This is a genomic window from Pseudomonas sp. R5(2019), assembly GCF_009905435.1.
Lineage (GTDB): Bacteria > Pseudomonadota > Gammaproteobacteria > Pseudomonadales > Pseudomonadaceae > Aquipseudomonas.
In genome coordinates, this window is sequence record NZ_JAAAMT010000048.1 from 1 (window position 1) to 41,487 (window position 41,487).

35 protein-coding genes and 1 pseudogene are annotated in these 41,487 nt (G+C 61.5%); 18 read left to right on the forward strand and 18 right to left on the reverse strand.

Annotated elements, in window-relative coordinates; all coding sequences use genetic code 11:
- Window positions 1–191 precede the first annotated feature (191 nt).
- Window positions 192–764, reverse strand: coding sequence for a nitroreductase family protein (locus GUY40_RS23185; protein ID WP_166571241.1), 573 nt, complete (start codon window positions 762–764; stop codon window positions 192–194).
- A 100-nt stretch (window positions 765–864) separates the two neighbouring features.
- Between GUY40_RS23185 and GUY40_RS23190 the strand changes: the two genes are divergently transcribed.
- Window positions 865–2,319: a TrkH family potassium uptake protein gene (locus GUY40_RS23190; RefSeq protein WP_166571242.1), complete on the forward strand. Its 1,455-nt coding sequence runs from the start codon at window positions 865–867 to the stop codon at window positions 2,317–2,319.
- On the opposite strand, the gene GUY40_RS23195 is transcribed toward GUY40_RS23190, so the two are convergent.
- On the reverse strand, window positions 2,276–3,361 hold the full coding sequence (locus tag GUY40_RS23195; RefSeq protein ID WP_166571243.1) for an AraC family transcriptional regulator: 1,086 nt from the start codon (window positions 3,359–3,361) through the stop codon (window positions 2,276–2,278). The genes GUY40_RS23190 and GUY40_RS23195 overlap by 44 nt on opposite strands.
- 172 nt (window positions 3,362–3,533) lie before the next feature.
- Between GUY40_RS23195 and GUY40_RS23200 the strand changes: the two genes are divergently transcribed.
- The gene (locus tag GUY40_RS23200; protein WP_166571244.1) at window positions 3,534–4,127 is read left to right on the forward strand and encodes an HD domain-containing protein; all 594 of its coding nucleotides are present in this window, start codon (window positions 3,534–3,536) and stop codon (window positions 4,125–4,127) included.
- On the opposite strand, the gene GUY40_RS23205 is transcribed toward GUY40_RS23200, so the two are convergent.
- Together GUY40_RS23205 and GUY40_RS23210 are read right to left on the reverse strand one after the other, a co-directional pair.
- Window positions 4,128–4,952: a UDP-2,3-diacylglucosamine diphosphatase gene (locus GUY40_RS23205; protein WP_166571245.1), complete on the reverse strand. Its 825-nt coding sequence runs from the start codon at window positions 4,950–4,952 to the stop codon at window positions 4,128–4,130.
- Window positions 4,953–5,145: 193 nt separating this feature from the next.
- The gene (locus GUY40_RS23210; RefSeq protein ID WP_166571246.1) at window positions 5,146–5,430 is read right to left on the reverse strand and encodes a SelT/SelW/SelH family protein; all 285 of its coding nucleotides are present in this window, start codon (window positions 5,428–5,430) and stop codon (window positions 5,146–5,148) included.
- 77 nt (window positions 5,431–5,507) lie between these two features.
- On the opposite strand from GUY40_RS23210, the gene GUY40_RS23215 reads away from it, so the two are divergent.
- Window positions 5,508–7,697, forward strand: coding sequence for a patatin-like phospholipase family protein (locus GUY40_RS23215; protein ID WP_166571272.1), 2,190 nt, complete (start codon window positions 5,508–5,510; stop codon window positions 7,695–7,697).
- Here GUY40_RS23215 and GUY40_RS23220 read toward each other — a convergent pair.
- From GUY40_RS23220 to recQ, 3 genes are all read right to left on the reverse strand, one after another.
- Window positions 7,694–9,313: a FimV family protein gene (locus tag GUY40_RS23220; RefSeq protein WP_166571247.1), complete on the reverse strand. Its 1,620-nt coding sequence runs from the start codon at window positions 9,311–9,313 to the stop codon at window positions 7,694–7,696. The genes GUY40_RS23215 and GUY40_RS23220 overlap by 4 nt on opposite strands.
- A 41-nt stretch (window positions 9,314–9,354) precedes the next feature.
- Complete coding sequence (locus GUY40_RS23225; protein WP_166571248.1) at window positions 9,355–9,789, reverse strand: MarR family transcriptional regulator; 435 nt, start codon at window positions 9,787–9,789, stop codon at window positions 9,355–9,357.
- A 128-nt stretch (window positions 9,790–9,917) separates the two neighbouring features.
- Window positions 9,918–12,047: a DNA helicase RecQ gene (gene recQ, locus GUY40_RS23230; protein ID WP_166571249.1), complete on the reverse strand. Its 2,130-nt coding sequence runs from the start codon at window positions 12,045–12,047 to the stop codon at window positions 9,918–9,920.
- 279 nt (window positions 12,048–12,326) lie between these two features.
- Between recQ and GUY40_RS23235 the strand changes: the two genes are divergently transcribed.
- Both GUY40_RS23235 and GUY40_RS23240 read left to right on the forward strand, forming a co-directional pair.
- On the forward strand, window positions 12,327–12,914 hold the full coding sequence (locus GUY40_RS23235; protein WP_166571250.1) for a YecA family protein: 588 nt from the start codon (window positions 12,327–12,329) through the stop codon (window positions 12,912–12,914).
- A 10-nt stretch (window positions 12,915–12,924) separates the two neighbouring features.
- Complete coding sequence (locus GUY40_RS23240; RefSeq protein ID WP_166571251.1) at window positions 12,925–13,329, forward strand: YbaN family protein; 405 nt, start codon at window positions 12,925–12,927, stop codon at window positions 13,327–13,329.
- A gap of 123 nt (window positions 13,330–13,452) precedes the next feature.
- Here the strand turns inward: GUY40_RS23240 and GUY40_RS23245 are convergent, their stop codons facing one another.
- On the reverse strand, window positions 13,453–17,931 hold the full coding sequence (locus GUY40_RS23245) for a retention module-containing protein (protein WP_371924949.1): 4,479 nt from the start codon (window positions 17,929–17,931) through the stop codon (window positions 13,453–13,455).
- A gap of 576 nt (window positions 17,932–18,507) precedes the next feature.
- Here GUY40_RS23245 and GUY40_RS23250 point away from each other — a divergent pair.
- The 3 genes from GUY40_RS23250 to GUY40_RS23260 are packed head-to-tail and all read left to right on the forward strand — an operon-like array spanning window position 18,508 to window position 23,416.
- A complete protein-coding gene (locus GUY40_RS23250) occupies window positions 18,508–19,866 on the forward strand; it encodes a TolC family outer membrane protein (protein ID WP_166571253.1) in 1,359 nt (452 codons plus the stop codon).
- Between the two features lie 35 nt (window positions 19,867–19,901).
- Entirely contained in the window at window positions 19,902–22,049 is a 2,148-nt protein-coding gene (locus tag GUY40_RS23255; protein ID WP_166571273.1) for a type I secretion system permease/ATPase, read from the forward strand.
- Window positions 22,050–22,060: 11 nt separating this feature from the next.
- Window positions 22,061–23,416: an HlyD family type I secretion periplasmic adaptor subunit gene (locus GUY40_RS23260; protein ID WP_166571254.1), complete on the forward strand. Its 1,356-nt coding sequence runs from the start codon at window positions 22,061–22,063 to the stop codon at window positions 23,414–23,416.
- A gap of 504 nt (window positions 23,417–23,920) precedes the next feature.
- Here the strand turns inward: GUY40_RS23260 and GUY40_RS23265 are convergent.
- Window positions 23,921–24,520 (reverse strand): tRNA-uridine aminocarboxypropyltransferase, encoded by a 600-nt coding sequence (locus GUY40_RS23265; protein ID WP_166571255.1) that lies wholly within the window; start codon window positions 24,518–24,520, stop codon window positions 23,921–23,923.
- A gap of 22 nt (window positions 24,521–24,542) precedes the next feature.
- The gene (locus tag GUY40_RS23270) at window positions 24,543–25,436 is read right to left on the reverse strand and encodes a LysR family transcriptional regulator (protein ID WP_166571256.1); all 894 of its coding nucleotides are present in this window, start codon (window positions 25,434–25,436) and stop codon (window positions 24,543–24,545) included.
- Window positions 25,437–25,652: 216 nt separating this feature from the next.
- Here GUY40_RS23270 and speB point away from each other — a divergent pair, with 216 nt between their 5' ends.
- The 4 genes and pseudogenes from speB (at window position 25,653) to GUY40_RS23290 (ending at window position 28,556) form a co-directional block, all read left to right on the forward strand.
- A complete protein-coding gene (speB, locus tag GUY40_RS23275; RefSeq protein WP_166571257.1) occupies window positions 25,653–26,603 on the forward strand; it encodes an agmatinase in 951 nt (316 codons plus the stop codon).
- 9 nt (window positions 26,604–26,612) lie between these two features.
- A pseudogene (locus tag GUY40_RS23280) lies at window positions 26,613–26,741 on the forward strand (DUF4440 domain-containing protein); the annotation flags it as partial.
- Between the two features lie 105 nt (window positions 26,742–26,846).
- Window positions 26,847–28,226: a sodium:solute symporter gene (locus tag GUY40_RS23285; RefSeq protein ID WP_166571258.1), complete on the forward strand. Its 1,380-nt coding sequence runs from the start codon at window positions 26,847–26,849 to the stop codon at window positions 28,224–28,226.
- Between the two features lie 78 nt (window positions 28,227–28,304).
- Entirely contained in the window at window positions 28,305–28,556 is a 252-nt protein-coding gene (locus GUY40_RS23290; protein ID WP_166571259.1) for an acyl carrier protein, read from the forward strand.
- Between the two features lie 79 nt (window positions 28,557–28,635).
- Here the strand turns inward: GUY40_RS23290 and GUY40_RS28600 are convergent, their stop codons facing one another.
- From GUY40_RS28600 to GUY40_RS23300, 3 genes are all read right to left on the reverse strand, one after another.
- Entirely contained in the window at window positions 28,636–28,761 is a 126-nt protein-coding gene (locus GUY40_RS28600; protein WP_306092855.1) for a PA1414 family protein, read from the reverse strand.
- A gap of 150 nt (window positions 28,762–28,911) precedes the next feature.
- Window positions 28,912–29,838, reverse strand: a complete 927-nt coding sequence (locus GUY40_RS23295; protein WP_166571260.1) for a DMT family transporter — start codon at window positions 29,836–29,838, stop codon at window positions 28,912–28,914.
- 145 nt (window positions 29,839–29,983) lie between these two features.
- Window positions 29,984–30,376, reverse strand: a complete 393-nt coding sequence (locus GUY40_RS23300) for a transcriptional regulator (protein ID WP_166571261.1) — start codon at window positions 30,374–30,376, stop codon at window positions 29,984–29,986.
- A gap of 130 nt (window positions 30,377–30,506) precedes the next feature.
- Here GUY40_RS23300 and GUY40_RS23305 point away from each other — a divergent pair, with 130 nt between their 5' ends.
- Window positions 30,507–30,782, forward strand: a complete 276-nt coding sequence (locus tag GUY40_RS23305; RefSeq protein ID WP_166571262.1) for a hypothetical protein — start codon at window positions 30,507–30,509, stop codon at window positions 30,780–30,782.
- A 64-nt stretch (window positions 30,783–30,846) separates the two neighbouring features.
- Here GUY40_RS23305 and GUY40_RS23310 read toward each other — a convergent pair whose 3' ends face one another.
- Entirely contained in the window at window positions 30,847–32,169 is a 1,323-nt protein-coding gene (locus tag GUY40_RS23310) for a DEAD/DEAH box helicase (RefSeq protein WP_166571263.1), read from the reverse strand.
- A 204-nt stretch (window positions 32,170–32,373) separates the two neighbouring features.
- Between GUY40_RS23310 and GUY40_RS23315 the strand changes: the two genes are divergently transcribed.
- Complete coding sequence (locus tag GUY40_RS23315; protein WP_166571264.1) at window positions 32,374–33,672, forward strand: mechanosensitive ion channel family protein; 1,299 nt, start codon at window positions 32,374–32,376, stop codon at window positions 33,670–33,672.
- Here the strand turns inward: GUY40_RS23315 and GUY40_RS23320 are convergent.
- From GUY40_RS23320 to GUY40_RS23330, 3 genes are all read right to left on the reverse strand, one after another.
- Complete coding sequence (locus GUY40_RS23320) at window positions 33,616–34,491, reverse strand: carboxylate/amino acid/amine transporter (protein ID WP_166571265.1); 876 nt, start codon at window positions 34,489–34,491, stop codon at window positions 33,616–33,618. The genes GUY40_RS23315 and GUY40_RS23320 overlap by 57 nt on opposite strands.
- A 237-nt stretch (window positions 34,492–34,728) precedes the next feature.
- Entirely contained in the window at window positions 34,729–35,328 is a 600-nt protein-coding gene (locus GUY40_RS23325) for an FMN-dependent NADH-azoreductase (protein ID WP_166571266.1), read from the reverse strand.
- Window positions 35,329–35,488: 160 nt separating this feature from the next.
- The gene (locus tag GUY40_RS23330) at window positions 35,489–35,803 is read right to left on the reverse strand and encodes a 3-phosphoglycerate kinase (RefSeq protein ID WP_166571267.1); all 315 of its coding nucleotides are present in this window, start codon (window positions 35,801–35,803) and stop codon (window positions 35,489–35,491) included.
- A gap of 49 nt (window positions 35,804–35,852) precedes the next feature.
- Between GUY40_RS23330 and GUY40_RS23335 the strand changes: the two genes are divergently transcribed.
- Genes GUY40_RS23335 through GUY40_RS23350 form a run of 4 tightly spaced genes read left to right on the forward strand, consistent with a single transcriptional unit; the run spans window position 35,853 to window position 40,069 of the window.
- Window positions 35,853–36,776: a LysR family transcriptional regulator gene (locus GUY40_RS23335; protein ID WP_166571274.1), complete on the forward strand. Its 924-nt coding sequence runs from the start codon at window positions 35,853–35,855 to the stop codon at window positions 36,774–36,776.
- A 19-nt stretch (window positions 36,777–36,795) separates the two neighbouring features.
- Window positions 36,796–37,599 carry an alpha/beta fold hydrolase gene (locus tag GUY40_RS23340; RefSeq protein WP_166571268.1) on the forward strand — a complete coding sequence of 268 codons (804 nt, stop codon included), beginning with the start codon at window positions 36,796–36,798 and terminating at the stop codon, window positions 37,597–37,599.
- Window positions 37,600–37,603: 4 nt separating this feature from the next.
- Window positions 37,604–38,176 (forward strand): peptidylprolyl isomerase, encoded by a 573-nt coding sequence (locus tag GUY40_RS23345; RefSeq protein ID WP_166571269.1) that lies wholly within the window; start codon window positions 37,604–37,606, stop codon window positions 38,174–38,176.
- A 60-nt stretch (window positions 38,177–38,236) separates the two neighbouring features.
- On the forward strand, window positions 38,237–40,069 hold the full coding sequence (locus GUY40_RS23350; protein ID WP_166571270.1) for an ABC transporter ATP-binding protein: 1,833 nt from the start codon (window positions 38,237–38,239) through the stop codon (window positions 40,067–40,069).
- A gap of 28 nt (window positions 40,070–40,097) precedes the next feature.
- Here the strand turns inward: GUY40_RS23350 and GUY40_RS23355 are convergent, their stop codons facing one another.
- Complete coding sequence (locus tag GUY40_RS23355; protein WP_166571271.1) at window positions 40,098–41,222, reverse strand: GNAT family N-acetyltransferase; 1,125 nt, start codon at window positions 41,220–41,222, stop codon at window positions 40,098–40,100.
- Window positions 41,223–41,487 lie beyond the last annotated feature (265 nt).

The following is a 41,487-nucleotide window of genomic DNA, read 5'->3' on the forward strand; positions in this document are numbered from 1 at the left end:
AAAAGAGTGTTTTCCCAGATCGATGGCGGCGATAGCTGCTTCGTTCATGGCAATAATCTCCGATGAGCCCCCTGTGGAAGCTTAGTGGGCTAGCACAGGGGGCGGCGGGGGTAGCCATTTCATTATCGGATCGCGGTGCTCTTGTAGGAGCGGACCTGGCCGCGATGGGCTGCAAAGCAGCCCCGTGCGGTTTATTGACTGACTGGTGCACTCCAGGCGCTGACAAACTCGGCCACATCCACCACCGGCGTCGGCCGCAGTTCTTTCTGCGGCGTGCCCAGGTACAGGAAGGCAATCACTTCCTCGCCCGCTCCCAGCCCCAGCCCCTTGGCCACATGCTCGGTATACACCAGCTCGCCGGTACGCCATACCGCACCAATGCCCTGGGCATGCGCCGCCAGCAAAATACCGTGGGCCGCGCAGCCGGCGGCCAGCAGTTGTTCTGACTTCGGCACCTTGAAATGGTCCTTCAAGCGCGCCACCACCACAATCACCAAGGGTGCACGCAACGGCATGCCACGGGCCTTTTCCAGTGCAGCTTCGGTGATGTCGCCACCCTTGAGGGTGACGGCTTCAGCCAGCAATTCGCCCAGTTCATCACGCGCCACACCTTCGACGGTAATGAAGCGCCAGGGCCGCAGCTGGCCATGGTCAGGCGCCCGCAAGGCGGCCTTGAAGAGGATTTCGCACTGTTCCCGGGTAGGCGCAGGTTCCACCAGACGCGGCACGGAAACACGGTTGAGCAAAGCGTCGAGCGCCTCCATCGGCTACTCCTCGATAAGAAATGTGCGGCTATTCTAGCGTTTACATGGCCAGGCCCATAGGTAGAATGGCGCCCTTCCTCATTTGTGTCAGGCTGACTTCATGGCGTTGCCGACCCTCCGCATCATCGGTTTCATTATCGGCATCTTCCTGATTACCCTGGCGATCAGCATGGTTGTGCCGATGGCGACCCTGGTGATCTTCGACCGCACCGGCGATCTGCCGTCGTTCCTCTGGTCCAGCCTCATCACCTTTATCGCCGGCCTTGCGCTGGTGCTACCCGGGCGCCCGGAGCACGTGCACCTGCGCCCGCGCGACATGTACCTGCTCACCGTCAGCAGCTGGGTGGTGGTGTGCATCTTCGCCGCCCTGCCATTTCTGCTGACTCAGCGCATCAGCTATACCGACGCGTTTTTTGAAAGCATGTCGGGCATTACCGCCACCGGTTCCACCGTGCTCAGCGGCCTGGACAACATGTCGCCGGGCATCCTGATGTGGCGCTCGCTGCTGCACTGGCTGGGCGGTATCGGCTTTATCGGCATGGCGGTCGCGATCCTGCCGCTGCTGCGCATCGGTGGCATGCGCCTGTTCCAGACCGAGTCGTCAGACCGTTCCGAAAAAGTCATGCCGCGTTCGCACATGGTGGCCAAGTTCATCGTGCTGGTGTACGTCGGCATTACCGCCTTCGGCGGGCTGGCCTTTTGGCTGGCCGGGATGAGCGTCTTCGATGCGATCAACCACGCCATGTCGGCGATTTCCACCGGCGGCTTCTCGACCTCCGACCAATCCCTGGCCAAATGGACCCAGCCGGCGGTGCACTGGGTTGCCGTGGTGGTGATGATCATGGGCAGCCTGCCCTTCACGCTTTATGTGTCGACCTTGCGCGGCAACCGTAAGGCCTTGATCAAGGACGAGCAGGTCCAGGGCCTGATCGGCATGCTGTTGCTGACCTGGCTGGTGCTCGGCATGTGGTACTGGACCACCACCGAGCTGCACTGGCTGGACGCCCTGCGCCACGTCGCCCTGAACGTGACCTCGGTGGTCACCACCACCGGTTTCGCCCTGGGCGACTACAGCCTGTGGGGCAACTTTTCGCTGATGCTGTTTTTCTACCTGGGTTTTGTCGGCGGCTGCTCCGGCTCGACCGCCGGCGGTATCAAGATCTTCCGTTTCCAGGTTGCTTATATCCTGCTCAAGGCCAGCCTTAACCAGCTGATCCACCCGCGCGCGGTGATCAAGCAGAAATACAACGGTCACCGCCTCGACGAAGACATCGTGCGCTCGATCCTGACCTTTTCGTTTTTCTTTGCCATCACCATCTGCGCAATCGCACTGGCGCTGTCGCTGCTGGGCGTGGACTGGATGACGGCACTGACCGGCGCCGCCAGCACCGTGTCCGGCGTTGGCCCGGGGCTGGGCGAAACCATTGGCCCGGCGGGCAACTTCGCCACCCTGCCGGACGCCGCCAAATGGATTCTGTCCCTGGGGATGCTGCTCGGGCGCCTGGAGATCATTACGGTATTTGTGCTTTGTATGCCGGCATTCTGGCGACATTGAGTTCTGTCACCGCCACCACATCGGCTTCGACACCCGCCAGCGCCCGGCGCATCCGGTACTCGTTGGGGGTGCTGTCGAACCAGCGGCGAAAGGCCCTGAAGAAATTGCTCGGGTCGGCGAACCCCAGCAGGTAGGCGGTTTCCAGCAAGGTCATGTTGGGTTGCGCCAGGTACTGCTCAGCCAGCTCCCGGCGAGTGTCGTCGAGCAGGGTCTGAAAGCTGGTGCCCTCTTCCTGCAAACGCCGTTGCAACGTGCGCTGGGACAAATGCAGGGCCTGGGCGATGGTCTCGCGCCTGGGCTCGCCTTGAGGCAATAGCCGGCACAGCACCTGCCGGGCCTTGTGGGTCACACGGCCTTCGGCAAAGCGCGCCAGGTACTCCCCGGCAAATCGATCATGCAGCACCGCCATGGCTTCGTTGGCGGTGGGCAGGGGTGTTTCCATGTCGGCAGGTTCGAAAATCAGCGCATCGTAGGGCGCGCTGAACACCAGCGGGGCATGAAAAGCCTGTTTGTAAGGTTCAACATCGGCCGGCTGCTCGCCCTGCACCAGCACCCGTCGCGGCTGAATCACTCGCCCGGTCAACCAGCTGCACAACGCCAACGCGCAGGCCAGCGAGGCCTCGGCACTTTGCCGGGTGGGCGGCAGATGATCGCCGTGCACCGTCAGAATCAACGCATACCCTTCGGGTAACAGCCGAAAGCTCAAGTCGGCGCTTTCGGAAATGATGCGCTGAAACCGCACCAGGCGCTCGAAGCCTTCGGCCAGGGTACGGCTCGACATCAAGGCATAACCGACCACATGCAAAGAGGCTGGCCGTACCAGCCGGGCCATGTTCAGGCCAATCGCCGGGTTGCCGGACAGCTCCACGGCCAGTTGCCATAGCCGCGTCATCGAGTCCTGGGTGAAACGCGCGTCAGGGTCTTCCAGCGCAGAAAAATCCAGCCCCAGCTGCTTGAACATGGCCCGGCAATCCAGGCCCTCGAGTTCCAGCGCTTTGACAATCCCCATCGCCCAGCTTGCAGAAGTCGTTCGTTCGGTCATGGCCCGGAGTCTTTTTCAACGGGGGGCCGCAGTCGCAGCCAATCTCCCAAGGATACTAAAGTGGCATCTATTGTCAGTGGCATGTGCTGCTCCTCACTCTAGACTCAAATCAGGCTCCACGTATCACGTCAGACACATTTGACTGAAAGCCCTAAAACATTAGGAGATGCCGATGAACGTGCGCGCCGGTTTCAGCCATATGGACAATGGCACCGAGCAGGACTGGGCAATCATTGCAGCGGATTTTTCCGCTTTTGCGCAGCAGCTACCGGCAAGGATCCTGGCGCACCTGCGCTTGCTCGATGGCGACTTTGGCGGCTTCCTCGTCGACCGTCTGTGCCATTCGTTGCAAACGGCTACCCGCGCCTGGCGCGACGGTCGTGATGAGGAATACGTGGTCTGTGCCCTGCTCCACGATATCGGCGACACGCTGGGCAGCTACAACCACCCGGACATCGCCGCCGCCATTCTCAAGCCCTTCGTCAGTCCGGAAAACCTCTGGATGGTCGAAAAACACGGAATCTTTCAGGGCTACTATTTCTTCCATCATCTGGGCATGGATCGGCACCTGCGCGAGCAATTCCGGGATCACCCGCAGTACCAGCAAACCATCGATTTTTGTGCGCTATATGACGCGGCCTCATTCGACCCCGACTACGAAAATCTGCCGCTGAGCTTTTTCGAGCCGCTGATGCAGCGGGTATTCGCCAAACCACGCCACTCGCTGTACAAGGCGGCGCTGGAAAAGGTCAGCAGCCAGGCCTGATCAGACGCTGGGTTGGGCGACCCCTTCAGCGTTTTTTTGCTCAAGGGCGTCGCGGGCCTGGGCGTCGGCCAGGCGATACAGCTCGATACGGCCGTCCCAATGCTCGATCAAGGCCGTGCAGGATTCGACCCAGTCCCCACAGTTGAGGTACTCCACCGCACCGACCCGGCGAATCTCGGCGTGATGGATATGCCCGCACACCACCCCGTCAAACCCGCGCTTGACGCATTCGTGGGCGATGGCCTCCTCGAAATCGCTGATGAAATTCACCGCCGTTTTCACCTTGTGCTTGAGGTAGGCCGACAGCGACCAGTAGCCATAGCCATACCGCGCACGCCAGTGGTTGAGCCAGCGATTGAGGGTGAGAGTGAATTCGTAGGCCGAGTCGCCCAGAAAGGCCAGCCAGCGGTGATAGCGGGTGATGACATCGAACTGGTCGCCATGCACCACCAGCAACCGCCGCCCATCGGCCGTCAGGTGCTCGGCCTCATCGACCAGCTGGATATTGCCCAGCACCAGCCGCGAGTAGCGGCGCAGAAACTCATCGTGATTGCCGGTCACATAAATGATTTCGGTACCGCGCTTGCTCATGGTCAACAAGCGGCGGATCACATTGCTGTGCGCCTGGGGCCAGTACATGCCACCGCGCAGCTTCCAGCCATCGATGATATCGCCGACCAGGTAGACACGATCGGCATGATGGCGCTTGAGAAAGCGCGCCAGGTGCTCGGCCTGGCAATCGCGTGTGCCCAGGTGCACATCCGAAATCCACAGCGTGCGGACCCGCTGCTTGCGGGTCGGTTTGACGAGGTGAGCACTGGTCATAGTCAGCTCCTGCACTTGGCTTTAGCCGAGCTTGCCCGCGGGCAATGAAGCGACTGTGACAAGGGCGTGGCAACACGATGACAGGCCCGGCCAAATCTCTGTAGGAGCCAGGCTTGCCTGCGATGGCATCACCGCGGTGTATCTGATACACCGTGTCGCCTGTATCGCGAGCAAGCTCGGCTCCTACCACGCATCAAGGACGGTCGTTATGCCCCAGGTCCCGCTGCGGATCGATCTGGTCGCGCACCCGTTGCTTGAGCACCTTGGCCTCCGGGAAGCCGCCGTCGGCCTTGCGCTCCCAGATTTGCACGCCGTCACAGGTAATGCGGAAGTTGCCGCCGGTGGCCGGCTCCAGGGCGACTCGCGCCAGATCGTCGCTGAAGGTGCTCAACAATTCCTGCGCCAGCCAGGCGGCCCGCAACAGCCACTGACACTGCGTGCAATAGGTGATGACAATTTCCGGTTTGCTGGCGCTCATGACGGGCCGACTCCTGACGGATTACTGAGAAAGACGACTTATACTACCGGGCTTTAGCGCTTGCCCCGAGAGTCATGATGACCCGCCTGCTTCTTGCCCTTTTTTTCGTCCTTTTTTCAATAAGCCTGCAGGCTGTCGAAAGTGCCCGACCCAAGGTCGGGCTGGTGCTGTCCGGCGGCGCCGCCCGCGGGCTTGCGCATATTGGTGTGCTCAAGGCGCTGGAAGAGCAAGGGGTGAAGATCGATGCGATTGCCGGCACCAGCATGGGCGCCGTCATCGGCGGGCTTTACGCCTCGGGCTACAAGATCGATGAGCTGGAAAAGCTGGCGCTGGCCATCGATTGGCAACAGGCATTGTCCGACTCACCGCCGCGCAAGGATATCCCTTTCCGGCGCAAGCAGGATGACTACGATTTTCTGGTCAAGCAACGCCTGAGCTTTCGCGACGATGGCAGCCTGGGCCTGCCCTTGGGCGTGATTCAGGGGCAAAACCTGGCATTGATGCTGGAAAGCCTGCTGGCCCATACCAGCGACACTCGTGACTTCGACAAGCTGCCGATCCCCTTTCGCGCCGTGGCCACCGACATCGCCAGCGGTGAAAAAGTCGTGTTCAGCAGTGGGCACTTACCGCGGGTGATTCGCGCCAGCATGTCGATCCCGGCGGTGTTCGCGCCGGTCGAGCTGGATGGACGGCTGCTGGTCGATGGCGGGATGGTCGATAACATTCCCCTGGATGTAGCGCGGGAAATGGGCGTGGATGTGGCGATCGTGGTTGATATCGGTACACCGCTGCAATCGCGCAAACAGCTGGCCACTGTGGTCGACGTGCTCAACCAGTCGATTACCCTGATGACCCGCCGCAATTCCGAAGAGCAGCTGGCAGCCCTGAGCGGTGACGACATTTTGATTCAGCCGCCACTGGCGAGTTTTGGCGTGACTGATTTCGGCCGTGCCAAAGAGATGATCGATGCGGGTTACCGCGCCACCCGCATTCTCGACACCCGCCTTGGCGCGTTGCGCGCTGTCGACAGCAACGACACGCAATTGAGCGACGCCCGCTCACCCAACCAGCGCACGCCGGTGATCACCGCCATCAAGGTGGAGAACGATTCGAAAGTCAGTGATGACGTGATCCGGTACTACATCCGCCAGCCCGTGGGCGAGCGGCTGGACATGGGGCGCCTGCAGACCGACATGGGCACGCTCTATGGCCTGGATTACTTCGAGCGCGTGCAGTACCGGGTCGTACACAAAGGCCCGGACAACACCCTGGTGATCAACGCCCGGGGCCGGCGCAGCGGTACCGATTACCTGCGATTGGGGCTGAACCTCTCCGATGACCTGCGCGGCGACAGCGCCTTCAACCTGGGCGCCAGCTACCGGGTCAACGGCATCAACAAGCTCGGCGGTGAATGGCTGAGCAGGGTGCAGATCGGCGACCAGCAGGAACTCTACAGCGAGTTCTACCAGCCGCTGGATACCGGCTCGCGCTTCTTTGTCGCGCCATACCTGAAGGCGCAAGCGCAGAACGTCGAAGCAACGCTCGATAACGACCCCATCGCCGAATACCGGCTGGAGCGTTACGGCTTCGGGCTCAACCTGGGCCGTCAGATTGCCAACAACGGCGAACTTCGCTTCGGGGTCGGCCAAGCCTGGGGGCGGGCCGACGTACGTATCGGTGACGCCGACCTGCCCAGCCTGAGTTTCAGCGAAGGCTTCCTGGAGGCCAAATACTCGTTCGACACCCTCGATAACGTCTACTTCCCCCACGACGGTGAAGACATCGGTCTGACGGTGCGCCAATACGAGCCTGGCCTGGGTTCGGACCAGCGTTATCGGCAATGGGAGTTCAAGCTCGACAAGGTATTGAGCCACGGGCCGAACACCTGGGTGCTGGGTGGCCTCTATGGCCGCACGCTGGATGACGCTGAGGTGGTGACTTCCAGCTTCCTGCTCGGTGGTGCCCGCCAGCTGTCCGGATTCCGGCAGGATTCGGTGAGTGGCCAGAACATCAACCTGATGCGCGCCATCTATTACCGCCGCCTGACCCCACGTTCCTACCTGCCGCTGGACTTTCCGCTGTATGGCGGCGCCTCACTGGAACGCGGGCGAGCGTGGAACAACGACAATGAATTCGACAGCGGCTACATCAATGCCGCCAGTGTCTTCCTGGGCTTCGACACGCCGCTGGGCCCGCTGAACTTCACCTACGGCATCAACGACGCCAACGAAAAAGCCGTGTACCTGAACCTGGGCCAGAGCTTCTAGAGCCGGGCGCGGAAAAACTGCGCAGCCTCGCGGCTGGCCTCGTCGCCGTCGGTGTAATCACTGAGGAACTGCCCGTCTTCCATTTCCAGGGCCTGCGGGAGTTCCGTCGGGCTGGAGGCGAACGGGGGCTCGACCGGGTCGTTGTTGGGCTGAGTGTCGTCTGGCTTGCCTTGAGTCGGGGTGTCGAACGGGCTGATCAGGTCCCAATCGGTTGCCATGGAGAGCTCGTTGAGGTTGAGCTGAAAGTCCGCTGCCGGCTCCTGATCGGTTTCGACTGGAGTGGTGATGACCGGAGCGGCGAGGACAGGGGCCGCTGACAGTACATCGGGCGTGCTCAGTTTTGCGAAACGGGCGCGGATGTCCTGCAGTTTCTGGGCGCTGAAACCCTGCTCGAGCAGAATCGCCTCTTGCTGCTCGTACTGCTCGGCATCGCCCAGCTCGCCCAGCACTTCAAGCATCCGGAACCGCAGGTCGGTCCGCTCCGGCTCTTTTTCCACCCCTTCACGCAAAATCACCAACGCTTCGTTGAAGCGTCGATAGGTAATATAGATGCTGGCGGCGTCCAGCGGGTCGCTGCTGGCGGCCGCCTCACGGCGTGTCTCGCTGGGTAACGCTTCGCTGGATTCTGCGGCAGTGAGAGTACTGGCCGGCGCTTGCGGACTTTCAGGCGCGAGCGGTTCTATCCACTCGTCTGTTTCATCTTCAGGCTTGCGGCGCACGCGCCAGGCCACGGCCAACAACGCCAGCAGCAGCGCCACGGCACCCCATTGCCACCAGGCGATGCCCTCAGCGGTTTGTTCGGCAACGGGCTGTTCGATTGTTGGCGCAACCGCTTGCGGTGACGCGGGCGTGGCGGGTGCCGGCTGCGGTTCGGGTGCAGGGGCAGCCTCGGCCGCAGTGGCGGCTTTCAGGCTGGCGAGCTCGTTTTCCAGTGCGGTGATTTGCCTGGTCTTGTCGGCGACATCGACTTCCAGGTCCTTGATGCGGGCCTGCGCTTCGTCCAGCGAGGTTTGCAGTCGCTGATTGGCCAGGATTGCATTTGCCAGTTGCTCAGCCGACGCTTGCAGTGCTGCCCCCGTGGCGGGTGCGGCAGGTTTCTCGGAAGGCGCCTGTGCCGTGCGGCTGGAAGCGATGGCAGACTCAGGCGCAGTCGCCGCAGGAGCAGGCTCCGGCGGCAGCGAGACCGTGCCCGGCGGATCCAGCAACACGGTGTAATCGCGCAGCTGCTGGCCGTTGGGGCGGTTCAGCTGCACCAGGAAACTCAAATAGGGTTCTGTTACGGCCTTGCTGGAGGTGACGTGAATGACCGGGCGGGTGCCGCGCATCACGGTGGTAAAGCGCAAGTCATTGAAGAAAAACAGCCGATCGACACCGGTGCGGCTGAATTCTTCCGCGCTGGCGAGGCTGGCCTTGAGTTCATCGGCCTGCATCCCGGTCGCATCGAGTAGCTCGATGTCGGCACTGAAGGGCTGGTTAAGGTAGGAGCGCAAGGTGATATCACCCAGCCCCAGCGCACTGGTCAGGCCTGAATGCGCCATTGCCATCAGGGCGAAGAGGATTGCCGCTGCCTTTGCCCTGCCCTCGCCCTGCTCCACTGCCCGCGTCCCTTTCGGCATCTGCATTCCTTGACTACGCAGCCGTCACGTCGACCGCTACTTCAGGATTTTTCAAGATTGGCCAGGATCTGCGCATGAACACGCATGCAGACACGCAAATCGTCTTCATCGACGCCCTCGAACAACTCGACGCGCAGCGCATTGGCGATGGTTTCGATCTGATCGATCAAGGGCTTGGCCGGCGGGCAGAGCTGAATTTTCTTGGCCCGGCGATCTTCGACCACCGCATGTCGGCGCACCAGCCCCTGGTTTTCCAGACTGTCGAGCAACCGCGCAAGCGTTGGACCTTCGACGCCAACACTCTGCGCCAGTTCCCGTTGGGTCGGAGCTTCCTGGAATCGCGCCAGGTGCAGTAGCACCAGCCAGCGTGCCTGGGACAACCCCAGCCCGGCCAGGCGGCGATCCAGTTCGGCGCGCCAGCCTCGGGACATCTGGGCAATCTGCATCCCGAAACGGTGTTGATCGGTCAACGGCATAAAAAACTCATCATCATTAAAGGTCGGAACTAATTGTTAGGCAGCTAACCATGACCCTAGGCTGCGAAGCAAGGCTCATGGTGCTTGATTTTGTTGGGCAATCGACCGGAATGATTACAACAGGTTAGTCAGCTTTCGAACTCCGACTGCAAGGCTGCCCGAACGCAGTACAACACGCCTTCGGACACGCGCCCGGCAAACTGCGCGGCCACCGCCGACACCGGTGGAAGCTCGCCTTCACCATCGAGGAAGGCATCCTGGACTTCACCGAGCAAATTTTCGGGCAGGTCCAGCGCCTGTTCCAGCGACAGCTCCTGGCGGCCAATGGCTTCGGCCAGCAGGCTGTAGACGTTTTTCTCGCTGCACTGCAGCTGGCCGGCGATTTGCACCGGGGTCATGCCGGCACGCGCCAGGCTGATCAATTCGTGCTTGAGGTCGGCGACCACTTTCGGCGCATCGCTTTCACCGCCCAGCACTTCAAGGAAGGCCTTGCCGTAGCGCTCCAGCTTGCGTGCCCCGACGCCGCTGACCCGGCCCATCTCGGCCATGGACGTGGGCTGGCTGCGGAGCATTTCCAGCAGGGTGGAATCGGGGAAGATGACATACGGCGGTACCGCGTGTTCTTCGGCCAGCTTGCGACGCAAGGCGCGCAAGGCTTCCCATTGCTCGCGCTCCTCGCCACGCACCAGTTGGCTGGCAGGGCTTGCACCGCTGCTCTTGGTGGACGTTTGCGGCTTCAGATCGCGGCGCAGCTCCAGGGTGACTTCACCACGCAGCAGGGGCCGGCAGGTGTCGCTCAGGCGCAGGCCGCCGTAGCCTTCAAGGTCGATATCGACCAGGCCGCGCGCCACCAGCTGGCGGAACAACGAGCGCCATTCGCCCTCGCTGCGGCTTTTGCCAACGCCGAACACCGACAGCCGTTCATGGCCAAAACTGCGAACCTTGTCGTTTTCCTTACCCAGCAGCACGTCCACCAGGTGGCCAACACCGTAGCGCTGCCCGGTGCGAAAGATCGCCGAAAGCGCCTGGCGCGCCGACTCGGTGGCGTCCCAGGTTTGCACGCCATCGACGCAGTTATCGCAATGGCCGCACGGTTGCGGCATGTCTTCGTCGAAATAGGCCAGCAGGGTCTGGCGGCGGCAGCGGGTTTCTTCGCAAAGGGCGAGCATGGCATCGAGCTTGTGATGCTCCAGACGCTTGTGACGCTCGTCGCCTTCGGAGTTTTGCAGCATCTGCTTGAGCATGACCATGTCTTGCAGGCCGTAGGCCATCCAGGCATCGGCTGGCAAGCCATCACGACCGGCCCGGCCAGTTTCCTGGTAGTAGGCTTCCAGCGACTTGGGCAAGTCCAGGTGGGCCACGAAGCGCACGTTGGGTTTGTCGATGCCCATGCCGAAGGCGATGGTCGCCACCATGATCAGGCCTTCCTCATTGAGAAAGCGCTTCTGGTTGGCGGCGCGGGTGTCCGCGGCAAGGCCGGCGTGGTAAGGCAAGGCCGGAAAGCCCTGCTCGCAGAGGAACGCTGCCACTTCGTCGACTTTTTTGCGCGACAGGCAATAAACAATCCCGGCATCGCTGCGGCGCTGCGCCAGGAACGCCAGCAACTGCTTGCGCGGCTGCTCCTTGGGCACGATGCGGTAGAAGATGTTCGGCCGGTCGAAGCTCGACAGAAAACGCTCGGCGTTCTGCAAATGCAGGCGCTCGACGATTTCTTCGCGGGTGCGTTTGTCGGCAGTGGCGGTCAGGGCAATGCGCGGCACATCGGGGAACTGCTCGGCCAACTGCCCCAGTTGCAGGTATTCCGGACGGAAGTCGTGGCCCCACTGGGACACACAGTGGGCTTCATCGATGGCAAACAAGGCAATGTCCAGGGTGCGCAAAAATTCCAGCATGCGCGGCTGCACCAGGCGCTCGGGGGCCAGGTACAACATTTTGACTTCACCGCGGCGCAGCCGCCCGGCCAGATCGCGCTGCTGCTCGGCGCTCAGGGTGGAGTTCAGCGAGGCGGCCGCCACGCCCAGTTCATCCAGGGTGGCGACCTGGTCGTCCATCAACGCGATCAGCGGCGAGACCACCACGGCCAGGCCTTCACGCAACAGGCCGGGGACCTGGAAGCACAAGGATTTGCCGCCACCGGTGGGCATCAGCACCAGGGCATCGCCGCCATTGGCCACGCGTTCGATGATTGCACCCTGGCGACCACGGAAACTGTCGTAGCCGAAGATGTCTTTCAGAACGCGTTGAGCCTGTTCGAGCATAAAAACTCCAAAAATCGCTGAACCATCCTTGCCACAGGCTGGATGAAAATCTCGCCTGCTTCACGCCAAAATGCGTAAGCGGCTATTGCCAAACGCATCGCTTATGGCGGTGCCGGCAATTAAGCTGGTAACAAAAGCCGGGCATTATACCCGAGCGATCCTCCCCGCAGGGCCTTGGCGACAGAGCGTCGGCAAATGGGTTGATTTGCCTGGCAGGTGGCGCATACCCCACAACAAGGCCTAGAATTCACTATCGATTCTTCCCAAGGTAGCCCTGTAATGTCCTTCGCTGAGCAATTAAACCGCCTGCAAGCCTTTCTCGACGCCGATGAGCTGCACGAAGAGGCGCTGGACTACGTTGCCGCCCATGGCTACTTGACCGCGCTCTCCATCTGCTCTGAAGAGGTGCCGGACCGTGAGTGGATCGACGCCCTGTTCGCCGAAGAACCTCACTACACCGACGATGCCCAGCGCGACGAGATCGAACAGACGCTGGTTCACCTCAAGAGAGAGATCACCCGCGAACTGGCCAGCGACGAGGAATTCCAGCTGCCCTGCGACCTGGACCTGGGCGATGAGCCGGACGACTCCGACCTGCGCGGCTGGTGCATCGGTTTCATGGAAGGCGTGTTCCTGCGTGAAGCCGCCTGGTTCGAAACCGCAGAAGAGGAAGTCAGCGAGATGCTGCTGCCGATCATGGTCGGTTCCGGCCTGTTCGACGAAGAGCCCGAGTTCTCTGATATCGCCGCTGATGCCAACCTGATGGACGACATGATCGTGCAGATCCCCGAAGCACTGACTGCACTGTTCCTGCTTTGCCATGCCCCGGACGAAAAACCGGCCATTCTGAAACCTCGCCACCACTGAGTCAGTGCCGGTGGCGTCACCTCCTTCCGGCCTGCGAGCCTCTCGCCCGCTGCGCTACACCCTGCTGGCCATTGGCTGGTTGAGTGTAGTGCTGGGCGTTATCGGGATCTTTTTGCCCGTGTTGCCGACCACACCGTTCCTGCTGCTGGCAGCTGCCTGCTTCGCGCGCAGTTCGCCACGGTTTTACCGGTGGCTGGTCAGCCACCCGCGCCTGGGGCCGTGGATTGCCGGGTACCTGAACGGCGAAGGCATCCCGCTCAAGGGCAAGGTCTATGCGATCGCGCTGATGTGGCTGGGGATCGGGTTTTCCTGTTACCTGGTGCCATTGCCGTGGGCGCGCGGGTTCATGCTGACCAGTGCAGTGCTGGTGTCGGTGTATATCGTTCGGCAAAAGACCTTGCGCCAGCCTGAATGACTGGATGAACAGCTTGATGTAGGAGCAGAGCTTGTCGGGGCGCCGAACCGTCGCGATGGCGTCACCGCGGTGTAACGGAAATACCGCGGTGACGCCATCGCGAGCTAGCTCTGCTCCTACACCTCACACGGTATCCACCTTGAGCGAATGATCACTGAGCATCCCATTGATGATCGTCGCCGTATCCGCCCCCGCCGAAATCACCCCGCCAGCTCCCGCCGTCACGCCGTAGTGGCTGGCCAGGTCAACGCCGGCCAGCTCGATGGTTTGCGTTGGCGCAGCCCCCGCCACCGAACTCACTTCGATGGTCGAAACCACAACCCCGCCGTTGTCGGTCACCTTGAAGTGCAGGTAGTCATCCAGTGACGCCGAGGTGGCGTTCTCGCCTTGCAGCAGCTGCGACAAATCCAGACGGTCAATTCCCGGGGTGAAGTCGGTCACCCCATCGTGCCCGCTGTTATTGGCCTGCCATTTGAACGTGTCGGCACCCGCGCCGCCGGTGAGGGTGTTGTTGCCCAGGCCGCCGATCAGAATGTCGTCGCCATCACCGCCAATCAGCAGGTCATTGCCCTTGCCGCCCGAGAGCAGGTTGGCGTTGCTGTCGCCGGTCAGGGTGTCGTTGTGGTCGGAACCGATCAGGTTCTCCACCGCCATCAGCGTGTCATGGCCGGCACCCAAGGTGTTTTGCGAGCCGTTCAGCGAGAGGTTGACCGTCACCCCCGCCGTGGCGTTGGCGTAGCTGGCGGTGTCGCTGCCGTCGCCACCGTCGAGCAGGTCGTTGGCCGGCCCGCCGATCAGCAGGTCATCGCCAATGCCGCCATGCAGGGTGTTATCGCCCAGCCCGCCGATCAGCACATCGTTGCCATCCCCGCCGTTGAGCGTGTCGTCGCCAGTACCACCGAGCAAGGTCTCGTCGAGGCCGGTGCCGTTCAGGGTGTTGCCACTCTGGTAGGTGATGTCGACCGCGCCGGTCGCCGTACCGCCATGGCCATCGCTGACACCGTACGTGCCGTGGTAATCCGCTGCAGCGGCATGGGCATCGGCGTAGTTGATGGTCATGGTCAGCTTGTAGCTTTCGTCGCCTTTGGCATTGCCTCCAGTCGGATTGACCAGGTTGCTGAGGTGGATGTTGTAGAGGCCGTCCTGGCTGGCCGTGAAGGTGCCACCGTCGGCAATGCCGTGGTAAGTGGGGTCACCACTGAGCTGCCACTGCATACCGATATTGTTGAGCGCCCGATTGTGGTCCAGATTGAGCGTTTCGCCCGCCTTCAGGTGCACCTGAAGGGTGTCCTGGGCATTGAGCCCGGCATTCACCTTGTCTAGCCAGCCACTGATGATCACGGCTGCGATCATGCTGCCGGCGGTGCCGGTGAAGTCGCCGCGGGCGACCTCCTTGACCTGGTTGTTGATGTTACTGGCCGACTGGCCGGTGAAGCGGATGGTATTGATGTCGCAGCCGACCGTGAAGTCCGCGCCCTTGCCCGCCCAGTTGGTGACAAAACCGGTGGGCGAGGCGGTTAGCGTATCGCCGTTCGGGTCGGTGTCGTTGGCCAGCAGGGCCTCGGCCGGAACCGTGATGGTCTGGTCGAAGATATTGGTGATGATGTGGTCCGCACCCGCCACCGGCGCCCCGTTGCTGTACACATTGACCACCAGGTTGGCGGTGGCCAGGTCGCCATCGCTGTCGCCATCGCTGTCGCTGGCTGTGAAACCAATGTTCTCGGTGACCGTCGTGCCCGCGTCTTTGGGCGGCGTGTAGGTGAATTCGCCGGTGTCCATATCGACCAGCAGCGAACCGCCCAGGTTGGTCTTGATCGTCAGGCTGTTGCTGACGGTGTCGAACACGCCCTTGTTGGCGCCGTCGACCTGAATCGACCCCGTGCCTGCCGGTTTGTAGGTGTAGGTGCTGTCATCGACCACCAACGACTTGATATAGCCGCCGTCCGCGCCAAAGGTGCCGCCGCTCATCAAACTGCCGGTAATCGGCGCGCCCTGCACCGTGCCCGACAGCACCGAGTCCAGTGCATTGAGGTGGGTGACAATGTTGGCATTGGTGTCGGTGTGGGTGCTGCCGTCGTAGGCCAGCGGGTTCAGATGGGTGCTCGACACACCGCTGCCCAGGCCGATGGCATAAGACTTGATGTCGTTGCTGTCGAGAAAGGATTTGATCGCCGCTTCATCGCTGGCATTGATGTTTTGACCGTTGGTGGGGTTCCCGTCGGAGAAGAAGTAACTGATGTTCTGCGCCCCGGCGATTTTGCCGGCCGTATTGAAAGCCGCCTCCGCCATGGCCACCGCGGCATCGTAGTGGGTGGCACCATCAGGCTGCAGATTGGCAATGAGCGCCTTGGCTTCGGCCACCGTCACCCAGACGTTGGTCAGGTCCGCCGCACCGGTGCTGAAGGTCACGATCTGGACTTTCACATCGCCCAGGTCATCGTACTTGTCGAGCAAGGCACCGATCGCCTGCTTGGCGAGCTCCAGGCGCGTCAGGCCATTGACCCCGGACGGGTCGACCATGCTGCCGGACACGTCGATGATCAGCAGCAGGTTGGAATCGACCTCGCCCGGCGATACCGAGCGTTCGGCACCGACTACTTTGGGCACGTCATCGACGATGCTCACCACGATGCTGCTGGTGGAGGTATTGCCCAGCGAGTCGGTGACCTTGTAGGTGAAGGTGTCGGACATCGTCCCGGCCGTACCATCGTTCGGGCTGCCGGTGGTTTTCGGCGCCGAGGTCAAGGTGTAGGTGTAGGTGCCATTGCTGTTGAGTTGCAACTGGCCGTAACTTCCGGTGGCGCTGCCGACCAGGCTGAAAGTCAGCGCGCCGACGCCGGAGGCGACCGAGCCGGCCAGGCTGCCACTGGCGGTTTCACCGCTCGATGCCGGATCGCTGCCGGTCACGGTACCGGCGGCCAGGTCCTGACCATCCTTGATCAGGTCCAGGGCTTTTTCGAATACGCTGATTTCCTTGTCGATCGAAGCATCAGGCCCGCAATCCGCCACATTGATAGTGATCGTGGTGGTGCTGACGTCACCATCGGCATCCGTGATGCTGTAGGTGAACACATCTTGTGCGCCGGGCGCTGCGTCAGAGTCCGGGTTGGCGTGATAGGTGGCGTTGCCGGCCGCATCGAGGATCAGGTAGCCAAAGCAGCCAATGACTTTCAGGCCCAGCGAACCAACGGCTGGCGCATGGGTGTCGGCACCGGCGCGCACACCCGTGACCACGGCGCCATCGGCGCCCTGCCGGTCATTGGAAAGCAGCACATTGCCGCTGATGGAATCGCCCTGGCTGACCGTGGCCACATCAGCGCGTGCGGTCGGCACGTCATCGGTGATATTCACATCGATGGTACCCGTGGCGGTGCTGCCATCGGTGTCGGTCGCCGTCACTGTGATCGGGTCGGGCAGCGTGTTGGTGCCGCCGGCGTTGGCGTGGGTCTCGTTGTCGACCAGGGTGTAGCGGTAGGTCACGACACCGGTGGCCGAGTCATACCCGACGATAGTCAGGATATTGTCCAGACCGGTCAGCGCCGATTGCGGGAAGCCCGCCACCACCCCGCTGCTGATCACGCTGATGCCACCGACCACCAGCGACTGCAAGCCATCGGCTGCCGACACCGTGAAAGTGCCGGTCTGGGTCAACTGCCCGGCATTGGGACTGGAGCCGTTACACAGGTTGGCCTCATTGACCGTGAGCTCGCCGTTCCTGACGTCGAGGCCATCCAATACAACCGGGTCATTGAAGTTGGTGACGTTCAATATCAGGTCGGCGGTGGAGGTGTCGCCATCGGCATCACTGAGTGTGTAGGTGAACCTCTCGATCCCGTTGCCGCCACCGTGCAGATTGATAAAGTCCGGGTCGGCGGTGTTGAGGGTGTAGAGGTAACTGCCGTCGGCATGCAGCTCCAACGTGCCGTAAGTGCCAATAAATGTCCCGGGCGTGATCGGCCCGCTTGCCAGGCGGTCTGCACCCTGAGTGTCATTGGGCAGCACCGTGCCGGTCAGTGTCGTGAGTTTTTCCGACGCGGTATCAGGGTGGGTGTCATCGAACGCCTGGGGCACATCGTCGGTCACGTGGACGTCCGGCGAGCCGCCATACAGGTCAGGTACGTCGTAGGTACTGGTCAGGCCAAGGGTCGCAAAGCCGATGTTCGGATCGATATGCCCGCCGACTTCATCGAGCAGCACAAAGGTATGGCCGCCGCCCAGCGCGCTGCCCGGGCCAGTTGTCGTCGGCCCCGCCGCAGTCGCTTCGGCGGTCTGGCTGGGGTCATCGCCGACGGCGATGGCGTGTTGGAGTCGCTCGACATCAGTCAGCTGCGCGTCGCTGGGCGTAACGGTGTCATTGGTTTCGACATGGGGCGCGCGATGGGCCAGCAGATCACTGGACATCGTCAGGCTGCTCTCGCGGCCCAGGGTCAGCTCCCGACCATTTTCCAGGTGCACCGCGACGGCGCCGCTTGCGCCGGTTTGCAACTGATCCCCGGCAAACAGGCGGTCGCCTTCGACCAGCACGCGACGGGCGCCATCAGATACCGCGAAAACCTGGCCGATGACTTTGCTGACCACGCCGATTAATTTAGCCATGTGCATTCCTCCCACGCGAAGACATCATCCGTTTCCTGCGCAACGGTGCTGGCGATCACGTGGAGGTGTGGCTGAAAACCGCTTGGTCGGCTCATTCACTAGTGGGTGAACGGCGCTCCATCGCAAGTAAGCCGGCCCTACCCTGTTCTGGTGGCTGCCATGGAGTCGTCGCCGGCGACAAATCGTTGATCGCGGTTTCGAATCCCAATTTCAGAGCCGCCAGCGAGGTGTCGCCACACTGTTAAAACAAAAAAACGACAATTTTTTGTCGCCAAACAGTGCGTCGTACATCACCTCTTCGCTCGTTCCCCGCCCCTATGCCGCAAGAAAAACCAAGAACGCTTGCAAGGCCCCGAAAAAAAGCCATTTCGGCCGAATTCACGGGACGCCATGCAATGAACAATGTCTTGGATTTTTTACATCGCATAAGTTTTTTTCCGCATAAGGATTATGAAAAATTCTTCTTAGCTACGTCCTGAGATGTTCTTAGCTCTGTTGTTACAAGCCTGAAACGGTTTGACCTTTATTTTTTCGTCACTTTTTTGACGAAGTGCAGTAACCAAGACCAGGGAGATGTACCTCATGCGCGTATCGAAGCCCATCTACGGCGCGATGTTGTTAGCGATGGCCAGCGCTCCAGCTCAAGCCATGAATCTCACGGAAGCCATTCAAAGCACCATTGCAAATCACCCGGAGCTTCAATCCACCTTCAACAACCGCCTCTCTGCTGACGAGGACGTGAAAGTGGCGCGCGGCGGCTACTACCCCAGCGTCGATCTCACAGCCGGTTATGGTCGCGAGCGTTCCGACAACCCCACTACCCGTGCTCTGGGCAATCACAACAAGGAAACCCTGAATTACACCCAGTCAGAATTGCGCCTGCGGCAAATGCTGTTTGATGGTTTCAATACACCCAATGAGGTTGGCCGCACCAAAGCGGTGGTGAACTCGCGGGCCTACTTCGCCCAGGCCACTGCCCAGGACCTGGCCTTGCGCGCAACCGAGGTTTACCTGGAAGTCCTCAAGCGCCGCGAGCTGGTGACCCTGGCCAAGAACAACCTGCAAGCGCACCTGCGAGTCAACGACCAGATCGGCCTGCGCAGCCAACGCGGGGTGGGCAGCAACGCCGACCTGGACCAGTCCAAGGCCCGCCGCGCCCTGGCCGAGAACAATTACTACACCGCCCAGGTGGACCTGGCAGACGCGCAAGCCAACTTCTTCAGCGCCACCGGGCGGATGCCCGACGAGCTGGAAGCGCCTGTCTCGATCAAGGGGGAAATGCCGGCCGACCTGACTGAAGCGCGCCAAAGCATGCTGGTCAACAACCCTTACCTGAAATCGGCCCAGGCCGATGTGCAAGCGGCCGAGAAACAGTATGAAGTCGCCAAGTCGCCGTTCTATCCACGCTTTGATGCCGAGCTTGCCACCGGCGCCAACAACGACCTGGCCGGCGAAATCGGACACAACAACACCGATTGGCGCGCAGGTGTGACGATGAGTTACAACCTGTTCCGCGGCGGCAGCGACAAGGCCCGGCTACAATCGAACGCGCACAAGATCAACCAGGCCATGGACATCCGCAACAATGCCTTGCGCCAGATCAACGAGAACATGTCGCTGGCCTGGAATGCCATGCAAAACGCCCGTCAGCAAACCCCGTATGCCCGTGAATACGCCGAAACCACCACCCGCGTACGCGCCGCCTACCAGGACCAGTTCGGCCTCGGCCAACGGACCCTGCTCGATCTGCTCGACAGCGAAAACGAGCTGTACAACGCCAATCGTCGCTACACCGAAGTCCGCTACACCGAGGAATACGCCATGTACCGGGTGCTGGCCAATATGGGTGAGCTGCTGAACAAGCAGCGCGTTGTACTGCCCGCCGAAGCCATTGCCCAAGCGGAAGTCAAAAGTGATGCTCGTCTTCCGGACATGAATTGACCCATCCTCTGTTGGAGTAGGCCATTGTGACGAGCATGCACTCGGCGGGCACGGCCGCTGATCCGCGTTCGAGCTTCGACGACCCGTTGCTCGACGGGCTGTTGATCCTCTGCAAACTGCACGGCTCGGCTGCCAGCCGAGCCAGCCTGAGTAGCGGCCTGCCGCTGGCGCAACAACGCCTGAGCCTGGACCTGCTGCCGCGCGCAGCCGCCCGCGCCGGGCTACAGGCGCGGCTGCTGCGTCGGGATCTGGACGCCATTTCTTCGCTGAACCTGCCGGTGCTGCTGCTGCTCAAAGGTGGTCGTTGCGCGGTCCTGCGACGGCTGGATGAAAACGCTCAGGCCTTGATCCTGCCCAGCGAAGCCGAAGGCGGCGAGCAATGGGTAAGCCTGGACGCCTTGAAGGCGCAATACACCGGCCAGGCGCTGTTTGCCCGTCCCCGGCATGAGCTCGAAGAACTGCGCTCACCGTTGATGCCACGGGTCAACGCCTGGTTTCGCGACACCCTCAAGCTGTCGCGCTGGCTCTACAGCGACGCGATTCTGGCCAGTCTGTTGATCAACCTGCTGGGGCTGATGGTGCCGCTGTTCGTGATGCAGACCTACGACCGGGTCGTCCCCAACCAGGCAGTGTCGACCCTCTGGGTGCTGGCGATCGGCTTACTGATCGGTACAGTGTTCGAGTTGATCCTGCGGGTGGTGCGCGCACACTTGCTGGACCAGGCCGGCAAGCGCACTGACCTGATCCTCTCGGCGACCTTGTTCGAACGCATCACCGGCATGGCCATGAAGGCTCGCCCGGCCACGGTGGGCGGCTTCGCCCAGAGCATCCATGACTTCCAGGGCCTGCGTGAGTTTCTCACCGCCGTGACCCTGACCAGCATCATTGACCTGCCCTTCGCCTTGCTGATGCTGGTGGTGATCGGCCTGCTCGGCGGCTGGCTGGTGCTGATCCCGCTGATCGCCTTTCCGCTGACGATCTTCTTCGCCCTGTTTATCCAGGTGCGCCTGCGTGACACCGTGCAGAAAAGCCTGACCCTGGGCGCCGCCCGCCAGGCGCTTTTAATCGAAACCCTGGGCGGCCTGGAAACGCTCAAGGCCTGCAGCGCCGAAAGCGAACGCCAATACAAATGGGAGCAAACCCACGGTGCCCTGACCCGGCTCGACAGCCACGCCCGCAACCTGTCGGCCCTGGCAACCAACGGCACGCTGTTCATCCAACAGTTCTGCGGCATGGCCACCATCGTCGCCGGGGTCTACAGCATCATCGCCGGCAACCTCAGCGTCGGCGCCCTGGTGGCTTCCTACATGCTCGGCAGCCGGGTGTTGTCGCCACTGGGCCAGATCGCCGGGCTGATTACCCGCTACCAGCAAGCGCAGTTGACCATGCGCAGCACCGATGCCTTGATGTCCCTGCCTCAGGAGCGCGAAGCCGGCCAGAGGCCGCTGGAGCGCACCCAGCTCAATGGCGCCCTGGAGCTGAGCCACGTGAGCTTTCGCTACGCCGGGCAAAATGCGCCGGCCCTGAACAATGTCAGCTTCAGCATGAAACCCGGCGAGCGCATCGGCATCATCGGCCGCAGCGGCTCGGGCAAAAGTACCCTGGCGCGGCTGGTGATGGGCTTCTATGCGCCGGATGAAGGCCAGGTGCTGGTGGACAATCTGGACTTGCGCCAGCTGGACGTGGCCGACCTGCGCCATCAGATCGGTTATGTCGCCCACGACCTGCCACTGCTGGCTGGCAGCCTGCGCGACAACCTGACCCTGGGGGCACGCTACATCACCGATGCACGGATGCTCGAAGTCGCGGAACTGACCGGCGTCAGCGAATTGGCCCGCCAGCACCCGCAAGGCTTCGACCGCCCGGTGGGCGAGCGCGGCCAGCTGCTTTCCGGCGGCCAGCGCCAGGCGGTGCTGCTGGCCCGCGCGATGTTGCTGGAACCACCGATCATGCTGCTCGATGAGCCCACCAGCCACATGGACAACAGCAGCGAAGATGTCCTGCGCCAGCGCCTGCACGGCTGGGTGCAGGGCAAGACCCTGGTGCTGGTGACTCACCGCACCTCCATGCTCAGCCTGGTCGACCGCCTGCTGGTGCTGGACAACGGCCAGATCGTCGCCGATGGCCCTAAAGCGTCGGTTATCGAAGCGCTGCGCAAGGGCCTTGTCGGCTCGGCAGTCTAGGAGTTCAGATCATGTCTGCCAGTCACGGCCTGCGCGGCTACTTCCACAGTTTCGGCAAGACTGCCGAAAGCGAATACATGCCCGAAGTCGCCGAGGCGGCCCTGCAAGACTCGCCCCGACGCTCGCGGCTGATCGTCTGGCTGACCGCCTTGCTGATCGTGATCGCGCTGGTCTGGGCGAAGCTTGCGGTGCTCGATGAAGTGACCATGGGCGAAGGCAAGGCCATCCCCTCAAGCAAGGTGCAAGTCATCCAGAACCTGGAGGGCGGGATCGTCACCGAGATCTTCGTTCGCGAAGGGCAAATTGTGGCCAAGGGCGACACCCTGTTGCGCCTGGATGACACTCGCTTCAAGTCCAACAAGGGTGAAAGCGAGGCCGACCGGCTGGCACTGACGGCTCAGGTCGAACGCTTGTCCGCCGAAGCCGAAGGCCGGCCGTTTACCGTGTCCGAGGAGGTGCGCAGCAAGGCCCCGCAGGTGGCCGAAGATGAGCTGTCGCTGTACCAATCGCGGCAACGGCGGCTCAAGAGCGAGCAGAACACCCTGAACGAACAACTTCGGCAAAAAACCCAGGAAGTCTCGGAATTTCGTTCCAAGCAGGCGCAGTACCGCTCAAGCCTGGCACTGGTTCAGCAGGAGCTGAACATGAGCACCCCACTGGTCGGCACCGGGGCGATTTCGCCGGTGGAGATTCTGCGCTTGAAACGCAGTGCCGTGGAAATTCGAGGCTCGATGGATGCCACCACCCTGGCCATTCCCCGGGCGGAAGCGGCCATCAACGAGATCAAGAGCAAGATCGACGAATCCGAGCAATCGTTCCGCTCCGAGGCGTCCAAGGAGCTCAACGACAAACGCACGGACCTGTCGAAAATCACCGCCTCAAGCATCGCCATCGACGACCGGGTCACCCGCACCACCGTGGTCTCGCCGGTCAAGGGCATCATCAAGCTGCTCAAGGTCAACACCATCGGCGGCGTGGTCCAGCCGGGCAGCGACCTGGTGGAAATCGTGCCGTTGGAAGACAACCTGCTGATCGAGGCCAAGGTCCGCCCCCAGGACGTCGCCTTCCTGCACCCTGGCCAGACCGCCATGGTCAAGTTCAGCGCCTATGACTACACCATCTACGGGGGGTTGAAGGCCAGGCTGGAACTGATCGGCGCCGACACGGTGAGCGATGACAAGGGCAACAGTTTTTACCTGATCCAGGTGCGCACCGATAAGAACCACTTGGGCGGGGACAGCAAACCGCTGCTGATTATCCCGGGGATGACGGCGACGGTGGATATCATTACCGGGCAGAAAAGCGTGCTGGATTACTTGCTCAAGCCGGTGCTCAAAGCCCGCACCGAGGCGCTGCGGGAACGGTGATACCGCGCTCGACTTCGTCGTGGATGGCGCCTACGCCGGATGGCCGCTGGGCAATTTTTAGGCCTGCGCCACCGCGATCTCCCGCCCCACAAGCAAGGCTGACAAACCCAATCTCACAGGCCATGGCACGTTGCAACAAATGTGGGAGCGGATTTATCCGCGAAGCGCCGCGTGGGCGGCGCTCGATTTCGGCAGCGCCGGAAAACCCAAGGCAAGCACTTGGAAGCCTTGATACGGTCCTCAGACAACCCTCTTCATACTGATGGGGCGAGGCGAGGGTGGCCAGCCAGCAGATCGCATGAGCCGTGTGAAGTGCTTGCCTTGGTTTTTCCATTGTTCTTGAGATCGAGCGCCGCCCGCGCGGCGCTTCGCGGATAAATCCGCTCCCACATTTGTTGCAACGTGCCATGGCCTGTGAATTTGGAGTTGCCAGCCTTGTTTGTTCGGCTTTAGATCTGTTTGGTTTCGGTGTGGCTATCCCGCAATTGCGCGATGAACCAATTTTTAGCCTGAGTGATTACGCCGAAATGTCTCCTCCCCCATCGCCGCAATCTGCCCTTCAATCAACGCCTCGAACGGCCGCAGCAGCGGGGCGAAATCGGTGTGCGGCTCCAGCACTTCAAGCGCTTGCACCACCGCTTCGAGCGTCGACAATGCCCCAGGACCCGGTGCCTTGCGTAACCGATAGCGGGTGGGCGCAGCGTCGGCCAGGGTGACCCTTGGCAACGCCGCCAGCACCGGGTTCAAGTGCAGCAGTTTGCGGGCCTTGCGCCAGGTGCCATCGGGCACCACTAACAACAACGGCAGATCGCTCTGATCTTCACTGTAGGCAGTCAGGGTTTCAGCCTTATCAGCAGGGAATAACAGGCACGCCCGGTAGCCCGGTTGCTGCAAGAGCGCTGGCAAATCCTCGAACACCTCCCCTACCCGCAGCTCGGCATTGCGCAGCCCCAGGGCGGCGAAACGAGCGGTGTTGAGGGCGTGCCCGACTTCGCTCGGGTGTTGCAACAACAAGACTCGCGTTCGGCTGTCGAGCAGCGGGATCAGCGGGCACAGGCAATGGGCTTGGGGGCGCAGGCAGCGACTGCACTGGATTCTGGACATGGGCGTCTCCTGAGTCTTTCGGTCAGACAGTGTTGAGCTGCGCCTTGAGCAGATCGCGAAAGGTCTGCAACAACGGTTCACGGCTGCGGCCGCGGCGCACGATCATCGAGAAAGGCGCCTGATAACCGAAGGTCGCCGGCGATAGCACCCGCAAATCGCCCTTGTCGGCCCAGGGCTGGGCATAGTGTTCCGGCAGGTAGCCGATGTAGGCACCCGACAGCACCAGAATCAGCTGCGCCTCCATGCTTTCGACCGTCGCGGCGCTGTGCTTGAAGCCATGGCGAGCCAGCTCGGCCTGGCTCCAGTAACCGCGCCCGACCATGCGCTGCTGGGTGATTACCTGCTCGGGAATGCGCCGTTCATGGAACAGCGGGTGGCGATTGCTGCAATACAGCCAGTGCTGCTCGCGGTACAGCGGCTGATACAACAAGCCACTCATACGCGTGGAGAACGCGCCGATGGCCAGGTCCAGGCGGTTATCCTGCACCCCCAGCTGCAATTCGTAGGGGCTGGACACCGACAAGTGCAAATGCACCGCCGGGTGTTCCTGGCTGTAGGCGCCGATGGCTTCGGCCAGCGGCAAGGCTTTATCACTCACCGTCGAGTCGATCACCCCCAGGTTGAGCGTACCGCGCAGTTCGCCCTTGAGCGCGGCGGCGTATTGCTCGAAGCCTTCCATTTCCGCCAGCAGGCGCAGGGTTTCCTGGTGAAACAGCTCGCCTTTGCTGGTCAGGCTGAAGCCGCCCCGGCCGCGGTGGCAGAGCACGATCCCCAGCGCTGTTTCGAGCTGGCTCATGTAGGTACTGATCGCCGAGGTCGACAGGTTGAGTTCCTGTTGCGCGTTGGCGAACCCCTGGTGGCGGACCACGCTGACGAAGATGCGCAGCAGTTTCAGATCAGGCAGGGCGTTGGCCATGAGCGTTCCAGACAAAAAGCGAATGGAAGACAGTCTAACCAGCGGCACGGCATTAGTTTAGAAAAATCTGAACTAAGTTTTTGCCTGTAGCGATTCTTCCCGGCCACTACCTTTTGCAGACTGCGCCGCAATGAGCCTGTTTCGGGACCCCCGTGGCGTTGCCCGGCCAAATGCGAACAGGTTCGAACAACTAAAACAAACGATGAGGCCCCACCCGTGGACAAGACTCTTCACCAACCACTGGGCGGCAATGAAATGCCGCGTTTCGGCGGCATCGCCACCATGCTTCGCCTTCCCCACCTGCAGTCCGCCGCGGGCCTGGATGCCGCCTTCATCGGCATTCCGCTGGACATCGGCACCTCGCTGCGCTCGGGCACCCGCTTCGGTCCACGGCAGATCCGTGCCGAATCGGTAATGATTCGCCCCTACAACATGGCCACTGGCGCCGCACCGTTCGACTCGCTGTCGGTGGCCGATATCGGTGACGTGGCCATCAACACTTTCAACCTGCTCGACGCCGTGCGCATCATCGAGGAGGCCTACGACGAGATCCTCGAACACAACGTCATCCCGATGACCCTGGGGGGCGACCACACCATCACCCTGCCGATCCTGCGGGCCATCCACAAGAAGCACGGCAAGGTCGGCCTGGTGCACATCGATGCCCACGCTGACGTCAACGATCACATGTTCGGCGAGAAAATCGCTCACGGCACCACCTTCCGCCGCGCCGTGGAAGAAGGCCTGCTCGATTGCGACCGCGTGGTCCAGATCGGCCTGCGCGCCCAGGGTTACACCGCTGAGGACTTCAACTGGAGCCGCAAGCAGGGCTTCCGCGTGGTCCAGGCCGAAGAGTGCTGGCACAAGTCGCTGGAACCGCTGATGGCTGAAGTACGGGAAAAAGTCGGCGGTGGCCCGGTGTACCTGAGCTTCGACATCGACGGCATTGACCCGGCCTGGGCGCCTGGCACCGGCACCCCGGAAATCGGCGGCCTGACCACCATTCAGGCGATGGAAATCATCCGTGGCTGCCAGGGCCTCGACCTGATCGGCTGCGATCTGGTAGAAGTCTCGCCGCCCTACGACACCACCGGCAACACCTCGCTGCTGGGCGCCAACCTGCTGTACGAAATGCTCTGCGTACTGCCGGGCGTGGCCCACCGCTGAGGCGCCGCCATGAACGACCGCGACCAGGTTTTACAGGCTGCCACGGACTTGATATCGGCCTTCGCCCGTAACGATCGCGAGGCTTACTTCGGCGCCTTCAGTGCCGATGCAAGCTTCGTTTTCCACACCCTCGAACAGGCCTTCAACCCAGCGTTTAAACCTTGACCTGACGAACGACCCCGGCCCGGGCTTGCCCGGCTGGGGGAACGATCTCACCATAAAAAAGATAATTGGAGACCCTCCATGGCCTTAGATATTTTCGTTGTCATGATCTATGCCGCCGGCATGCTGTTGCTCGGTTGGTATGGCATGCGCCGTGCAAAAACCCACGAAGACTATTTGGTGGCTGGGCGTAACCTGGGCCCAAGCCTGTACATGGGCACCATGGCCGCCACCGTACTGGGTGGTGCATCGACCGTCGGCACTGTACGCCTGGGTTATGTTCACGGGATCTCCGGCTTCTGGCTGTGTGCAGCCCTGGGGCTGGGCATCATGGCGCTGAACCTGTTTCTGGCAAAGCCCCTGCTCAAACTGAAAATCTTCACCGTCACCCAGGTGTTGGAGCAGCGCTACAACCCGATGGCCCGCCAGGCCAGTGCGGTGATCATGCTGGCCTACGCGCTGATGATCGGCGTGACCTCGACCCTGGCCATCGGCACCGTGTTGCAAGTGCTGTTCGGCCTGCCGTTCTGGATGTCGATCCTGCTCGGCGGTGGCGTGGTGGTGGTGTATTCGACCATCGGCGGCATGTGGTCGCTGACCCTGACTGACATCGTGCAGTTCATCATCAAGACCGTCGGCCTGATGTTTATCCTGCTGCCCATCTGCCTGTACCGCGTCGGCGGCTGGGACGAGCTGGTCAGCAAACTGCCCGCCAGCAGCTTCAGCTTCACCACCATTGGCTGGGACACCATCATCACCTACTTCCTGATCTACTTCTTCGGGATCCTGATTGGCCAGGACATCTGGCAGCGGGTGTTCACTGCCCGTGATGAGAAGGTTGCCAAGTACGCCGGCACCACCGCAGGCATCTACTGCATCGTCTACGGCCTGGCCTGTGCCCTGATCGGCATGGCTGCCCACGTGCTGTTGCCAGACCTGGACAACGTCAACAACGCCTTCGCCGCCATCGTCAAAGCCACCCTGCCGGACGGTATCCGTGGCCTGGTGATCGCCGCGGCCCTGGCCGCCATGATGTCCACCGCCAGCGCCGGCCTGCTGGCCGCCTCCACCGTCTTGACCGAAGACCTGCTGCCAAAACTTCGTGGTGGCAAGCAGTCGAGCCTGGCGATCAACCGCCTGTTCACCCTGCTGACCGGTATCGCGGTACTGGGCATCGCCCTGGTGGTCAACGACGTGATCAGCGCCCTGACCCTGGCGTACAACCTGCTGGTGGGTGGCATGCTGGTGCCGCTGATTGGCGCAATCTTCTGGAAACGTGCCACCACTGCCGGCGCCATTGCCAGCATGGGCCTGGGCTTTGTCACCGCCCTGGTGTTCATGGCCAAAGACGGACTGGATGCCAACACCCCGATCTACTACAGCCTGACCGTTGCTTTGGTCAGCTTCGTAGTCGTCAGCCTTCTGTCTCGCCGTCAGGTGAGCGCTGCCAACCTGGCATAAGCTTGATTCCAGCCGCCGCGTCACCCTGACGCGGTGGCTTGAAGGCCTTTGAAGGATCGCCCGGCCCCGGGGAAGATCATGAACAGGTCCGAACTTCGTCACACCGTCCACGCCTTTATCGCCGACTACCTCGGCGGCCCTCGCTCATTCACCGACGACGTCAGCCTGCAGGCCCTGGGCCTGGACAAGAACGACATCGAAGAATTGATTTTCCGGCTCGAAGACAGGTTTGAGTTGACTGCATTCAGTCACGAGGAAGACCAGATGCTCGAACGTGCGCGGACGGTCGGAGATCTGATTGAGTTCTTGCAGGTAATAGACAGGGAATAAGACAAGGCGCTCCCGCTTTCATGTGGGAGCGACCCTGGTCGTCAGGGGCCGCGAAACGGCCCTGGATGTCGTGCATGCTTCAATGGCGAGTCTGACGCCGACGCTTCTCTTCTTCAGTCGGAATGGGTACCGGTTGCAGTGGTGGAGGTATCAGCCCCAGGGCAACCGCCAGATCATGAAGCCAGTTGTGCATTGTGTTTTTCATAACGCCCCCTCAACGGGTCATTCAGAGCCACGGTGTGCTGTCCGTCGCCTCACATTGATCATAGTCCCAAGTGCCAAAATACGCATGCCCGAAAACGCGGCGATTCGCCGCACTTTCCTGAACGACCGGACCAACGGCAAAACCGCTCGTTCACTGGCCCAGCAAGGTCCGCAGGCGTCTGCGCACCCACTGTTCGGCACTCACCAGGGTAATACCCAGCAACACTAATACCGCACCGCCGATAAAGTTGAGGCTCAAGGGCTCTCCCAACAGCAGTACGCCGAAGGTGACACCGAACAACGGTGTAATGAACGAGAACACCGCCAGGTTAGAGGCCAGGTATTTGCGCAACAGCCAGAACCAGGTCAGGTAGCTGAAAAACGACACCACCAGGCCCTGGAACAACACACTGGTGACTGCGACAGTGGTCAACCTCACATGTGTGACCTGGCCGCTGAGCACGGCAATGACCAGCAGGCCGACAAAACCGACCAGCAGCTGGTAGAACAGGGTCTGAGTCGCAGGCGCTTCGGACAATCGCGTGGTCCGCACCACCACCGTGGTCGCCCCCCACGCCGCCCCGGCCAGCACCCCCAGGGCGTCGCCCAACAGCATCCGGCCATCGACCTCACCCACCGACAGGCCGCCGGCAAAGGCGAAGGCAGTCCCGCCAAACGCCAGCAGGATCCCCAGCCACTGCATCGGCCGCAAGCGCTCGCTAGGCAGCATGAAATGCAGGCCCAGGGCGGTGAACACCGGCGCGGTATAGAGGAACACGGACATGTGGGCCGCCGTGGTCAGTTGCAACCCTTCGGCGATAAACAGGAATTCCAGCGCAAACAGCGAACCTGCCAACAGCCCGGCGCGCCAGGTTTTACTCATGTTCTCCCAGCCACCGCGCCAGCACATCAACAGGCCGACCAACAGCGCGGAAATGCCGGAACGGGCCGCTGCCTGCATCACTGGCGCGATGTCAGGAGCCGCCCATTTGATCATGACTTGTTGCAGGCCCCAGATCAGGCATAAGCCCAACATGACCTTGAGGGCGAATCCATCAGCATTGCGGCGCTCAATCATGGGCGACCACCCGCAGTTCCAGACACATGGCAGTTTCTCGACAAAGGTAAAAAAGCCCAAGGCAAGCCTTGGGCATATGATTATGGGTCGAGATTATCAACCAAACGATCAGAAATGCCGTTACGAAAATAACGACTGATGACCATCAGGCGATTTGTGCTTTGGCTGCCAAATCATCGAACACGGTGGGTTCCAATGCATCGGCCTGCTCATCGAGCACCTGACGCGGGTGGTCGTTGCCCGGGATACTGCTGTCGAGCAGGCTCAGCAGGCTGGAACCGCGCGGGGTCAGAATGTAATTTTCGCCATTGCCGCCCTGGTCTTGCGGCCGTGGTTCAATGAAACCTCGGTCCAGCAACAAACCCTCGTACTCATTGGCAAGCGTCTTCACATGGTCCAGATTGGGCTTTTCCCGCCCGACACCTGCGTGTTGTGCAACGAACTCCTCAGCGTAAGGGCGCGGCGTAAAGCTGTGGCCGGCACCGTTTTGCACTTCATGGAGCAGCTTCTCGATCAGATCCCAGTTGTACGTTGTCATCCGGTTCAACCTCTGAGTGGGTGGCCTGTATAGGTTGTGACCGATGACGGCGGCCGGCGTTCAGCGGCTGAACTTTTATAGCTCAACAGCCCTCAACCGGGTACCTGTGTCGATACGCTGAGGACAAGCGATGAGAATCCTGTTGAGTATCACGGCCGCCGCCACCCTGCTGATGGCCTTGCCGAGCTGGGCCTGCACCCTTGAGGAGGCCACGGAAATGCGCGAGCAACTGGCCAAGGAAGTGACCAAGCTCACCGAGCAGAATCCGCAAAAGGCCAAGGAGATAAACGACGATCTGAAGGGAATGAAGCTCGATACCGCCAGCAAGGACCTGCCGGACAAGTGTCAGTTGATCGACAAGCGGCTCAAGGAGTTGGAGGCGGCGGCGAAGAAGGCTGATGGCTAACGCGGACTATGTAGGAGCGGCGGTCCGGCGCTCCTACAAAAAACCACCTATCAGGATTTAAATATCACTCAGCCGCAGGCTTGCGCCGCTTCAGCGGCGCCAGGCCGTCCTGGCTCACCAGCGCCGGCGCCTTCGGACGATTCGGGGCAGGCTTGCGTTTCGGCGCAGCCTTGGCCCCTGCGGCCTTTTTATCGACCTTTTTCTTCTTGACGCCCACCGCCTTGCCCGAGGCCTTGACCTTCTTCGGCCCGCTGTAGGTACCTTTGACTTCCTTGATGACCCGGCGCTCGAATTGCTGCTTGAGGTAGCGTTCGATGCTCGACATCAGGTTGAAGTCGCCATGGCAGATCAACGAGATGGCCAGGCCTTCGTTACCGGCACGACCGGTACGGCCGACACGGTGAACGTACTCGTCGCCGCTGCGTGGCATGTCGAAGTTGATCACCAGGTCCAGGCCGTCAACGTCCAGACCACGCGCCGCGACGTCAGTCGCGACCAGGATCTTCACGCCGCCCTGCTTCAGGCGATCGATGGCCAGCTTGCGGTCCTTCTGGTCCTTTTCGCCGTGCAGCACGAATGCCTTGTATTCCTGGGCAACCAGACGGCCGTAGATACGGTCGGCCATGGCACGGGTGTTGGTGAAGATAATGGCCTTCTGGTAGGTCTCATTGGCCAACAGCCAGTTGAGAATCTGTTCCTTGTGCACATTGTGGTCGGCCATCACGACCTGCTGGCGGGTGTTCTCGCTCAGGTCGCTGACGTTGTTGACCAACAGGTGCTCGGGCGACTTCAGGACCTTGCCGATCATGTCGCGCAGGCTGGCGCCGCCGGTGGTGGCGGAGAACAGCAGGGTCTGCTCGCGGTTGCCACATTCGTCACACAGGCGCTGCACGTCTTCGGCAAAGCCCATGTCGAGCATGCGGTCGGCTTCGTCCAGAACCAGCACTTCGACTTCCTTCAAATCGAGGTTGCCGGCATTGAGCTGTTCCAGCAGGCGACCCGGAGTGCCGATCAGGATGTCCGGCACCTTGCGCAGCATCGCAGCCTGGACCTTGAAGTCTTCGCCACCGGTGATCAGCCCGGACTTGATGAAGGTGAACTGCGAGAAACGCTCGACTTCCTTCAGGGTTTGCTGGGCCAGCTCACGGGTGGGCAGCAGGATCACCGCGCGAATGCTGACCCGCACCTTGGCCGGGCCGATCAGGCGATTGAGGATCGGCAGGACGAACGCGGCGGTCTTGCCGCTGCCGGTTTGTGCCGTCACGCGCAGGTCACGCCCTTGCAGGGCCAATGGAATGGCCGCCACCTGCACCGGGGTAGGCTCGACAAATTTCAGCTCGGCCACGGCTTTGAGCAGGCGTTCGTGCAGGGCGAATTGGGAAAACACGGGTGTTACCTCGGCGAAGTGCGTAAATTCAACTGCATAGCGTAACGGTTTGCGACGCATTAGCCGAATTTCTTTACGACTTTCTCATCGCTCTCCCGACGAACCTGCGGTAAAACGGGCTTTAGCCTTGAGCCCGATAGCAATTGCAATCAGCAATGGGCTCTACTGTTCCTCCTTTCCCGCTCAGGATTCGCGCTTTCACGCATGGATATTCAATCGCTTTGGCTACGCGCCCAGGACCTCTTCGGCGCACTCGATGAACACCCCGCCTTGCACGCCGGCCTGGGCCTGCTGTTACTTGTGGTGGTCGCCCTGGTACTGGGGCGGGTCGCCCGGTTTCTGGTCCTGCACGCAATCAAACTGCTGTCGCGCCAGCCGGCCCTGCACTGGCTCAATGATTTTCTTCACAACAAGGTATTCCACCGCCTGGCGCAGATGACACCGTCGTTGGTGGTGCAGTTCGGCCTGAACCTGGTGCCGGAGCTGAGCAAGGCCAGCCAGCACTTTCTCGGCAACGTGGCGCTGGCCTTCACCATCCTGTTCCAGGTACTGGCCCTGAGCGCTCTGCTCAACGCCTTGCTGGACATCTACGCCCGGACCGAACATGCCCGCACCCGTTCGATCAAGGGCTACGTGCAGCTGGCCAAGATGATCCTGTTCGTGTTCGGCGCCATCATCATCGTCGCCACTCTGATCGACCGCTCGCCGCTGTTGCTGCTGTCGGGCCTGGGTGCGATGTCGGCGGTGATTCTGTTGGTGTACAAGGACACCCTGCTGTCGTTTGTCGCCAGCGTGCAGCTGACCAGCAACGACATGCTGCGGGTCGGCGACTGGATCGAGATGCCACAGGTCGGTGCCGACGGTGACGTGGTGGACATCACCCTGCATACCGTCAAGGTACAGAATTTCGACAAGACCATCGTCTCGATCCCCACCTGGCGCCTGATGTCCGAGTCGTTCAAGAATTGGCGCGGCATGCAGCAATCCGGCGGGCGGCGGATCAAGCGCAGCCTGTTCATCGATGCCAGCAGCGTGCGCTTTATCACCGACGCCGAAGAACGCCAATTGACTCAGGTGCGCCTGCTGACTGATTACATGGCGCGCAAACAGTCCGAACTGCAGGCCTGGAACGAGGCTCAGGGCAATATTGCCCGGCTGTCGGCCAACCGCCGCCGGATGACCAATCTCGGCACCTTCCGCGCGTACGCGCTGGCTTACCTCAGGAGCCACCCGGACATTCAGCCGAACATGACCTGCATGGTCCGCCAGCTGCAGCCCACCGCCCAGGGCGTGCCGCTAGAGATCTACTGCTTCACCCGCACCACAGTCTGGGCCGAGTACGAGCGCATCCAGGGCGATATCTTCGATTACCTGCTGGCGGTGATGCCCGAATTCGGCCTGAACGTCTATCAGCAGCCCAGCGGTAACGACCTGCGCGCGGGGCTGCTACCGGGCCTGGCTCACGCTCAACGTACGGCGGTTGCCGAGCCGGCTGATCCATAGCGAGAGCAGAATCACCGACCCACCGATGAACAACCGGCCCACCGGCTCATGCTGATTCCAGATCAACAGGTTCACCAGCAAGCCCAACGGCACGTGCAGGTTGTTCATCACCGCCAGGGTGGCGGCCGGCACCAGGCACGCGCCCTTGTTCCACCAGTACATGCCCAACGCCGTCGAGCACAGCCCCAGAAACCCGAGCACGCCCCACTGCAGGTTGGTTTGCGGCAGGTGCTGGGCATTGCCGAACAGCGCGTAGGCCGGCAACACCACCAGTAACGCACCCACGTAGAAATAGCCAAAGCGACGGTAGTGCGGCAGGTCGCTTGGGTGGCGCGCCACCAGGTGCTTGTACAGCACTTGCCCGGCGGCATAGGTGAAGTTCGCCAGTTGCAGCAGCAAAAAGCCCATGAAAAAGTCCGGGCTGATGCTGTCGAAGCGAATCACCGCAGCCCCTGCAACCGCCACCAATGCCGCCACCAGTGCCCAGACATTGAAGCGGCGGTTCAGCGCATCTTCAATCAACGTCACGTGCAACGGCGTCAAGATGGTGAACAGCAGCACCTCCGGCACCGTCAGCACCCTGAAGCTCAGGTACAGGCAGACGTAGGTCACGCCAAACTGCAACGCCCCGATCAGCAGCATCGCGCGCATGAAGCGCGGCTCGACCTGACGCCAGCGCGTCAGCGGCAAGAACACCAACCCCGCCAACACCACCCGCACCAATACGGCGAAATAACTGTCGACCTGCCCGGCCAGGTATTCGCCGATCAGACTGAAGGAAAACGCTTGAATCAATGTAACGATGAGTAGATAGCCCATGATTGCCTCTTGCCAGATGGCGGCGACCTTAGCCGGTTGGCTTTCGCCGGGCAATCGATGGCAACTTTAAACGCTTCGCGTGTAGGAGCCGGGCTTGCCCGCGAAGAGCTGCACCGCGGTGTTTCAGGCATATCGTGGTGTCTGCATCGCAGGCAAGCCTTGCTCCTACAGGGGGGTTGTCATCAATCTGAGCCGATCAGCCGTAAGGGTGATCGGGCAAGTCAGTTACCGAGCGTTTCAGGCCACTTCAGCGAGCCGGGCAATGGCCTGGTTCAAGCCTTTGTCGTGGAAGTCACGGCCCATGTTCAGGCCTTCGGCGTGGATGAACGTCACATCATGGATGCCGATAAAGCCCATGACCTGGCGCAAGTAGGGTTCCTGGTGATCGCTGGCACTGCCGGCATAGATGCCTCCACGGGCGGTCAGCACAATGGCGCGCTTGCCGATCAGCAGGCCTTGTGGGCCGGTTTCGGTGTATTTGAAGGTGACGCCGGCACGCAGAACGTGGTCCAGCCAGGCCTTGAGCGTGCTCGGGATAGCAAAGTTGTACATGGGTGCCGCGAGTACCAGCACGTCAGCGGCCAGCACTTCGTCAGTCAACTGGTTGGAGCGCGCCAGGGCTTCAAGCTCCTGGGTGTTGCGCTGCTCTTGCGGCTTCATCCAGCCACCGAGCAAGTTGGCGTCCAGGTGCGGCACGGGGTTCACAGCCAGGTCACGCACGGTGATCGTGTCGGCCGGGTGGGCGGCTTTCCACTGGCTGATGAACCGTTGGGTCAACTGCCGCGAGACCGAGTCTTGTTGGCGGGCGCTGCTTTCGATGATCAGTACACGGGACATTGAAGCCTCCATCGGCAAGTGGGTGCGTTGTGATGGAGTGAAGGTTAGAGATTGCCAGATCGATAAAAAAGCGGAAATATTCGCTATTACCTATCAATTAAGTTGATTTATAAGAGCAATACTCTACCCTGACAGGCATAACCTGCCAGGGCCTGGACGGTCAGCCCGGCTTGCAGCTCAGGTCGATGCGCAGCTTGATGATCTTGCGGTTGAACTTGGCGGTGACGTCCGCGCTTTTGCCTGCGGCCACTTGCACACGCCGGGTACGCGGCGCCTCGGGGCCGTTCTTGAACACCACCTTGCAGTCAGCGGCCACCTGGCCGTAATTGTTCAGGGTAATGGAGCCGATGTCGTAGTCCGTGTCGTAGGTGGTGTAGTCCAGCTTGACCCCGTCCAACTGCTTGTCCACATCGATGGGGTAGGCGTAGGCCACCAGGGGCAGCAACGACAGCAGCACAGCACAACATTTTTTCATTCGGCAGTCTCCATGCGGGAACGCCAGCTTAGGACAAGAGGAGCGGATGATGAAAGCGCCCCGGGTGACCCTGGATCAATGGCGGACCTTGCAGGCAGTGGTCGACCACGGCGGTTTCGCCCAGGCCGCCGAAGCGCTGCACCGCTCGCAGTCGTCGGTCAGCTATACCGTGGCGCGCATGCAAGACCAGCTCGGCGTGCCGCTGTTGCGCATCGACGGGCGCAAGGCGGTGCTGACGGATGCCGGTGGCGTGTTGCTGCGCCGCTCCCGGCAACTGGTCAAGCAGGCCAGCCAGCTGGAAGACCTCGCCCACCACATGGAACAAGGCTGGGAAGCCGAAGTTCGACTGGTGGTCGATGCAGCCTACCCCAATGCCCGCCTGGTCCGCGCCCTGAGCGCCTTTATGCCGCAAAGCCGCGGCTGCCGGGTGCGGTTGCGTGAAGAGGTGTTGTCCGGGGTTGAAGAGGTGCTGCTGGAGGGGGTTGCCGACCTGGCCATCTGTGGCTTCAACATCTCCGGCTATTTGGGCACGGAGCTGAGCAGCATCGAGTTCGTCGCCGTCGCCCACCCCGAGCACGCCCTGCATCGCCTGCAGCGCGAACTCAGCTTCCAGGACCTGGAAAGCCAGATGCAAGTGGTGATCCGCGACTCGGGCCGCCAGCAGCCGCGCGACGTTGGCTGGCTGGGCGCCGAGCATCGCTGGACGGTCGGCAGCCTGGCCACCGCGACGACGTTCGTCAGCAGCGGGCTGGGGTTTGCCTGGCTGCCACGCCACCTGATCGAACGCGAATTGCGAGACGGTATTCTCAAGCAGCTACCCTTGGACCAGGGAGGCAGCCGACACCCGACGTTCTACCTGTACTCAAACAAGGACAAGCCGCTCGGCCCGGCCACCCAGATTCTGATTGATCTGTTGCGCAACTTCGACACGGCGCCCCTGGACGCACCCTTCGCGGCGCCGCCCCAGCTCTGAACCGGAAAAGGAAGTCATCGTGCCCTATTTCGAACATGACGGTTGTTCACTGCATTACGAAGAATACGGCCAGGGCGAGCCGCTGATCCTGGTACATGGCCTGGGCTCCAGTTGCCAGGACTGGGAATACCAGGTTCCGGCGCTGGCCAGGCATTACCGGGTGATTCTGCTCGATGTGCGCGGCCACGGCCGCTCCGACAAACCCCGCGAGCGCTACAGCATCCCGGGCTTCAGCGCCGACCTGGTGGCGTTGATCGAGCATCTGAATCTAGGCCCGGTGCACCTGGTCGGGCTGTCCATGGGCGGGATGATCGGCTTCCAGACCGCGGTCGACCAACCCGGCCTGCTGCGCAGCCTGTGCATCGTCAACAGCGCCCCGCAGCTCAAGCTGCGCACGCCCCAGGATTACTGGTTCTGGTTCAAGCGCTGGAGCCTGGCGCGTTTCATGAGCCTGGAGACGCTCGGCAAAGCCTTGGGCAAGCTGCTGTTTCCCAAACCCGAACAGGCCGACCTGCGCCAAAAGATCGCCGAGCGCTGGGCCCGCAACGACAAGCGCGCTTACCTTGCCAGTTTTGACGCCATCATCAACTGGGGTGTTCAGGAGCGCATCGGCTGTATCACCTGTCCCACCCTTGTGATAACGGCAGACTGCGACTACACCCCGGTCTCGCTCAAGCAAGCCTACGTGGACCAGATACCCGGAGCGCGGCTGGCAGTGATCAAGGATTCCCGGCACGCTACGCCGCTGGACCAACCGAATGCATTCAACCAGACCCTGCTGCAATTCCTGGCTGCAGTCCCCACCACCCCCAAGGACCATTGACCCTATGCTGAAGAAAATTGCTCTCGCCGCCTGCTCCGTGCTGTTTGCCAGCAGCCTGATGGCTGCACAGCCTGCCGCCACTAAAAACCCGCACGTGTTGCTGAACACCAGCTTCGGCGAAATCGAGGTTGAACTGGATGCAGCCAAGGCCCCCGTCAGTACCCAGAACTTTCTGGCCTATGTCGATAAAGGCTTCTACAAGGACACCATCTTCCACCGCGTGATCCCCGGCTTCATGGTCCAGGGCGGCGGCTTCACCCGTGACATGGTGCAGAAACCCACCGACGCGCCAATCAAGAACGAAGCCGACAACGGCCTGCTCAACGTGCGTGGCACCCTGGCCATGGCGCGCACCTCTGCCAAGGACTCGGCCACCAGCCAGTTCTTCATCAACCACAAGGACAACGGCTTCCTTGACCATGGCAGCCGCGATTTCGGCTACGCCGTTTTCGGAAAAGTCGTCAAAGGCATGGACGTTGTCGATCAGATCGCTGGTGTGCAAACTACCCGCTCGCGTGGCATGAGCGATGTACCGGCCGACCCGGTCCTGATACTGTCCGCCAAGCGCCTGGACTAAACAGCGTCATGCATGGATGCGTGACCGGCCAGGACCGTCTGCCCCCATAAGGAGTGCGTGATGCTGTACCGGCGTTTCGAGCAACTGATCGATATCTTCCGCGACGCTCCCACGGCGGCTCCCCCGGGCAAGGTCCTGCCGTTTTACTTGTATTACCTGCGCCAGGTCTGGCCAAGCTTCGCCGCCTTGCTGGTGGTCGGCCTGATCGGCGCGCTGATCGAAGTGGCGCTGTTCAGCTACCTGAGCCGCATCATCGACCTGGCCCAGGGCACGCCCAACGTCCATTTCTTCAGCGAGCACAGCGGCGAACTGATCTGGATGCTGGTAGTGGCGCTGCTGTTGCGGCCGATCTTCGTCGGCCTGCACGACTTGCTGGTGCACCAGACCATCAGCCCGGGCATGACCAGCATGATCCGCTGGCAAAACCACAGCTATGTGCTCAAGCAAAGCCTGAACTTCTTCCAGAATGACTTCGCCGGGCGCATCGCCCAGCGCATCATGCAAACCGGCAACTCCCTGCGCGACTCCGTCGTGCAGGCCGTGGACGCGCTCTGGCATGTGCTGATCTACGCCATCAGTTCACTGGTGCTGTTTGCCGAGGCCGACTGGCGCCTGATGATCCCGTTGCTGACCTGGATCGCCTGTTACATCGGCGCGCTCTACTACTTCGTGCCCAGGGTCAAGGCACGCTCGGTGATCTCCTCCGATGCCCGCTCCAAGCTGATGGGGCGCATCGTCGACGGCTACACCAATATCGCCACCCTCAAGCTGTTCGCTCACACCCACTTCGAGCAGGAATACGCCCGCGAGGCCATCAGCGAGCAGACCGAAAAAACCCAACTGGCGGCGCGAGTGGTCACCAGCATGGACGTGGTCATCACCACCCTCAACGGCTTGCTGATCGCCACCACCACAGCCCTGGCCCTGTGGCTCTGGACCCAGTCGCTGATCACGGTCGGCGCGATTGCACTGGCCACGGGGCTGGTGATCCGCATCGTCAATATGTCGGGCTGGATCATGTGGGTGGTCAACGGCATCTTCGAAAACATCGGCATGGTCCAGGACGGCCTGCAAACCATCGCCCAGCCGGTCAGCGTGACCGACCAGCCGGACGCACCCCGACTGAGCGTTTCCCGTGGGGCGGTGCGTTTCGATAACGTCGACTTTCACTACGGCAAGGGCAACCGGATCATCAGTGGCCTGACCCTGGACGTTCGCCCAGGCGAAAAAATCGGCCTGATCGGCCCCTCCGGCGCAGGCAAGTCCACCCTGGTCAACCTGCTGCTGCGCCTTTACGACCTGGAAGGCGGACGCATCCTGATCGACGATCAGGACATCGCCCAGGTCAACCAGGAAAGCCTGCGCGAGCAGATCGGCATGATCACCCAGGACACCTCGCTGCTGCACCGCTCGATCCGCGAAAACCTGCTCTACGGCCGCCCTGGCGCGACCGACGAAGAGCTCTGGGAAGCCGCGCGCAAGGCCCGCGCCGATGAATTCATTCAGCAATTGACCGATGCCCAGGGCCGTACCGGTTTTGATGCACTGGTGGGGGAACGCGGGGTCAAGCTTTCCGGCGGCCAGCGCCAGCGCATCGCCATCGCCCGGGTACTGCTCAAGAACGCGCCGATCCTGATCATGGACGAAGCGACTTCAGCGCTGGACTCCGAGGTCGAGGTGGCGATTCAGGAGAGTCTGGAAACCCTGATGAAAGGCAAGACGGTCATCGCCATTGCCCACCGCCTGTCGACCATTGCCCGGATGGACCGGCTGGTGGTGCTGGAGAAAGGCCGAATTGCCGAAAGCGGCAGCCACAGTGAGTTGTTGACGCACCAGGGGCTGTATGCGCGGTTGTGGCATCACCAGACGGGTGGGTTTGTGGGGATTGATTAAAAACGCTGAATGCCTGGTCCTGCGCGGCTTAAACCTGTTTGTACGGCAACGCCATCCGCGCCTCCTGCGCATACGCCAGCACCCCTCGCCGTTCCTGCTCGAGAAACTCCCGCACCGCAGCCTCAAGCCCGGGGTGGCGCAGGTAATGCCAGGAATGGGTAATCTGCGGCTCGAACCCGCGAATCAGCTTATGCTCGCCCTGCGCCCCGGCATCAAAGCGCTGAAATCCCTGGGCGATTGCGTAGTCCATGCCCTGATAAAAACAGGTCTCGAAATGTAGCCGGTCGTACTCCGCCAGGCAGCCCCAGTAGCGTCCGTAAAAACTGCCGCCACCGACCAGGCTGAAGGCCATCGCCACCGGACGGCCGTCCTGCAGCGCGCACACCACACGAATCGATTCGGGCATGCGTTCGGCCAGCAGGCTGAAAAAATCGCGGGTCAGGTACGGCGTCTGGCGCCGCACGGCGTAGGTGTTGGCGTAACAGGCATAGACGAAGTCCCACTGCGACTCTTGTAACTGGTGCCCTTCATACCACTCGAAACTGATCCCGTGCCCGGCGACTTGCTCGCGTTCCTTGCGCATTTGCTTGCGCTTGCGCGAGCTCAAGGTGTCGAGGAAATCCTGAAAATCCCGGTAGCCGCGGTTGTGCCAGTGATATTGGCAACCAATACGCTCCAGCCAGCCGTGCTGCGCCGCCATCAATACGTCGAGATCTGGCTCGGTGAAGTTGATGTGTGCACTGGACAGCTGTTCGATCTCGATATAGCCCGGCAGGCTCTGCAACAGCGCCAACCCGTCTTCTGCCCGCCCCGCCAACAGGCGCGGCCCGGTGACCGGGCTGAATGGCACGGCGCAGAGCAGTTTTGGATAGTAGGGTATGCCGGCCCGGCGGCAGGCGTCGGCCCAGCCGTGGTCGAAGACGTATTCACCGTAGGAGTGCCATTTGCGATAGCCGGGCAAGGCGGCCAGCAGTTGGCCGTCTTGCATGTGGATCAGATGCTCGGGGCGCCAACCGGACTGAGCGCCCAGGCTGCCACTGTCTTCCAGCGCCGACAGAAAGCCATGGCGCAGGAAGGGTTGCGCGCTCGGCACCAGCGCGTCCCATTGCTCGGGGCTGATCTGGGCAAGGCTGTGCACGACCTGTAGCGACATGGTGGTTCCCGGTACATGGATGATGCCGCGAGTATCGCGTAAGCGGGGCCGTAGGTAAAACAGGGTGGTGTACGTGGTAGGAGCAAGGCTTGCCTGCGATAGCATCGCCGCGCTGTACGCGCTGTACCGCAGCGATGCCATCGCAGGCAAGCCTTGCTCCTATGTATGGACTCGCCTCCTCAGTCAACCCACTTTCAAACACTGCTGCCCGGCTTGCATCTATGTATCAGGCCTATTCGAGGAAGCCGTCTTCGGCTTCTGGCCA

Bases quoted from the DNA above. Each gene is read 5' to 3' on its own strand.
- GUY40_RS23270 (WP_166571256.1), bottom strand. From the start codon at position 25,436: ATGGCCAACGCCCTGCCTGATCTGAAACTGCTGCGCATCTTCGTCAGC.
- GUY40_RS23335 (WP_166571274.1), top strand. From the start codon at position 35,853: ATGAAAGCGCCCCGGGTGACCCTGGATCAATGGCGGACCTTGCAGGCA.
- GUY40_RS23220 (WP_166571247.1), bottom strand. From the start codon at position 9,313: ATGCCGAAAGGGACGCGGGCAGTGGAGCAGGGCGAGGGCAGGGCAAAG.
- GUY40_RS23290 (WP_166571259.1), top strand. From the start codon at position 28,305: ATGAACAGGTCCGAACTTCGTCACACCGTCCACGCCTTTATCGCCGAC.
- GUY40_RS23330 (WP_166571267.1), bottom strand. From the start codon at position 35,803: ATGAAAAAATGTTGTGCTGTGCTGCTGTCGTTGCTGCCCCTGGTGGCC.
- GUY40_RS23345 (WP_166571269.1), top strand. From the start codon at position 37,604: ATGCTGAAGAAAATTGCTCTCGCCGCCTGCTCCGTGCTGTTTGCCAGC.
- GUY40_RS23205 (WP_166571245.1), bottom strand. From the start codon at position 4,952: ATGACCAGTGCTCACCTCGTCAAACCGACCCGCAAGCAGCGGGTCCGC.
- GUY40_RS23315 (WP_166571264.1), top strand. From the start codon at position 32,374: ATGGATATTCAATCGCTTTGGCTACGCGCCCAGGACCTCTTCGGCGCA.
- GUY40_RS23185 (WP_166571241.1), bottom strand. From the start codon at position 764: ATGGAGGCGCTCGACGCTTTGCTCAACCGTGTTTCCGTGCCGCGTCTG.
- GUY40_RS23350 (WP_166571270.1), top strand. From the start codon at position 38,237: ATGCTGTACCGGCGTTTCGAGCAACTGATCGATATCTTCCGCGACGCT.
- recQ (WP_166571249.1), bottom strand. From the start codon at position 12,047: ATGCTCGAACAGGCTCAACGCGTTCTGAAAGACATCTTCGGCTACGAC.
- GUY40_RS23200 (WP_166571244.1), top strand. From the start codon at position 3,534: ATGAACGTGCGCGCCGGTTTCAGCCATATGGACAATGGCACCGAGCAG.
- GUY40_RS23285 (WP_166571258.1), top strand. From the start codon at position 26,847: ATGGCCTTAGATATTTTCGTTGTCATGATCTATGCCGCCGGCATGCTG.
- GUY40_RS23355 (WP_166571271.1), bottom strand. From the start codon at position 41,222: ATGTCGCTACAGGTCGTGCACAGCCTTGCCCAGATCAGCCCCGAGCAA.
- GUY40_RS23305 (WP_166571262.1), top strand. From the start codon at position 30,507: ATGAGAATCCTGTTGAGTATCACGGCCGCCGCCACCCTGCTGATGGCC.
- GUY40_RS23265 (WP_166571255.1), bottom strand. From the start codon at position 24,520: ATGTCCAGAATCCAGTGCAGTCGCTGCCTGCGCCCCCAAGCCCATTGC.
- GUY40_RS23235 (WP_166571250.1), top strand. From the start codon at position 12,327: ATGTCCTTCGCTGAGCAATTAAACCGCCTGCAAGCCTTTCTCGACGCC.
- GUY40_RS23210 (WP_166571246.1), bottom strand. From the start codon at position 5,430: ATGAGCGCCAGCAAACCGGAAATTGTCATCACCTATTGCACGCAGTGT.
- GUY40_RS23245 (WP_371924949.1), bottom strand. From the start codon at position 17,931: ATGCACATGGCTAAATTAATCGGCGTGGTCAGCAAAGTCATCGGCCAG.
- GUY40_RS23195 (WP_166571243.1), bottom strand. From the start codon at position 3,361: ATGACCGAACGAACGACTTCTGCAAGCTGGGCGATGGGGATTGTCAAA.
- GUY40_RS23250 (WP_166571253.1), top strand. From the start codon at position 18,508: ATGCGCGTATCGAAGCCCATCTACGGCGCGATGTTGTTAGCGATGGCC.
- GUY40_RS23320 (WP_166571265.1), bottom strand. From the start codon at position 34,491: ATGGGCTATCTACTCATCGTTACATTGATTCAAGCGTTTTCCTTCAGT.
- GUY40_RS23260 (WP_166571254.1), top strand. From the start codon at position 22,061: ATGTCTGCCAGTCACGGCCTGCGCGGCTACTTCCACAGTTTCGGCAAG.
- GUY40_RS23295 (WP_166571260.1), bottom strand. From the start codon at position 29,838: ATGATTGAGCGCCGCAATGCTGATGGATTCGCCCTCAAGGTCATGTTG.
- GUY40_RS23300 (WP_166571261.1), bottom strand. From the start codon at position 30,376: ATGACAACGTACAACTGGGATCTGATCGAGAAGCTGCTCCATGAAGTG.
- GUY40_RS23215 (WP_166571272.1), top strand. From the start codon at position 5,508: ATGACCCGCCTGCTTCTTGCCCTTTTTTTCGTCCTTTTTTCAATAAGC.
- GUY40_RS23225 (WP_166571248.1), bottom strand. From the start codon at position 9,789: ATGCCGTTGACCGATCAACACCGTTTCGGGATGCAGATTGCCCAGATG.
- GUY40_RS23325 (WP_166571266.1), bottom strand. From the start codon at position 35,328: ATGTCCCGTGTACTGATCATCGAAAGCAGCGCCCGCCAACAAGACTCG.
- GUY40_RS23190 (WP_166571242.1), top strand. From the start codon at position 865: ATGGCGTTGCCGACCCTCCGCATCATCGGTTTCATTATCGGCATCTTC.
- GUY40_RS23255 (WP_166571273.1), top strand. From the start codon at position 19,902: ATGCACTCGGCGGGCACGGCCGCTGATCCGCGTTCGAGCTTCGACGAC.
- GUY40_RS28600 (WP_306092855.1), bottom strand. From the start codon at position 28,761: ATGAAAAACACAATGCACAACTGGCTTCATGATCTGGCGGTTGCCCTG.